This is a genomic window from Microbacterium sp. NPDC056052 (assembly GCF_042266785.1).
GTDB lineage: Bacteria > Actinomycetota > Actinomycetes > Actinomycetales > Microbacteriaceae > Microbacterium.
Genome location: NZ_JBHJWV010000003.1, coordinates 226,385 through 282,710, shown reverse-complemented (window position 1 = coordinate 282,710; position 56,326 = coordinate 226,385). Strand labels below are relative to the sequence as shown.

Here is a 56,326-nt window from a genome sequence, read left to right as displayed (position 1 = left end):
CGACGACCGGCAGCAGCCATTGCGCGGCCAGGTCGGGGCGGTTCGCGGCGAGCCAGGCATCGACGCCGGCGTGCACCGGGCCCACCGCATGCGAGTTCGTGATCGCGATCGGCAGGGCGAGGGAACCGGACTCGTCGATCCAGCTGCGGCCGGTGAGCTCGCCGTTGCCGTTGAAGGAGTGCACGGCCGCCGCGCATGCATCGCCCACGCCGCCGCGCCCGCGAGGCAGGATCGCAGTCACTCCGGAGCGCACCGCGTGCGCACCCTCCCCCGCGATGAGCGTCGTGAATCCGACCTCGAGGCCGGGGACATCCGTGACCGCGTTCAGCGCGCCGGCCTCGCCATCGAAGGCGATGCCGAGATCGCGGGCGCGCGGGCGCCCTTCCAGGTGCGGCGGGGAGGGATGCGACGTCATGGCGTCTCCGATCTGCTTTGAACGAGCGTTCAGAAGTTTAAGGCAGATATCACTCATTTGCTTGACATGATCCGATCGACGCTCTTGAATCACTGTTCAAGCGCCGTAGTTGTCCCGAAGCTGCGGCGGATCGAACCAGGAGCCGATGATGCCACGACCCACCCCCGCCGATTCCGCGGTCGCCACTCCGGCGGACGCCGCCCTGACCGGCGGCACCACTCTCGCCCGCCGCCGACTGGGGGTCTGGGCGATCGTCTTCTTCGTGATCTCCGCCGCGGCGCCCCTCACCGTCGTCGTCAGCGCCGCCCCCACCGACTTCCGCCTCGCCGGGATCGGCGGCCCCGGCGCCATGCTCGCCTCGGGCATCGTGCTGATGCTGTTCGCGGTGGGTTTCACCGCGATGTCGCGCTACGTGCGCAACGCCGGGGCGTTCTACATCTACGGCGCGAAGGGGCTCGGAAAGCCGATCGGGATCGGGATCGTCTTCGTCACGATCTTCTCCTACGCCGCACTCTGCATCTGCTTCTACGGTTTCGTCGGTTTCTTCGGCGAGATGACGTTCTCCGCCCTGTTCGGGATCGAGCTGCCGTGGACGGTCTACGCCCTCCTCGCCCTCCTCGCGGTCGGCATCCTCGGCTATCGCAAGATCGACGTGGGCGCGAAGGTGCTCGCCGTCCTGCTCACCGCCGAGGTCGCGATCCTGCTGGTCCTCGCAATCGGCGTGCTCGCGCAGGGCGGTCCTGAGCCGATCTCATTCGCCGCGTTCGCGCCGCAGAACGTGTTCTTCGCCGCGGGCAGCGGGGCGCTGTTCGTCTTCGGCTTCGGCGCCTACCTCGGCTTCGAGAGCACGGCGATCTACACCGAGGAGGCGATCCGCCCCACCCGCACGGTGCCGATGGCGACCTATATCGCGATCGCATTCCTCGGGGTCTTCTACGCCTTCACGTTCTGGATCCTCACGGTCGCCTTCGGCGTGGAGGGCGTGCTCAAGCTCGCGCAGGAGGACACCTTCCAGGACATGGTGTTCAACGCCGGCGAGCAGTACCTGGGTCTCTGGGCGTCGATCACGATGCGCATCCTCATCGTCACGAGCTTCTTCGCCTGCCTGCTCGCATTCCACAACGCCTGCACCCGCTACCTGTTCTCGATCGGCCGCGAGCGGTTGCTCCCCGCCTGGCTCGCCCGCACGCAGATCAAGACCCAGGCGCCGCACCACGCGAGTCTCGTGATGAGCATCATCTCGCTCGCCGCGATCGTGATCACGCTCGCCTCGGGAGCGGATCCGTTCCTCGGTTTCGCCCTGCCGGTGTATTCGGTGGGCGTCGCGGGCCTCGTGTTCGCGCAGGCGGTCGCGGCGATCGCCGTCGTCGGCTTCTTCCTGCGCGATCGCCGAGGGCACAGCGCCTGGCGCGTGATCGTCGCGCCGGCGCTCGGCGCGATCGGCCTGATCGCGGGATGGATCCTCATCGCGGCGAACTTCAGCCTCGTCTCCGGCATCGAGGGCCCGATCAACATCGCCCTGCTGGCGGCGACCCCCGTCCTGTTCCTGGCCGGGATCGTGATCGGCTTCGTGCTCAAGGCGCGCAATCCCCGGCACTATGCTGAGCTGACCACGGTGCTCGTGGACGACGAGGGCTGAGCGCCGGGATCCGGACGCCGCGGCTCCGACAGCCCGCAGGAAGGGGTCGCCGTGCCGGCACCGCACAAGCACAGCGCACGCCGTGCCGAGCTCATCTCGGCCACCCGCCGCGTCGCCGGCCGGAGCGGACTGAACGCCACGAACGTGCGCGCGGTCGCGGCTGAGGCGTCGGTGAGCGCCGGCAGCGTGCTCTACTACTTCCCCAGCTTCGACGACCTCATGTACGCGACCGTCGAGGGCGTGCTGGAGGAGATGTACGAGCACCGCAGGGTGATCGCGGAGCAGGAGCCGGAGCCGATCCGTCGGCTCGCGAAGCTGGTCGAGGCGGGCGTGCCCGATGAGATCAGCGACCATCTGCGCATGGCGTACGAGAGCATCCCGCTGCTGCGCGAGCAGCCCCAGTACCGTCCGCTGCATCGCTCGATCGTGGAGCGCCAGGTGGGCCTCTACCGATCCACGATCGAGATCGGGGCGGCGCTCGGCGTCTTCCATCCCGCGGCGGAGCTCACCGTGATCGCGCGCAACATCGTCGCGCTCGAGGACGCCTACGACCTGTACCCGCTGATCGGCCTCGAGCACGGCGCAAGCACCTATCGCGCGAACATCCTCTCCTACGCGTCACTCGCGCTGGGCTGCGAGATCACCGCGGAGTGACCCTCGCGCAGGAGGAAGGCCCCGGGATCCGATTCGGATCCCCGGGGCCTTCCTCCATGCAGGGCGAGGCGGCGGTCAGCGCACGGTGAGCGCCTGCAGGGCCTCCGCGAGGGAAAGCGTGTCGCGCTCTCCGCTGCGACGGTCCCACAGCTCGACCTGGCCGTCGGCGGCGCCGCGGCCCACCACGAGCACGCGCGGCACGCCCACGAGCTCGGCGTCGCCGAACTTGACCCCGGGCGAGACCTTGGGACGGTCGTCGTAGAGCACGTCGAGGCCCGCGGCCTCGAGCCGGGCGGCGGCGTCCGCAGCCACGTCGAACGCGACCTGGTCGCGGCCGGCCGCCACGACATGCACGTCGAACGGCGCGACGGAGGCCGGCCAGATGAGCCCCTTCTCGTCGTTGTTGAGCTCGGCGATGATCGCGAGGATGCGAGTCACGCCGATGCCGTAGGAGCCCATCGTGACGGTCACGAGCTTGCCGTTCTCGTCGAGCACCTTGAGCCCGAGCGCGTCGGCGTACTTGCGACCGAGCTGGAAGACGTGGCCGATCTCCATGCCGCGCGCGAGATGCACGGGACCGGATCCGTCGGGCGCGGGATCGCCCTCGCGCACGTTGGCGATCTCCACGATGCCGTCGGCGGAGAAGTCACGGCCCGCGATCACGGAGTGCGCATGCTTCTGGTCGATGTTCGCGCCGGTGATCCAGCTCGTGCCCTCGACGACGCGGGGGTCGAGCAGGTACCTGATTCCGGTCGCGGACTCGTCGCCGAGGATCGCGCCCGTGGGCGACCACGGGCCGATGTAGCCCTTGACCAGCAGCGGGTGCTTCTCGAAGTCGTCGGGGGTCGCGGCCTCGACCTCGGCCGGGGCGAAGGCCACCTCCGCGCGCTTCTCGTCGACCTCGCGGTCGCCGGGGATGCCGACGACGACGAGCTCGCGGGAGCCGTCGAGATGCGTGAGCGCGAGCACGACGTTCTTCAGGGTGTCGGCCGCCGTGAACTCGCCCTCGAGGTTCGCGTTCACGTGCGACACGAGCGTCTCGATCGTGGGCGTGTTCGGCGAGTCGAAGATCACGGGGGCGCCGTCCGCGTCGAACGGGAGAGCTGCGGGGATCGCGGTCGTATACGCCTCGACGTTGGCCGCGTAGCCACCCTCGGAGCGCACGAAGGTGTCCTCGCCGACGGGGGTCGGGTGCAGGAACTCCTCGCTGCGGGATCCGCCCATGGCGCCGGCGTCGGCCTGCACGATGACGTACTCCAGGCCGAGGCGCTGGAAGATGCGCTCGTAGGCGTCGCGCTGCGCCTGGTAGCTGACGTCGAGGCCGGCATCGCTGGCGTCGAAGGAGTAGGCGTCCTTCATGGTGAACTCGCGGCCGCGCAGGAGGCCGGCGCGGGGCCGGGCCTCGTCGCGGTACTTGTCCTGGATCTGGTAGATCGTCAGCGGCAGATCCTTGTACGACGAGTACAGGTCCTTCACGAGCAGCGTGAACGCCTCCTCGTGCGTGGGCGCGAGCAGGTAGTCACCGCCCTTGCGGTCCTGGAGGCGGAACAGCAGGTCGCCGTATTCCTCCCAGCGACCGGACGCCTCGTATGCCTCACGCGGCATGAGCGCCGGGAAGTGCACCTCCTGGGCGCCTGCGGCGGCCATCTCCTCGCGGACGACCTTCTCGATGCGCGCCTTGACGCGCAGGCCCAGTGGGAGCCAGGCGAAGATGCCCGACGCCTGCGGTCGGATGTATCCGGCGCGGATCAGCAGCTTGTGGCTCGCGACCTCGGCGCCGGCCGGGTCTTCGCGGAGCGTGCGGAGGAAGAAGTTCGAGAGACGTGTGACCACCACGCAAGTCTACTGACGACGATCGCCCCGCCTGTGCGGGTTGCAGAGGCGGGGCGATCGGTCGGAACGGATCAGTTCAGCGCGCGCGTGGTCGCCGGGATGACGCCGCCGCGGTAGATCTCCGCCGCGTTGTCCTGCAGCGCGGTGAGCGCGACGCGCTGCGGCAGCGGGCCGAAGGAGATGCGGGCGGCGCCGAGCGCCTCGTACTCGGTCGAGGTGAGCGCACCCGGCAGGCCGATCACGCTGACCTTGCCGTGCCCGATCCCGTCGACGAGGGCGCGGGTGGTGTCGGCGTCGAGGATGCCCGGCACGAACACGCAGGTGGCGCCGGCGTCCAGGAAGGCCCGCCCGCGCTCGATCGCGTCGGCCAGGGACTCCGCGACGGGGCGACCGCCGCCCCGGACGAACGCGTCGGTGCGCGCGTTCAGCACGAAGGGGACGCCCTCGGCCTCGCCCGCACGGATCATCGCCTCGACATCGGCGGCCGCCTGGGCGAGGGGGCGCAGCCGGTCCTCGACGTTCGCGCCGACGATGCCGGCTCCGATCGCGAGGCGCACGGTCTCCCCCGGGTCGCCGTAGCCGTCGTCGAGGTCGGCGGTCACCGGCAGCTCGACCGCGGCGGCGATGCGACCGGCCATGTCGAGCATGAGCTCGCGCGGGATCGCGCCGTCGGCGTACCCGAAGGACGAGGCGATGGCGTGGCCCGCGGTGGCGATGGCCGTGGTCTCGGGCAGGGCGGCGATCGCCTGGGCGGAGACGACGTCCCACACGTTCACGACGCGGAGGATCTCGGGGGCCGCGTACAGCGCGGCGAGGGTGCGGGCCTTGTCGGCGGAGGTGGTCATGGACACAACGCTAATACCCGGCTCGGACGCGGAGGGCGGCCTAGGCTGAACCCATGCCGCAGCGCCGATCGCACGTCGCCCCGTCCGCCGCACAGAGCGAGCTCGCCACCGCGCTCGCGGCGATGCGCACCGAGATCGATGCGCCGACCGGATTCCCGCCCGAGGCCCTCGCGGAGGCCGCCTCCGCCACCGCTCCGGCGCCCGAGCTGGACCTGCGCGACATCGCGTTCGCCACGTTGGACCCGGCCGGATCCATGGATCTCGATCAGGCCTTCCAGATCGAGCGGGCCGGATCCGGCTACACCGTCCGCTATGCGATCGCGGACGTCCCGTCGTTCGTGACGCCGGGCGGCGCGCTCGACGAGGCGGCCCGCGCCCGCGGCGAGACCCTGTACGCGGCGGACGGCACGATCCCGCTGCATCCGCCCGTGCTGAGCGAGGATCGCGCCTCGCTGCTGCCGGATCGGGACCGACCCGCACTCGTGTGGACCTTCACCCTGGACGCGGCCGGAGCGGTGACCGGCACTCGTCTGGAACGCGCGCTGATCCGCTCCCGCGCGAAACTGGACTACGTCACGACCCAGGCGGATCTCGACGCCGGCAGGGACACCCCGGCCGCGCTCCTCCCGGAGGTCGGGCGCCTGCGTCTGGAACAGGAGGCGCAGCGGGGAGGCGCGAGCCTGAATCTGCCGGACGACGAGGTCGTGCGCAAGGACGACGGCAGCTACGCGATCGAGCGCCGCACGCCGCTGCCGATCGAGGACTGGAACGCGCAGCTCTCGCTCATGACCGGCATGGCGGCAGCGCAGCTCATGCTGCAGGCGAAGGCCGGCATCTTGCGGATCATGCCGCAGCCCGACGACGCCGCGTTCGATACCTTCCGCCGGCAGACCGAGGCGCTCGGCGTGCCGTGGACGGCCGGCCGCTACGGCGACTACCTGCGCGGCCTCGACCGGGACGACGCGCGAACCCTGCCGATCCTGGAAGCGGCGTCCGCACTGTTCCGCGGCGCGGGGTACGTGGCGTTCGACGGCGAGGTCCCCGCGCAGGCGACGCAGGCCGCGATCGCCGCGCCCTATGCGCACGCCACCGCGCCGCTGCGTCGTCTCGTCGACCGCTGGTCCCTCGCGATCTCGCTCGCGGTGAGCCGTGGCGAGGAGATCCCCGCGTGGGTGCGCGAGAGCATGGACCGGATTCCCGATCTGATGCGCGCGTCGGCGCAGCGATCGTCCACGCTGAACTCGCGCACGCTCGATCTCGTGGAGGCCGCGGTGCTGGCGCCGCACGTCGGCGAGACCTTCGCCGCCGTCGTGATCCGGCGCAACGGCGAGCGCGGCACCGTGCAGATCGCGGATCCGCCCGTGACCGCGTCGATGGCGCTGCCGGACTCGGCGGTCACGGGCGCGACCATCCCGGTGGTGCTGAACTCCGTCGACGTCGCGAAGGGACAGGCGAGCTTTGCCGTCGTCTGAGGGCTCCGCGGACGTCGTGACTGCGTGGCTCCGCAGCCACGCGCACCGTCTGCGCACGCTCGATCCGGATGACGACGACGACACGGACCTCGAGCCGCTTCTCGGCATCGTCGGCGACGCGCGCGTCGTCGCGATCGGCGAGTCGATGCACCGCGTGCACGAGTTCTTCGCCCTGCGCCACCGCGTCTTCCGGTTCCTGCATCGCCGTGCCGGCTTCACGGCCCTGGTGACGGAGAGCGGACTGCCGGAGGGGACGCGCGTCGACGAGTGGATCCGCACCGGACGCGGCGGCCTGCGGGACACCCTGCGCGACGGGGTCTCCTACCGGTTCGGCGCCTGCCAGGAGATGCTCGACCAGCTCACCTGGATGCGCGAGCGCACCGCGATGGGGCACTCCGCCCCGCGCTGGTACGGGATGGATCTGCCCGACTCCTCGGCGAGCGCGCTGCCGGGGATCCTCGCCGCGCTCGACGTGCTCGACGAGGCCGATCCGCATTACGCCGCGCACATCCGCGAGACGCTGCTGCCGCTGTTCGGGTATCTCCCCGAGGACCGGACAGGGCTGGCGCAGGCGGCGCCGTCGATCCGCGCGTATCTGGCGCTGCCTGCGCCTGACCGCGCAGTCATCACGGTCGGCATCGCCGATCTCGCCGCACGCATCGGCGCACGGCGGCGCGAGCAGATCGCGGCGCTCGGCGACGGCGCCGTGGCGCAGCAGCGGGTCGACGTCGCGATCCGCGCCGCCGAGAGCGCCCGCGCGGCCGACGCCTTCCTGCAGGCGATGACCGCGGGACCCACCCGCACCTGGCCCGCCGCGAACATCCGCGACGCGTGGATGGCCGAGACGGTGGAATGGGTCCTGCAGCGGGAGCCCCGCATCGTGGTCGCGGCGGCCAACGGGCATGTGCAGCGCACCCCGTTCTCCGCTCCCCCGTTCGTCCCGGATCCGATGACAACCATGGGCGGGCACCTGGCCGATCGGCTCGGCGACGACCTCGTGGTGATCGGGACGACGTTCGGCGGCGGTGAGCAATGGCTGCACCGCCCCGATCCTGCGGATCTGCCGGGGCACTCCCGCCCCTTCGTCGCGCCGCTCGCATCTCTCGATCCGTCCAGCCTGGACGCGGCGCTCGAGCGTTCAGGCATCGACGATGCCGTCATCGACCTGCGCACCGCCCCGGATGCGGCGGCCATCGCGCTCGACGCCACGACCGGGTGGCACAACGGCGACGTGGTCCAGCCGGGCCGCGCGCGCGACGCGTTCGACGCGGTGGCCTTCATCCGGTCGGTGACCCCCTGGCGGACCTGGATCGACGACCGGGGGCTGGATCGGCGCTGAGGGTTGCCGATGGTGGATCAGATCCCATCCGAGATCGGCGTCCCCGCAGACACCGAGCGCGTTCTGCGCGCGATGTGGTGAACGACGGGTTTCGATCCGCACAGATCTCACTCGCTCGAAGTTCTCCCCCGATCCTGGATCATCTCTCTGAATGTCGGTGGTGTCCGAGAGAATAGAGCATGGAACTTTTCACCGACATCGACGCACAGGTTCTGACCCTGCGCGCGCTGCTCGGTGACGCTCTCGAACCGACCGGCCTCGTCGCCCTCATCGAGGGACTCGACGACGCGCAGGCGGTCGATGCGATCACGGCGGCGACGGCGCTGATCCAGGGCGGAGAGAGGATCCGAGCGGCGGCCACCGGTGTCATCGCGGCCCGTTCATCCCGCGAAGCCGGGCAGGCCGGGCTCGCGCAGTCCCGCGGGCACAGGAATGCCGCTTCGCTCGTGCAGGAGATCACGGGGTTGACGAAGGCCGAGGCCAGCCGGCAGGTGCGCATCGGCGAATCGCTCCTCGCCTCGGCGGCCACGACGGTTCACTCAGACCTCGCGGCCGGCGACCCGTCTTCGGGCGACGAATCGACTCGCGCGGAGAATCCGGCCGCCCCCTGGCACGCCGGACTCGATCGGGCTCTGCTCGATGGGCGGATCACTTCGGCGCAGCACGACGCCATCCGCCAGGGGCTCGCAGATCCGCCCTTCGTCGATGAGAAGACGGACGGGCACGACGAGACGCAGCACGACGCGCTCATGCGCGAGTTGTGGGAGGTCGCCGCTGATCAGCTCATCGGCGCGGCGGTGCACGACACTCCTGAGATGCTGGGCTCTGCGGCTCGCTCGATCCGCGACCGGCTCGACCCCGACGGCGCGGCCCGACGGTTCCAGGACCGGTACACGCGCCGCTCGTTCCGCGTCTGGACCACTGCCGACGGTCACAAACGGGGCGCGATCGACTTCGACGATGAGGGATTCGCCTGGGCGACCACCATCATCTCCAACGCCATGCGCCCGCGGACCGGCGGTCCTCGCTTCGTCGATGCCGAGGAGAAGGCCCGCGCGCAGGCGCTGACCGATGACCCTCGCACGAACGACCAGCTCACCTACGACCTGTTCCTCGACCTGCTCCGCACAGGGGCTCTCGCCGACGTCCCGGCCGTGTTCGGCGCACGACGGGCGGGAGTCCGCGTCGTCCAGATCGTGAACGGCGACGGCATCGCGGATCCGATCGCACACACGGAGGATCACCTGCACTCCTTCCCCGCCGCAGTCGCCGAGCAGCAGAAATGCGAGGCCGGCGCCGTCACGGTCGAGGTCGATGCCCGGGGGAACCCGCTCGACGTCGGCCGGGAGCATCGCCTCTTCACACCCAAGCAGCGTGTGGCGCTCGCCGTCCGGGACGGCGGATGCCGATGGACCGGCTGCGACCGTCCGGCGTCCTTCGGCGAGGCGCATCACATCGACGAGTGGGTCCGCGACGACGGTCGCACCGACATCGACCGCGGCATTCTGCTGTGCCGGTTCCATCACATGCAGCTGCACCACGGCGGCTGGCGGATCACCCGCCACGAGAAGGAGGACTTCCTCCTCCATCACCCTCGCGGGCAGACCTTCGCGCTCCCACCCAGACCTGCCCTCCGATACGCCTGGACCGGAGTCGAACCATGGCGGAAGCGATTCGGGGTGGCGGCATGACGGGAGGCACAGCCGGCGACGCAGACGACGCAGACAACTCCCGAGGAAGGGCCCGAATCGAGATCCTCCGGCGGGTTGCCACCGGGGCCGTGTGTGATCAGCCCCGGGCCCGCGTGATCAGGCCCAGGTGATCAGTCCCGGGCCCGCGTGATCAGGCCCGCGTGATCAGGCCCACGTGATCAGTCCCGGGCCCAGGTGATCTCCTCGCGACCGGCCCGCTCACGGCTCGTGCCTGCGGAGGAGACCTCCCCGGGGGCGTGGGTGGCGCGGCCGAACGCCGTCATGGTGGTGACCTCCCAATGGGGCGGGATCTGGAACTCGGCCGTGAGCGCGTCGCGATCGAACGCACGGAACTGGTGCGCGTCGAGCCCGAGATGAAGGCCCTGGACCGTCATGTGCGCGACGGCCTGGCCGAGGTCGTAGTGGGCGAACTCCGAGTACTCCCAGTCCACGGTGCCCTCGACCCGCACATGTGCGCAATTCACGACCAGCAGCGAGGCATCGGGCGCCCACATCGACGAGCTCCGCGCGAGATGCGGAACGAGCCGCCGGTGGACCTCGTCGCCCCGACGGGCGACGACGAACATCCAGGGCTGACCGTTCCCCGCGGACGGCGCCATGCGTGCCGCGTCCAGCAGCGAATCGACGTGCGCGGCGCTGACCTCGAACTCCGGGTCGAAACCCACGGGACTGAATCTCCCGGCCAGCGCCGGGTGCACGCCGGGAACAGTCGGGACCTCGCAGATCGTCATGTACCCAGTCTGGCGCGGGTCGCCGTCCGCAGGCGCACACCGCCCCCGCCGGCGTCCTGGCTACCGGTGCGCCTCGAGTTACGCCGGCACAGCAGAGGTGGTCATGACGAGCAGCTGCGGATCCGTCAGATCCAGCGACACCCTGATCGACGCGAACTCCGCGAGCGACGACACATGCGTGCCGCCGCAGAGGATCGACGCCGTCCCCTCGGGCAGCCCGCACATCCAGCGGCGGCGGTCCACGATCGTCTCGCCGTCGACCTCGATCCGGCTCGCCGCGGCGGACGCGACCCAGGCTGCGAGCTGCGCGTTGATGCGCTCCTCGCGTTCCGTCAGGGACGCGGCGAATCCCTCGGTGTCGAAACCGGCCTTGCGCAGGCTCTTGCCGAGCCGGTACTCGTCGACCGAGCCGTTCTCGCCGATGAAGCTCGTCTGGTTCGCGCGGCCCTCGAAATCGGGATTGCCGAGCGCATCGGATCCGGGATCCTTGCGCCACAGATCCGCGACCGCGAGGTCCAGGGCCAGAGAGGCGAGATGACAGGCGGTGTGCCCGCGACTCAGCCCCGCACGGCGCTCCGCGTCGACGGTGGCCTCAGCCGCGGCGCCCGCGGCGAGCGCCGCGGGAACGGCCTCGACCCGGTGCCCGACGAGCCATGTCCAGCCCTCCGCACCGCGTTTGACCGGGATGTCCGCACCGACCGCGACCTCGCCCTCGTCGCTCACCGCCGCCATGACGGCTTCGGTCACCGCGACCTCGACGTCGTCCACTCGCAGCGCACCCCAGTCACCCGGCTGATCCGGCCAGGTGTGGTCGACGGGGTGGAACGGGGTGCGATCCAGCACGACGACCGCGCCGCCCTCCACCGGGTGCACGCCCACGACGCGTGCGGACTCGACGAGGGACCCCGAGGGGAAGGTGACGACGGTGCTGTGCGGCACGAAGACTCCAGACAAGGTGACGGGGGAAGGCCGCCGACGTCAGTGCGACGGCGGGATGGTGAAGCTCGCCAGGCGATCGCCGGAGATCACGAAGATCCCGTCCGACTCGCCGTTGAAGACGCTGCTGCGCCAGCCGAAGCGGATGCGGGTCGTGTCGCCGTCGGTGTCCGCGGACAGGACCGTCATCCGGGCACCGGCGCCGATCGCGTCGGACCCGGCCCAGGCGCGCACGCCCTCAGGGCCCGCCTTGACGGTGCCCCAGTCGCTGACGAAGCCGTCCGGAGTGAAGGCGGCAACGAACGCCTCGGTGTCGGCATCGTTGATGGCGTCGACCATGCGCTGCACGGCAGCGGGAAGTTCGCTCATGATTCCTCCTCCTCAGAAAGGTCTCACTCTGTCACACGAGCCTGTGCAGAGGTCTCCCGCCACGGGACGTCTCTCAGCGGGTGACGACCTGCGCGGTGCCGAGCGGCGCGTTCGGCCCCATCTCGTCGGCGATGCGGTTCGCCTCCTCGATGAGGGTCGCGACGATGTCCTCCTCCGGCACGGTCTTGATGACCTCGCCCTTGACGAAGATCTGTCCCTTGCCGTTGCCGGAGGCGACGCCGAGGTCGGCCTCGCGGGCCTCGCCCGGACCGTTCACGACGCACCCCATGACGGCCACGCGCAGCGGCACGGTCATGTCCTTGAGTCCCTCGGTGACGTTCTCGGCAAGCGTGTAGACGTCGACCTGCGCCCGCCCGCAGGACGGGCAGGACACGATCTCGAGCTTGCGCTCGCGCAGGTTCAGCGACTGCAGGATCTGGTGGCCGACCTTGACCTCCTCGGCGGGAGGCGCGGACAGCGAGACGCGGATCGTGTCGCCGATGCCCTCTCCGAGCAGGATCCCGAAGGCGGTCGCCGACTTGATCGTGCCCTGGAACGCGGGGCCCGCCTCGGTCACGCCGAGGTGCAGAGGCCAGTCCCCCATCGCGGCGAGCAGCCGGTAGGCCTTCACCATCACGACGGGGTCGTTGTGCTTGACCGAGATCTTGAAGTCGTGGAAGTCGTGCTCCTCGAACAGGGAGGCCTCCCAGCGCGCGCTCTCGGCGAGCGCCTCGGGGGTGGCCTTGCCGTACTTCTCGAGCAGACGCGGGTCGAGCGAGCCCGCGTTCACGCCGATGCGCAGCGAGACGCCCGCATCCTTCGCGGCCCTCGCGATCGCGCCGACCTGATCGTCGAACTTGCGGATGTTGCCCGGGTTCACGCGCACCGCGGCGCAGCCGGCGTCGATCGCCTGGAAGACGTACTTCGGCTGGAAGTGGATATCCGCGATGACCGGGATCTGGCTCTTCTTCGCGATGATGTGCAGCACGTCGGCATCGTCCTGGGACGGCACCGCCACGCGCACGATCTCGCAGCCAGAGGCCGTGAGCTCGGCGATCTGCTGCAGCGTCCCGTTGATGTCGGTGGTCTTCGTGGTCGTCATCGACTGCACGCTGACGGGAGCACCGCCGCCGACGAGCACCTTGCCGACCTTGATCTGGCGGCTCTTGCGTCGCGGGGCGAGGACATCGGGGATCCGGGGCATCCCCAGGTTCACAGCTGGCACGTCATCCAGGGTACCCGTGCGCAGCTGGACAAGATCCGTGTGGTAGTTTCGGCGCATGTCCGTGAACCGCTCTTGGTGGCCCGCCCGTTAGGCGGAGAGTTCGCGACCCACGATCCAGACCGCCTTCCGGGGCGGTCTTGTCGTTTCTGCCGCGTCGGATCCCTTTTTCAGGAGCACCCTCAATGACCACCGCCGACCGGATCCACGCCCTCGACTCGTCGTTCGTCCTGCTCGCCCGCGAAGGCTCGGACAGCGTCGAGCTGCTCACCGGCGAGATCGTCGACGTGACGAACCTCGCCGACATCCCTCTGGGCACCGGCGACGAACGCCGCGAGGTGTTCTCGCTCGTCCCCTATCGCCAGGTGCGCGAGCGCGGCTTCGAGGCCCAGGACGACGGCGCCCCGCTGCGCTGCCTGATCGTGGACGAGCACCTGCACCTGCCCGCGGACGAGGTGCGCGCGGCGCTGCCCGCCGACCCGATCCCGCTGCAGGACGGAGGCTTCGACCTCAGCGACGAGGAGTACGCCACGATCGTCGAGCGCGTGATCGCCGACGAGATCGGGCGCGGCGAGGGGGCGAATTTCGTGATCCGCCGCGACTACACCGCCCGCATCGACACGACGGTCCCCGACGCGGAGCGCACGGCGGCGCTCACCTGGTTCCGCGCACTGCTGGAGCACGAGCGCGGCGCGTACTGGACGTTCGCGGTGGTCACGCCCGGAGTGGTCGCGGTCGGCGCGAGCCCCGAGGCGCACGTCGTCGCCCAGGGCGGCGTCGTGACCATGAACCCCATCTCCGGCACGTTCCGTCATCCCGCGGGCGGCTCGACCACGGCGGCGCTGGGCGAGTTCCTCTCCTCGACGAAGGAGACCGAGGAGCTGTTCATGGTGGTCGACGAGGAGCTCAAGATGATGAGCGCGGTCTGCTCCGACGGCGGGCGGATCACCGGCCCGCACCTCAAGCAGATGTCGCGGCTCACGCACACCGAGTACATGCTGCGCGGCACAAGCCGGCTGGATCCGCGCGACATCCTGCGCGAGACCATGTTCGCACCGACCGTGACCGGCTCCCCGATGCAGAACGCGTGCACGGTCATCCGCCGGCACGAGCGCAAGCCCCGTGGCTACTACTCCGGCGTGGCGGCGCTGTTCACGCCGAACGACGCCGGCGGGCACGATCTGGACGCGCCGATCCTCATCCGCACCGTGTACCTCAAGGACGGCGAGGTCAGCGTCCCGGTCGGCGCCACGCTCGTGCGCCATTCCGATCCGGCCGGCGAGGTCGGCGAGACCCACGGCAAGGCCGCGGGCGTGCTGGGCGCGATCGGCGCGGTCGCGCGCGACACCGCCGCCGAAGCCCGCGAGGATGCCGATGCGCCCGGATCGGGCGCGACCCCGGCCGACGATCCCGCGATCCAGGCCCTGCTCGCCTCCCGCAACGCCCGCCTCGCCGAGTTCTGGATCAACCCGCAGGACGGCGGCACCGAGGCGTCGGCCACCGCGCCCTTCGCGGGGCGCACGGCCGTGGTCGTGGACGCGGAGGATCGCTTCACCACCATGCTCGCGCATCAGCTGCGCCATCTCGGACTCGAGGTGCGGATCCAGCCGTGGGCGGAGGCCGACGACGCCGAGATCGACGCCGCGGACCTACTCATTGCGGGTCCAGGCCCGGGCGACCCCAGCGACGACTCCTCCCCCCGCATCGCCCGGATGCGTGCTCTCGTGGCGCGCCGTCGAGAGAGCGCGCGCCCGCTGCTCGCCGTGTGCCTCAGCCATCAGATCCTCGCGGACTCGCTCGGGATCGAGCTGGCTCCGCTCGCCGGCCCGCATCAGGGTCTGCAGAAGGCGGTACCGGTGTTCGGCGAGGACGCCTCGATCGGCTTCTACAACACGTTCACGGCGCGCGTCGCGCCCGGCACGACGGAAGCCGGGGTCGCCGAGGTGTCCGCCGATCCGGTCTCGGGCGACGTCTACGCGCTGCGCGGCCCGGCGTTCGCCTCGGTGCAGGGCCACCTGGAGTCGATCCTGTCCCGCGACGGCATGACGACCCTGGAGCGCCTGGTCGGGCACGCCCTGCAGGCGCGCTGAGGCTCAGCCGATCGTCACCGGGTTGAACAGGTCGGCGACGAGCAGCAGCCCGCCCATGCCGACCAGCAGCGCCGCCACGACGATCGTCAGCGGCACGAGCCGGGTGGCATCGACCGGCTGGGGCTTCGGGCGCTGGAACAGCTTCGCCCACGCTCGCTTCAGTCCGTCCCACAGCGCGACCACGATGTGCCCGCCGTCCAAAGGCAGCAGCGGGATCAGATTGAACACGAACAGCGCGATGTTCAGCGAGCCCATGAGACTCAGCAGCACGGCGAAGCGGTTCAGCAGAGGGGCGTCGGCCGCGGCCACCTCGCCGGCGATGCGGCCCACCCCGATCACGCTGAGCGGACCGTTGGGGTCGCGCGGAGTGCCGGTGACCAGGGAGACGCCCACGTCCCACAACCGCACCGGCAGGTTGCCGATGAGCTGCACGACGGATCCGGTGTTCGCCATCGCCTGCTCGAAGCCCGCGGACAGCGGCTGCTGCACGTAGGCGAGCTGCGCGCCGACTCCCGCGTAGCCGACGGTGTGCATCACCGCGTTGCCCTTGTCGTCGACGACCGCGCGCCCGTTGCCGTCCGCCTCCTGTCGCTGGGCGGCGACCGGGGTCAGCGGCAGCGTGAGCCGGGATCCGTCGCGCTCGACGACGAGCGGGATGGTCTTGCCGGGCGAGGCCTGGATGATCGCGCTGGCCTCGGCGAAGGTGCTGACGTCCTTCCCGTCGACCGACACGATCCTGTCCCCCGGCTTGACCCCGGCCTGCGCGGCGGGAGCCACCGGATCCGATGCGGAGCACGAGGTCTGCGTCGATCCGGCCGGCAGCACGCACTCCGAGACCGAGGCGATCGTGGTCGTGCCCTGCTGCAGTCCGATGCCGCTCAGCAGCACGGTGAACGTGACGACCGCGAGGACGAGGTTCATGAACGGTCCGCCGAACATGACGACGACCCTTTTCCACACCGGCAGCAGGTAGAACACGCGGCTCGCGCGCTCGGGATCGATGGTGTCGTCGTTCGCGGACCTCGCGTCCTGGATGAGGGTGTGGAAGGCGCCCCGCGAGCGGCTCTGCCCGCCGTCGTCGCCCTGATCGCCGGGCGAAGGCGGGTACATGCCGGACATGGAGATGAACCCGCCGATCGGCAGCGCCTTGACGCCGTACTCGGTCTCGCCGATCTTCTTCGAGAACAGCCGCGGCCCGAAGCCGATCATGTACTGGCCGACGTGCACGCCGAAAAGCTTGGCCGGAACGAGGTGCCCGAGCTCGTGCAGGGCGATCGAGACACCGAGCCCGACCAGCACGAACAGCAGGCCGCCGATGTATAGCAGGATCTCCACCCCGCCACGTTACCGGTGCCGGGCTAGGAAACGGCCGTGCCGGACCTGTGCACTCGCCAGGATCCGGGGGATCCGGTCCGGTGGATCACGCCTGTGCGGCGATCATCCGGTCAGCGGTCGCCCGCGCCCACGCCTCGGCGGCGGCCAGGGACTCGACCGTGAGCTCGTCGGGCGGCTCGTGCGCGTCGACCACGCGCTGGATCGTCTCGACGATCGCGAGGAAGCTCAGCCGCCCCTCGTGGAACGCGTTCACGGCCTGTTCGTTCGCAGCGTTGTAGACGGCCGGGAAGGTGCGCCCGGCCCGGCCGACGTGCTTCGCCAAGGCGACGGACGGGAAGGCCGCGTTGTCGAGGGGTTCGAAGGTCCAGCTCGCGGCCTTGGTCCAGTCGATCGGTCGTCCGACGCCGCCCACGCGATTCGGCCAGTCCAGGCCCAGCGAGATGGGCAGGCGCATGTCGGGCGGGGATGCCTGCGCGATCGTGGATCCGTCTACGAACTCCACCATCGAGTGGACGATCGACTGCGGATGCACGACGACCTCGATCCGCTCGTAGTCCACGTCGAACAACAGGTGCGCCTCGATGACCTCGAGCCCCTTGTTCACGAGCGTCGCCGAGTTCGTGGTGACCATGCGGCCCATATCCCAGGTGGGGTGCGCGAGCGCCTCCGCGGGGGTGACCGCGGCCATCTCCTCGCGGGACCGGCCGCGGAACGGCCCTCCGGACGCGGTCACGACGAGCCTGCGGACCTCCTGCTTCGTCCCGGACCGCAGCGCCTGTGCGAGCGCCGAGTGCTCGGAATCGACGGGCACGATCTGCCCTGGCGCAGCAAGCGCGGTGACCAGGGCGCCGCCGACGATCAGCGATTCCTTGTTGGCCAGCGCCAGGGTGCGGCCGGCCTTCAGCGCGGCGAGAGTCGACCCGAGCCCGATGGACCCGGTGATCGCGTTGAGCACCACGTCGGCCTCGACGTCGCGGACGAGCTGCTCGGCCTCGAGGGCGCCGAGAGCCGTGTCGTCCACGCCGAACTCCTCGGCCTGCTGCGCCAGCAGATCCCCCTGCGTGCCCGCGGCGAGCCCGACCAGTTCGAAGCGATCCGGATTCGCCCTGATCACGTCGAGGGCCTGGGTGCCGATGGAGCCGGTGGAGCCGAGGATGAGGACGCGACGCATGGCCTCAGCCTAGGCCGTGTTCCCCTGGACGCACCGGGGGCCCACCACGTCAGCAACGTGGCGGGCCCCCGGTCGGCGTCAGGAAGCGGTCACTGCGCGGGCGCCGCCGACGGCAGCGTGCCGAGGATGTCGATCACGAACACGAGCGTCGAGTTGGCGGGGATGGATCCGGAGGCCTGGGCGCCGTAGCCGTCGGCCGGCGGGATCACGACCAGCACCTGCGAGCCCACCTTCTGGCCCTCGAGCGCCTTCTTGAAGCCGGTCACCACGCCGGTGGTCTGGAACTGCGCCGGGGCGCCGCGCTTCCAGCTGGAGTCGAACTCCTTGCCGTCGGCCCAGGTCACGCCGCGGTACTGCACGATCACGAAGTCGCCGCTGCCCACGGTGGGTCCATCGCCCTGCTTCAGCTCGGTGATCTTCGTCTCCGTGGGCGGATCGGACTTGGGGATGGTGATGTCGGGCGCGCCGTCCTTGGCGAGCTTCACCGTCGGCATCCCCTCGACGGGGGCGACCTCCTTGCCGTCGGCGACGGTCGGGAGCTTCTTCGTCGACTGCGCGTAGACGACGACGGACGGCTGCCCCTGGCCGAGGAGCTTGCCCGGTACGGCGAGCACGACGGAGGATCCGATCGGCTGGCACTCCAGCGCCGCGACGAAGAGCGACTGCTGCTTCGGGTCGAGCAGGATCGGGAGCTGATCGTCCGCGCCCCTCGCGCTCGAATCCAGGCCGGTGCCGTCGGCGGCGCTGACGATGCGGTACTGCACCGAGACCAGATCGCCGGCGACGACGTTCTTGCCCTCGCCCTTCTTCACGATCGTACGCTCGACGGAGGTCGCGGCGTCGATGTCGGCGCTGGACGGCACCGTGACCTTCAGGTCCTTGCCCTCGCCCTCGACCTTGACCGCGTCGGAGGTCTTGCCCGGCTTGGCGTCGAGCAGGCACGCCGACGACGCGGAGGGGGACGGCGAAGCGGAGGGGTTCCCGGCGCCGGCGCAGCCGGAGAGCAGGAGGGCCGTCGCTGCGACGGCGGAGAGAGCAGCGGCAAGACGGATGCGCACGGAGGACCTCGAGACGTAGAGACGAACCCGCCCATCCTGCCCTATCGGGCTTTGCCGCCGCTGGGAGACGACGGCGATCCTCCCCCGACGCTCCGCCGCGCGAGCGCATTCCGATCGTGGAATGGATCCTGATCTAGCCTTGTCTGGTGACCCCGGAACCCGAACCCGCAGCGTCTGCGGCTCGCGACGATGCCGTCGCGGATCAGCACCAGACCGAAGACGAAGAGGTGCATCGGGCCGGTGCGACCTACCTGCTCGGCCGGATGGTCCTGATCCCGCTCACGCGGCTCATCTACCGTCCTCGTATCGAGGGCCGCGCGAATGTGCCGATGGACGGCCCGATCATCTTCGCGTCGAACCATCTCTCCTTCATCGACTCGATCGCGATCCCCGTCGCAGCTCCCCGCCGCGTGCACTTCCTCGCGAAGTCGAGCTATTTCGAGGGCACGAGCCTCAAGGGCCGCTTCGTGGCGAACTTCATGCGCGCGGTCGGCGCGATCCCGGTGCGCCGGGGCGCGGGACAGGCGGCGCTGGACGCGCTGGACGCGCAGCGGAAGCTGCTGGATCAGGGACTCGCGGTCGCCCTCTACCCCGAGGGCACGCGCTCGACCGACGGCCGGCTCTACAAGGGACGCACCGGCGTCGCCTTCCTCGCGCTGCAGACGGGCGCGAAGGTCGTGCCGGTCGGCGTGATCGGCACGGACAAGGCGATGCCCGTCGGCGCGAGCATGCCCAAGATCGGCTCGAAGGTCACGATCCGCTTCGGCGAGCCTCTGGACCTGTCGCACCACGGCGCCGCGAACTCCGGCCGCGCCCGCCGCGGCGCGACCGACGAGATCATGACGGCGATCCACGCGCTGAGCGAGCAGGAGCTCGCCGGCGTCTACAACGAGGTGCCCGCGCAGGGCGCGATCGAGAAGATCAAGCAGGCCCTGCCCCACGAGCGGCGCTGACCGCGCGGATCACGCCCGGTCCGCGACCGGGTCCGCGACCAGGATCGTCGCCTGGTGGTGCACCGGGAACGACACCGAGTTCGCGATGAAGCACCACGCATTGGCCTGCGCATGCGCCGCCTCGGCCGCCGCGCGCATGGACTCGTCGGCGATCGTCACGACAGGGTGCAGCGTCACCTCGGTGAACGCGCCGCCGCCGCGCCCGTCCTCCTGCATCGTGCCGGTGGCCTCGTCCCGGTAGTCGACGACCACGACGCCCGCCGTCACACAGGCGTGCAGGTAGCTCAGCAGATGGCACTCGCTGAGCGCCGCGAGCAGCATGTCCTCGGGGTTCCAGCGGGTGGGATCCCCGCGGAACGGCTTGTCGGAGGAGGCCAGCAGATCGGGCTTGGCCTCGACGCTCACCGTGCTCGCGCGGTCGTAGTCGCGATAGCCCGAGGTGCCGGTGCCCCTGTTCCCCGTCCAGGTCGTGCGGAGGGCGTAGCGATGCGTGCCGAGGGTCATGGATCCATCGTGCCAGGATCCCGGCCGCCCGGGCCGAAATGCGCCCGTCGGCAGTGTGCGCGCCCACTAGGCTGGCACTCGTGGTGCAGACTCTGACCGTCCAGGATGCCGTGGAACTCGCCGTCGTCGAACGGAACGGATTCATCGAATCCCGCCACATCGGAGCAGCCGTCGTGCTCTCCCCTGACGGCGAGGTCGTGGTCCGCCACGGCAACTCCGATGCGCTGGTGCTGCCCCGCTCCAGTCTCAAGCCGCTGCAGGCGATCGCCTGCCTGACCGCCGGCGCCCCGCTCGAGGGCGAGCAGCTGGGCCTCGCCACGGCGAGCCACATCGGCACCGACCGGCACGTCGCCGTGGTGCGCGAGATGCTCCAGGCGGGCGGCCTCACCGAGGACGACCTCGGCTGCCCCGCGGACTGGCCCGGCGATTCGGCCACGAGGGACGAGCTCGTGCGCGATCACGCCGGCAAGGCGCGCATCCGGATGAACTGCTCGGGCAAGCACGCCACGATGCTGCGCGCCTGCGTCGCGAACGGCTGGCCGACCGCCGGCTACCTCGACCTGGATCACCCCCTGCAGGTGCACATCAAGGACGTCGTCGAGCGGCTCAGCGGCGAGCGCATCGCGGCCACGGCCATCGACGGCTGCGGCGCCCCCGTCCACGCCATCACGCTCACCGGGCTCGCCAGGGCCGCGCATCGCATCGGCACCGCCTCGGAGCGTTCGCCGTTCGCGCTGCACCGGGTCGCCGGCGCGCTGGTGCGCACGGTGCGGGAGAACCCGTGGACGATCGAGGGTCCTGGCCGCCCCGACACGATCGCGATCGAGAAGCTCGGCGTGTTCGCGAAGCACGGCGCGGAGGGCGTGATGGTGATGGTGGCCCCGAACGGCACCACGGTCGCCCTGAAGATGCTCGACGGCTCCGGCCGCGCGGCGACGATCGTCGCCGCCACCCTGCTCGCCCGTGCGGGCGCGCTGACCGACGCGCAGGTGGACAGCCTCGCCTCGGCCCTTCCACTTGCCGTCCTCGGAGGCGGCAGCGGCGTGGGGGCCATCCGCCCCGGCGCCGGAATCTGAGCGCCCCCAGAAAGGGCCGTACCCGTCACAGGGAAGGAAAGGAGCCACGATGAGGATCTCTGTCCCCAGCGAGGTGAAGAACAACGAGTTCCGCGTCGCCCTCACGCCCGCCGGTGTGCACGATCTCGTCCAGGCCGGTCATGAGGTCTTCGTGCAGTCCGGCGCCGGTGCCGGCTCCTCGATGTCGGATGCCGACTATGTGGAGGCGGGAGCGACGCTGCTCGATGACGCCGATGAGATCTGGGCCCGGGCCGAGCTGGTGCTGAAGGTGAAGGAGCCGATCGCCAGCGAGTACCACCGCTTCCGCAGCGACCTGGTGCTGTTCACGTATCTGCATCTCGCCGCCGACCGCGCGCTCACGGACCGGCTCGCCGAGTCGGGCATGACCGCGATCGCCTACGAGACCGTGCAGCTGGCCTCCGGCGCACTGCCGCTCCTCGCCCCCATGAGCGAGGTCGCAGGCCGCCTCGCGCCGCTGGTCGGCGCGAACACCCTGATGCGCTCGCACGGCGGCCTCGGTCTGCTGATGTCGGGCGTCCCCGGCACCCGTCCCGCCACCGTGACGGTGATCGGCGGCGGCGTCGCGGGCGCGAACGCGGCCGTGATCGCGGCGGGCATGGGCGCGGATGTGACCATCTTCGACACCAACATCGCCCGGCTGCGGTACCTCGACGACTTCTTCGGCGGCCGGGTGAAGACGGCGGCGTCGAACCCGCTCGATCTGCGCCGTGCGGTCGTGAACTCGGACCTCGTCATCGGATCGGTGCTGATCCCGGGTGCCAAGGCGCCGAAGCTGGTCACGAACGACATGGTCGCCGAGATGCGCCCGGGCAGCGTGCTCGTGGACATCGCGGTGGACCAGGGCGGCTGCTTCGAGGACACGCACCCGACCACGCACGACGACCCCACGTTCCGCGTGCACGACACCGTGTTCTACTGCGTGGCGAACATGCCGGGCGCCGTGCCGAACACGTCCACCTCCGCGCTCACCAACGCAACGCTGCCGTACGTGCGGCAGATCGCGGGGCGCGGCTGGCAGGCGGCGCTGCGGGCGGATGCCGCTCTGGCCGGCGGTCTCAACGTGACCGGCGGCAAGATCGCCAACCCCGGCGTGGCCACCGCGCACGAGCTGCCCCTCACGCCGTTGGACGAGCTGCTGGGCTGAAGTCGCCCTGCGGGGCGGGCAGGATCACCCTGGACGGTCGACCGTCCTGATCGATGGTCCACGCCCGCCCTGCATGCGGGGCCGCATACGGCGGCAGTTCGCGCACCCCGGCCAGCATGCGCAGGTCCCGCACGGCTTCGGCGAGCACCACGACCTCGCCGGTCCGGCTGACCCGCTGCCAGAGCGCGTACTGCCGCTGCCAGGCCTCGGCATCACCGACCAGCACGAGCAGGCCCCCCGGCTCCCGTTCCCGCGGCACGGAGCGCTCCCGCCCTTCGTCCTTGTCATCGCGCGCCCCGTGGCCCGTGCCACCGCGCGTCCCGTCGTCTGCGCCGCTACCCACTCGGATCCGCTCGCCCTCCGCCATCGCATCCGGCGGCCCCGCCCCATCCGGCAGCATCGCCGCGACCCCCTCTCCGAGCATCTGCACCGCGGCGCGTCCGAAGTGCTCGGCGAGCATCGCCGCCGTCCGCGCCGGCGCCGTGCTCACCACGCCGACGAGCGATGCCCTCGGCTCCCACCGCGGGGTGTTCGAGCGCACGCCTGCGTCTCTGCGTCGCAGCGCAGGAGCCGCGTCCTCCGCTGCTCCCGGCAGCGCGAACTGCACCTCTGCGCCGCCCAGCCGCGCCCGCCCCGGCGGACGGTCCGGATCGTAGGAGCCGGGCTCTCCCCCGGCGGCGAGATGCTCCGTGCGGCTCGGGGCGCGCAGCAGGGCGCGCTCCGGCAGCAGATCCGCAAGAACCGAGGCCTGCCCTGTGCACCGTGAGGCGCTGAGGAGCACCATGCCGCCGCGCTCCGCAGCGAGGCGGATGACGCGCTGCAGGCGCTCCGCCCAGGCCGAGGCGTACTCGAGCGGGAACCCCGCGAGATGCCGGTCCACATCGTCCACCGCCAGCAGCGGCGGCACGCGGCGGCGGCCTTCCGCGATCTCGTCGATCACCGACCACGCCTGCTCGGGGTCCGAGGACAGCAGGACCCCCTCCGGCGCCTGCGCCACGGCCGCGTGCAGGATGCTGCTCTTCCCGCTCCCCGGCCCGCCGAACACCGTCAGCCCTCGGTCCTCGCCGAGGCGGAGCGTGCGCGGCGTCTGCCGCTGCCGCTCCGGCTCGTCCGCGAGCCCGAGCACGATCTCCCCCCGCCGCGCGACGGGAAGGGCGTCCCTGCCGAGCCGCCGTGGCAGGGCCGGCTGCCAGGGGCTCGGCACTCGCGACGCGCCACGCCAGCGGCTCGCGAGCGTCGCGAGCTCCTCCGCGCCGGTACGCGCGACGCGGAACACCGCGGGCGCCGGGTCCCGAGGACGCCGGAGGTGCGCGAGTCCGCGACCGCCGGCGTCGCCCGGCAGCCGGGCCGCAGCATCGGTGCCGATCATCGCCCTGCTGTCCGCCGGATCCGTGACGCGCAAGGCGATCCGCAGCGGGCAGTTCGCCGCCAGCGCGTCGCGGACCACCCCGGTCGCGCGCTGCGTGCCGAGGATCAGGTGCACACCGAGTGCACGCCCGCGGGCGGCGATGTCGGTGAACACCGCCGCCAGATCCGGATGCTCCTGCAGCAGTGCCGCGAACTCGTCGACGACGATCACCAGCCGTCCCAGCGCTCCCCCGGTCTCGGCGACGCCGCGGGCGCCCGCCTCCGCGAGGACGCCCTCCCTGCGCCGCAGCTCGGCGCGCAGACTCCGCACGCCGCGCTCGGCTCCCGCGGCGTCGAGGTCGGTGATCACCGCGGCCACGTGCGGCAGCACACGCAGCCGCTCGAAAGCCGTGCCGCCCTTGAAATCGGCCAGCACGAACCCCACCTGCTCCGGGGAGTGCGCGGCGGCGAGCGCGGCGACCCAGCTCACCAGGAGCTCGCTCTTGCCCGCTCCGGTGACGCCGATCACGAGCGCATGCGGCCCGTCGCCGACCAGATCGAGCGCGACAGGCCCGGCGGTGTCCCGTCCGACCGCTGCCCACAAGCCCTCCTGCCTCCCGGGAAGCGGTCCTGCGGCGCGGTCCGCGTCCTCACCCGATGTGAGCGGAACCACGTCGCTCAGCGTCACCGCCGCGGGGATCCCCTCCTCCTCACCCTGCCCCCGCTCCAGGTGCCGCACGATCGCCTCCGCCTGTTCTCGCGAAACGCCCTCCGCGCGGCAGCCGCGAGTCCCCTCCGCGGTGATCAGCACGGCGGATCCCGGCTCCGCCACGTCGAGCACCGCGTGGTAGCCCCCGGGCGGCGGCGCCTCCGGAGCGAGCAGGAAGAGCCGTGGCCCGGACGACGCGGTCCGCTCCGCGCCGAGGTGCACCCTGCCCGCGTCGTGCGGGGCCCGACAGGCCTGCGGCAGTCCGCCCAGCCCGAGCGCGGCGACGCCGTCGCCTTCGAGGCGGATCGCGCTGCTCGCATGCCGAAGGCACAGCTGCAGCACCAGTGCTCTCGCCACTGCCACCGCGATCGGCGCAGGCCCTCGCACGCACAGACCGTCGGAGAGAGGCACCGTCACGGGCACTCCCGGCAGATGCCGATGCCGGGCGCGGAAGGCGTCCACCCGTTCTCCCCCGCCGGTGAATCGCAGCGACGAGATTCCGTCCCCGCGGCCCGTGGCGATCTCGACGGTCGAGGCGAGGACGACCGGACGCGTCGGCGGATCCGCCAGGCACGCGGCGACATCCGGCACGGCCCGCAGCCGACGCTCGCGCTCGGCCGCCTCGTGTTCGGCCACGATCCGTTCGACCTGTGCCCACGCCCTCGCCTCCTCGGCCCGGGCGGCGCGGGCGGCGCGGCGGCGCTGGCGCACGCCGTCCAGGAACGAGCCGAGGATCATGACCGGTCCGAGCGCCGCGAAGCACAGAGACAGCGGTGAACCCGTGACGGCGAACAGGACGACGCCCGAGACCACCGGCACGATCGCCGCGAGCAGAGGGAGAGAGCCGCGCTGCGGGGCCGCCGCGGCGGCGGGGAGGGCGATCGTCTCGACGGGATCCATCCCGCCATCCCACCGCGAGCCGTCCCGTCGTGGGACCGGTTCAGCGCAACCGGTGCACTACGGGACGGGGATCGGAGCGGTGGAGGAGGATCCGTCGTCGCTCGAGCTGCGGCGCACGTCCACCACGATGATCGTGACATTGTCGCGCCCGCCGTTCTCCAGCGCCGCGGAGAGCATCGCGTCGACGGCGCCGTCCGCCGTCGGGTTGAGCCCGAGGAAGTGCTGGATCCCGTAGTCGGTGAGCTCCTTGGTGAGCCCGTCGGAGCAGATCACGAACCGGTCGCCGTCCTGCACGCTGAACTCCCGATAGTCGGGCGGCAGCGCCTCGCTGACACCCACGGCACGGGTGATCACGTTGCTGTACGGATGCCCTTCGGCCTCCTCAGGGCTGAGCCGGCCGGCGGTGATCAGCTCCTGGACGACCGAATGGTCCGTCGTGACCTGGTTGAGCACGCCGTCGCGGAGCAGGTACACCCGGGAGTCGCCGATGTTGAGCGACACCCAGCGCGCGTCGTCGTCGACGAGCGTGAAGAACACGCCGGTCAGTGTCGTCCCGGTGCCCTCGTCCGTGGTGTCCGGGTGCGCGGTGATGTCCTGCACCGCGGCGACCAGGGCCGTCTCGATCGTCTGCGTCGTGATCTCGCCTGCGGCCACGGCCTCCTCGAGGCGGGCGATCGTGCGCTGGCTCGCGATCTCGCCGCCCGCATGGCCGCCCATGCCGTCCGCGACGACGAACAGCGGGAACTCGGCGAGAAGGGAGTCCTGATTGTTCTCCCTGCGCCGGCCGGTGTCGGTCGCGCCCGCCCAGGACAGGACGACCGTGTCGCCGGACGCCAGCGCGACCTCGCGCGCGTGCGCCGTGGAACCCTGGCTCATCGCGGTTCTCCCCATCCTCGGGCGATCGGAATGACCGCTGAAATCTCACACATCGTATTGGATTCCTGCGTCGACACGCGCCTCAGACCGCCGGATCCGCCGGGAGCGGGAACAGCGCGTCGATCGCGGCGACGTCTTCCGCCGTCGGCGTCCATGCGGCGCCGGCGCGTGCGTTCGCCTCGATCTGCTCCGCGGAGGTCGCCCCGGCGATCACCGAGGCCACACCGGGCTGCGCGAGCAGCCAGCCGAACGTCGCCTCGAGCATGCTGATGCCGCGCTCGTCGCAGAACCCGCGATACGCGTCCAGCGCATCCCAGGGGGCGTCCTCCCAGAGGTGCGCCCTGGTGCGCATGATGCGGCTCTGCGCCGGTCCACCGTCCCGCGTGAACTTGCCCGTGAGCAGGCCGTTGTGCAGCGGGAAGAACGGGAAGAACCCGAGTCCGAATCGGTTGACGGCCGGCAGCACCTCGCGCTCCGCCGCGCGGGACAGCAGCGAGTACTGGTTCTGCGAGGAGATGAAGCGCGCGCTGCGCTCCGCACGCAGCTCCGCCTCGGCGATCTGCCAGCCGCTGAAGTTGGAGTGGCCGAAGTAGCGGATCCTGCCCTCGCGGACGAGCTCGTCCAGGGCATCGAGCGTCTCCTCGATCGGCGTGAGCGGATCCGGCCAGTGCAGCTGATAGAGATCGATCCAGTCCGTGCGGAGGCGGCGCAGCGACTCCTCGACGGCCTTGCGGATGTAACGGCGCGAGCCGAACCCGCCCGGGAAGTCGTAGCCCATGTCCGCGGAGGGGTGGCCGAACTTCGTCGCCAGCACCACGCGGTCCCGCCGGCCGTCGAGGGCTTCCCCCATCAGGGTCTCGCTGAGGCCGGGATCCTTGCCGTACATGTCCGCGGTGTCGAGGAAGGTCACGCCGTGATCGATCGCCGCGTCCAGAACCTGGACGGTGCCCTGCAGCGTCTCGGTCGCCGTCCCCGCGCGTCCGAAGTTGTTGCATCCGAGTCCCACCGCGGAGACCAGGAGCCCGGACGATCCGACACGACGTTCAGCGCTCATACCTCCAAACTACAGGCCGACCCGGGATGCGGACGCCGGGCATGCAGGAAGCCCCGGTCGAAAGACCGGGGCCTCCCAAGGTGACGTCCCGGTCCGAGGACCGGGACGTCACGTGATGATTCGTCAGGCCGGGGGCTGCTCGCCGTTGTCCGGAGCGGCGTCCGGCGCAGCGGCCGGCGGAGCCGGCGGCGCGGGCGGAGCCGGCGGAGTAACCGGCGCCTCGGGAGCTGCTGCCGGCGGCTGGAACGTCGGCTGCGGAGCCTGCGGGGCTGCGGGCGGGAAGCCCTGCGACGGCTGGCCGGGCTGGCCGAACTGCGGAGCCTGGGGCGCGGATGGCTGGCCGTAGCCGGGCTGTTGCGGCGCGGCCGGCGGGGCGTAACCCTGAGCGGTGGGCGGCTGGTAGCCCTGCGGGGCGCCGTAGCCCGCAGCCGGAGCAGCGGCGGACGGCTGCACCGGGATGCCCTGCCACACCGTGCGGTCACCCAGGAAGCCGTTCGACGCCCACGAGGCGGGGACGATGTTCGGGTTCCAGCGCGACTTGTCGAAGGCGTTGATGCCGAGCCACACGATGCTCAGGAAGATGTAGAGCACCACCCAGGCACCGCTCTTCTGCAGCTTGAGGCCCACGCGCCAGGCGGCGAGAACCATGAGGACCGCCATGGCGATGCCCACGAGCCAACCGAGGAACGGCACCCATGTCAGCACGAAGCCGAAGGCGAGCCAGGGGCTCAGGTCGCCGAGCTTCAGGAAGATCATCACGTTGTAGAAGGGCACCCACGCCCGCCACTTGCCCTCGACGCCCGCCTTCTCGAAGATCTTCATGAGGAAGAGCGAGCCGAGCACGTAGAAGACGACGGCGAAGATCAACCACGTCATCGCGGCGATCAGATAAGCAGCCGCGAGTGCGGTGCTGTCTCCGTAAGAGTCCATTTTTCCCTCCGGGGATCGGTTTGTGATGCAATCGCATCGAGGAGCACCAGCTGAGAAAAGGCTGAGTGCTTCGACGCGAAACACCCTATCGCGTCCGAGCATCGCACTCACGAACTATTTGCGGGCAGTCGGCTGATCGGTGACGAGTTCCAGTATCCCGGCATCCTCGGTGGTGCGGAGGCCGATGCCGGATCTGGCCGCCCAGCTCAGCAGCGTGCGGCGGGACCCGACTTTCGGCCGCTCGGTCGCGAGGCGCCGCACGAGCTCCCCCTTGGCGTGCTTGTTGAAGTGGTTGAGCGCCTTGCCCTGCGCCGTCACCACGCGCACGTACGCCGAGGGCAGATCCGCCGGGACGGGCCCGAGATCTGCATAGGCCTCGGAGCGCAGATCCAGCACGAAGTCCGGCGCGGCCGCCGAGAACGCGGCGGACACGGCATCGGCCCACAACCGCCTGAGGGCGGGCAGCCCCGGCACCGACGCGCCGGCGCCGAGCCGGTACGACGGGATCGGATCCAGCGCGCCGACCGGCCCGTAGGGTGCGCTGTGCACGAGCACATGCGCCCCCAGCCAGCGCCGCGCGTAGCCGTCGAGCGTCGACGCGTCCAGCGCGTCGTAGAGCACGCCCGTGTAGCGGTCCACGGCCGGCATGACCGTGGCGGACCGCAGCCCGGCGTTGTCGTGCAGAGCCTCCGCGAGCTGCTTGTCGCTGAGCTTGAGCACCCGGCGTGTCGCTTCCGCGTCCGAGGCCAGCGCAACGAGCGCGTCGATCACCTGCTCGCGCTCCGGTGCCAGGGCCGGAAGCGCCCATCCGGCAGGATCCACCGGTGCGCTCTTACCTCCGGGACGCTTGGTCTCGCTCGGCGGCAGCAGGATCATCATGCGCAGGACTCCTCAGGCGGGATGGAGACACGCCAGCGCCGGACCCCCCGAGGGGGATCCGGCGCTGGCGTGAGCGGTTCGATCAGGCGACGAGCGCCGCGTTGCCCGCGACGATCGTCAGGGAGTCGCCCTCCATCGAGACGAAGCCGTCCCGAGCGCTGGCGAGCACCTTGGTGCCGTCCAGCTGAGTGATGCGGACCTGCCCCTCGGCGAGGATCGCGAGCACGGGCTCGTGCCCCGCCATGAAGCCCAGCTCGCCCTCGACGGTCTTCGCGACGACGAGGCTGGCCTCACCGGTCCAGACCTCCGCGTCGGCGGAGACGAGGCTGACGTGCAGTGCCATGATCAGGCGTTCTCCTTCTGGATGCGCGCCCAGTTCTCCTCGACGTCCGAGATCCCGCCGACGTTGAAGAAGGCCTGCTCGGCGACGTGGTCGAAGTCACCGCGGCAGATCGCGTCGAACGACTCGATCGTGTCCTTGAGCGGAACCGTCGAGCCCTCGACACCGGTGAACTTCTTCGCCATGTAGGTGTTCTGGGACAGGAACTGCTGGATGCGGCGCGCACGGGCGACGACGATCTTGTCCTCCTCGGACAGCTCGTCGACACCGAGGATCGCAATGATCTCCTGCAGTTCCTTGTTCTTCTGGAGGATCTGCTTGACCGTGGTGGCCACGCGGTAGTGGTCCTCGCCCAGGTAGCGGGGGTCCATGATCCGCGAGGTCGAGGTCAGCGGGTCGATCGCCGGGTACAGACCCTTCGATGCGATCTCGCGCGAGAGCTCGGTGGTCGCGTCGAGGTGCGCGAACGTGGTGGCCGGGGCCGGGTCGGTGTAGTCGTCGGCCGGCACGTAGATCGCCTGCAGCGAAGTGATCGAGTGACCGCGGGTCGACGTGATGCGCTCCTGGAGCACACCCATCTCGTCCGCGAGGTTCGGCTGGTAACCCACGGCGGACGGCATGCGGCCGAGCAGCGTGGAGACCTCGGAACCGGCCTGCGTGAAGCGGAAGATGTTGTCGATGAAGAGCAGCACGTCCTGCTTCTGCACATCGCGGAAGTACTCCGCCATGGTCAGGGCCGACAGGGCGACGCGCAGACGCGTCCCCGGCGGCTCGTCCATCTGGCCGAAGACGAGGGCGGTCTTGTCGAAGACCCCCGCCTCCTCCATCTCGGCGATGAGGTCGTTGCCCTCACGGGTGCGCTCGCCGACACCGGCGAACACCGACACACCACCGTGGTCCTGCGCGACGCGCTGGATCATCTCCTGGATGAGGACCGTCTTGCCGACGCCCGCGCCGCCGAACAGGCCGATCTTTCCACCCTGCACATACGGCGTGAGGAGGTCGATCGACTTGATGCCGGTCTCGAACATCGTGGTCTTCGACTCGAGCTGGTCGAAGTTCGGAGCCTTGCGGTGGATCGGCCAGCGCTCGGTGATCTCGATCTGCTCGCCGGGCTCGGCGTTCAGGACCTCGCCGATCACGTTGAAGACCTTGCCCTTGGTGACGTCGCCGACGGGGACCGAGATGGCCTCGCCGGTGTCGCGCACCTCCTGGCCGCGGACCATGCCGTCGGTGGGCTTGAGCGAGATGGCGCGGACGAGGTCGTCGCCGAGGTGCTGCGCGACCTCGAGCGTGATCTCCGTCGACTCCTCGCCGATGGTGATCGTCGTCTTGAGTGCGTTGTAGATGTCGGGGATCGAGTCGTGCGGGAACTCGATGTCGACGACCGGGCCGGTGACGCGAGCAACGCGGCCGACGACCGTCGTAGCGGTGGCAGTCATATTTCGTCTCTCTCCTGAGGGTCTTACTTGCTCGACGCCAGCGCGTCGGCGCCGCCGACGATCTCGGCGATCTGCTGCGTGATCTCCGCCTGGCGCGCGTTGTTGCGCAGGCGGGTGTAGTCGGTGATGAGCTTGTCGGCGTTGTCGCTGGCCGACTTCATCGCCTTCTGCGTCGCGGCCTGCTTGGCGGCGGACGACTGCAGGAGGGCGTTGAAGACGCGGCTCTGGATGTACACCGGCAGGATCGCGTCGAGCACCGTCGCCGCATCCGGCTCGAACTCGTACAGCGGGTAGACGGCGCTCGAGGTGTCGGTCTCGTCCGCCTCCGCGATCTCCAGCGGAAGCAGGCGCACCGTCTCGGGCGACTGCGTCATCATGCTGACGAAGCGGTTGTACACGAGGTGGATCTCGTCGACGCCGCCCTGCTCGCCACCGCGCTCGAATGCCTCCAGCAGCGCGGCGGAGATGGCCTCCGCCGTGTGGAAGGACGGTGTGTCGGTGTCACCGGTCCACTCCGCGGCAGCCTCGAGGCGCCGGAACTGGAAGTAACCGACGGCCTTGCGGCCGACGAGGTAGAACACCGGCTCGCGCCCCTCCGAGCGCAGGAGCTCTGCGAGCTCCATGCCCTCGCGCAGGATCTGCGAGTTGAACGCGCCGGCCAGACCCCGGTCGCTCGAGAAGATCACGACGGCGGAGCGGCGGATCGTCTCGGGCTCGCGGGTGAGCGGGTGGTCGACGTTGGAGTGCGTCGCGACGGCGGACACGGCCCTCGTCACGGCTCGCGCAAAGGGCGAGGACGCGTTGACGCGCGCCATCGCCTTCTGGATGCGCGAAGCCGCGATGAGTTCCATCGCCTTCGTGATCTTCTTGGTCGTCTGAGCAGAAGAGATCTTCTGCTTGTAGACCCTGAGTTGTGCGCCCATAGCTCTGAGAATCCCCCGCGATTACGCGCGGCGGCCCTTGACGATCTTCTCCTGGTTCACGTCGTCGACGTCCGCGGCGCTGTGCTCCTCGTGACCGGGAGCGCTGATGCCGTGGCCCTTGCCGCCCTGGAACTCGAGGAGGAAGGCGTCGGTGGCCTTCTCCAGCTCCGCAACCGTGTCGTCATCGAGGACGTTCGTCTCGCGGAGGGTGTCCAGCACGGTGGTGTTGCGACGCACGTGATCCAGCAGCTCGCGCTCGAAGCGCAGCACGTCCTCGACCTCGATCGAGTCGAGCTTGCCCTTGGTTCCGGCCCAGATCGAGACGACCTGCTCCTCGACGGGGTACGGCGAGTACTGCGGCTGCTTGAGCAGCTCGGTCAGACGAGCGCCACGAGCCAGCTGACGGCGCGAGGCCTGGTCGAGGTCGGACGCGAACATCGCGAAGGCCTCGAGCGAGCGGTACTGCGCGAGCTCGAGCTTCAGCGTTCCGGAGACCTTCTTGATCGACTTGACCTGGGCGTCACCACCGACGCGGGACACCGAGATGCCGACGTCGACAGCGGGACGCTGGTTCGCGTTGAACAGGTCGGACTGCAGGAAGATCTGGCCGTCGGTGATCGAGATCACGTTGGTCGGGATGTACGCCGAGACGTCGTTCGCCTTGGTCTCGATGATGGGCAGGCCCGTCATCGAACCGGCGCCGAGCTCGTCGGACAGCTTCGCGCAGCGCTCCAGCAGACGGGAGTGCAGGTAGAAGACGTCGCCCGGGTAGGCCTCGCGGCCCGGCGGACGGCGCAGCAGCAGCGACACGGCGCGATAGGCCTCCGCCTGCTTCGACAGGTCGTCGAAGATGATCAGGACGTGCTTGCCGCCGTACATCCAGTGCTGGCCGATGGCCGAACCGGTGTAGGGGGCGAGGTACTTGAAGCCGGCCGGGTCGGACGCCGGGGCGGCGACGATGGTCGTGTACTCCAGGGCGCCGGCCTCTTCCAGCGCGCCCTTGACGGAGGCGATGGTCGAGCCCTTCTGGCCGATCGCGACGTAGATGCAGCGGACCTGCTTGTTGACGTCGCCGGACTCCCAGTTGGCCTTCTGGTTGATGATCGTGTCGATCGCGATCGCGGTCTTGCCGGTCTGGCGGTCGCCGATGATGAGCTGGCGCTGGCCGCGGCCGACCGGGATCATCGCGTCGATGGCCTTGATGCCGGTCTGCATCGGCTCGTGCACGCTCTTGCGCTGCATGACGCCGGGCGCCTGCAGCTCCAGGGCGCGGACGCCCTCCGAGGCGATCTCGCCGAGACCGTCGATCGGGTTGCCGAGCGGGTCGACCACGCGGCCGAGGTAGCCGTCGCCGACCGGGACGGAGAGCACCTCACCCGTGCGGGTGACCTCCTGGCCGGCCTCGACACCGGAGAACTCGCCGAGGACGACGACGCCGATCTCGTGCTCGTCCAGGTTCAGCGCGAGTCCCTTGGTGCCGTCGGCGAAGGTCACGAGCTCGTTCGCCATGACGCCGGGCAGGCCCTCGACGTGCGCGATGCCATCCGCTGCGTCGATGACGGTGCCGACCTCGGTCGCCACGCCGCCCGTGGGCTCGTACGCGGCGACGAAGTCCTTCAGCGCGTCACGGATGACGTCGGGGCTGATCGAAAGTTCTGCCATTGTCTTCCCTTTGTGTATGGGTGCGCGGCTTCCCGCGCGAAGTCGTGTTTCAGCCCGCGAGCTTGTGCCGGAGATCGGCGAGGCGGGCGGAGATGCTGCCGTCGATGACGTCGTCCGCGACCTGCACGCGCAGGCCTCCGACGACGGAGGAGTCGAGCACCTCGTTCAGCGCGACCTGGCGGCCGTAGCGACCGGCCAGCACCGCACGGAGGCGGTCGCGCTGCGGCGCGCTCAGCGGAGCCGCGGTGTGCACGGTCGCGACGATCCGGTCGCGCTGCGTGGACACGATGCGCATCGCCCTGCTGAGCAGACGACGCACGCGGCGGCCGCGCTGCTGGCGCACCAGTGAGGTGAGCACCAGCGACGTGGCAGGGTGCAGGCTCGCACCGACCAGCTTCTGCACGAGCGCGGCCTTGCCCTCGCCGCCGCCCAGGCGGCTGCCCAGGGCGAGCTCGAGGTCGGCGTTGTCTGCCACCAGGCGCGACACCGAGAACAGCTCGCCCTCGATGTCGGCATCGGGTGCGGCGATCGCCGCGGCACGCACGGCCAGCTCCTCCACGCCGTCGACCAGGTCGGCGGCGGAGGACCAGCGCTGCGAGACCGCGACGGTCAGCACCTTCTGCGCGGGCGCCGAAGCGCCGGCGAAGACGCGCGACACGAGTGCCGTGCGAGCCTCGACCGGGGCGGACGGATCGGCGAGCGCGCCGCTCAGCGCGGAGGACTCACCGATCAGGCGCGTGGCGGAGAACAGGTCCCCGGCGACGTCGAGGGTGATCCCCTGCGCGGCGGTCAGAGCACTGCTCGACGCCTCGAGGGCCTGAACGGTCGCGCTGCCCATTACTTCGCCGCCTCGGAGGCCTCGAGGTCCGCCAGGAAGCGGTCCACGACGGCCGTCGCACGTGCGTCGTCGGAGAGGGTCTCGCCGACCACGCCACCGGCGAGGTCGAGGGCGAGGCCGCCGACCTCGTTGCGCAGCGAGACGAACGCGGTCTGGCGCTCGGCCTCGATCTGCGCGTGAGCGGCCGCGGTCGTCCGCGCAGCCTCGGCAGCGGCGGCCTCCTTGGCCTCGGCGACGATCTTCTTGCCGTCCTCACGGGCGGTCTCGCGGATCGTGCCGGCCTCGGTGCGGGCCTCGGCGAGCTGGCGGGTGTACTCCCCCAGTGCGGCCTCGGCCTGCTTCTGAGCCTCGTCCGCCTTCGCGATGTTGCCCTCGATGGCGGCGGAGCGCTCGTCGAGCATCTTCGTGAAGCGGGGAAGGGCGACCTTCCACACCACGAAGAGGATGAGCAGGAAGAACACGGCCGACCAGACGAGGTCGTAGACCTCGGGCAGGATCGGGTTCTTCGGAGCCTCACCCTCGGCCGCGAGGCGAGTGACAAGAGCGTTCAGCATCCTGTCTCCTTCGGGATTCGGGTGCGGATTACGGGAAGGGGATGAAGCCGACGGCGATGCCGACGAACGCGAGCGCCTCGGTGAAGGCGATGCCGATCCACATCAGAACCTGCAGGCGACCGGCCAGCTCGGGCTGACGGGCGACACCCTCGATCGTCTTGCCGACGACGATGCCCACGCCGATGGCGGGGCCGATGGCGGCGAGGCCGTAGCCGATTGCCGCGAGGTTGCCGTTGACTGCTGCGAGAACCGTAGTAGCGTCCACGGATTTTTCCTTTCGTTGTGGGCGGCAGGTTCGCCGCCCGCAGGGGTTGTCAGTGCTCTTCTGCGACCGCGAGCTGGATGTAGACCGCGGTGAGGACGGTGAAGACGTAGGCCTGGAGGACGGCGACCAGGATCTCGAAGACCGTGAAGGCGCCGCCGAAGGCGAGGGTTCCCACACCGAGCGCGGCCCAGCCGCCGCCCGCCGTGAAGAAGAAGAACCAGGTGGCCGAGAAGCAGAGGACCAGGAGCATGTGGCCGACGATCATGTTCATCAGCAGTCGCAGCATCAGCGTGACGGGACGCAGGATGAACGTGGACACGAGCTCGATGACCGCGACGATGGGGAGCGCGAAGCCCGGAACGCCCTGCGGGAACAGCGAGTTCTTGAAGAAGCGCCAGCCGTTGCGGCGGATACCCGCGTAGATGAAGGTCACGTAGCTGACCACCGCCAGCGTGAGCGGCACGGCGGCGACGCTGGATCCCGCGATGTTCAGGAACGGGATGATGCCGGTGATGTTGAAGAACAGCACCATGAAGAAGATCGTGGTGAGGATCGGCAGGAACCGGTCGCCGTCCTTGCGTCCGAGCAGATCATGCGCCACATTGGTGCGTACGAAGCCGAGTCCCATCTCGACGACGCTCTGGAAACGACCGGGGATGATCTTCATGCGCCGGGTGCCGAGCACGAGGATCAGGATGATCGCGAGAGTCGAGATGGCCTGCACCAGCGTGATGCGGTGCACCGTCAGACCGAAGATGTTGAACAGTTCGCCGGGGAAGAACTCGTCGATCGACGGACCGTGGAACCCGCCGTTGTCGGCCAGTCGAGGGATCATGGTCGCAGCAAGATTAAACAGCGCGGGCTCCAACTTCGGGGCACCGGGGGCTACCGGGGCGTCGGTCGATGTGCTTCACAGCGCAGCGCTCGCGTAACGAGCGGGCTCGGGTTCCAGCCTATCAGACCCGTGAGTTGCCTGAATCCCCGCCCGGAGCCTGCGGGGAGGCGGTTCCGGAGCCCGGGGCGACGTCTTCGGGAGCGACCGTCGGCAGGGACGCGTCGCTCACGACGGGCAGGCGCATCTTGAGGAAGACGACGGCGTCGATCGCGAGCGAGACCACCACCCCCGCCAGCAGCGCCCAGAAGAAGATGAGCGGCTCGAGCCACGGCTGCCCGCGCAGCACGAGGATCAGCACGAAGAACAGCCCGAGCTTGAGGAACCAGCCGCCCATCACGATCGCGAAGAACAGCTGCACGTACAGCTCCTGCCCGAACCACCGGTTCGCGATGAGGATGCTGGCCGCGGTGATCGCGCCGAAAAGCACGGCGATGAGCGCGCCGATCAGGCCGCTCCACACCCCGGGGGCGCCCTTGAGCAGTCCCCCGATGATCCCGGCGACGATCGCGAGCACGACGGCGGCGGCACCGGACGCGATGAGTGCCGTGCGCAGGATCGGCGTGCTGGTGACGGGGTTCGGTCCGGAGGAGGGCTGGTGGCTCGCGGAGCTCATTTCGATTCCTTCTGGATGGCGCGCGGGCGCGACGGGATGAGGGTGACGACGAGGCAGGCCGCGGCCCCGACGATGCCGAAGACCACCCCGGCCGCGTACTCGCCGTACCAGCCCTCGCGGGAGCCGATGTACATCAGCAGCACGGCGATCGAGATGATCGCGGTCCAGGCGTAGAAGATGAGGACGGCGTCGCGTCCGCGGTGCCCGAGATCGAGCATGCGGTGGTGCAGGTGCTTGCGGTCCGGTGAGAACGGCGACTTGCCCGCGCCCATGCGGCGCAGCACCGCGAGGCCGAAGTCGAGCAGCGGCAGCAGCACGACCACGACGGGCAGCAGGATCGGGATGAACGCGCCGAGCAGCTGCGAGCGCCCGATCTGCGCGTTCGTGAGCACGGTGGGGTTCAGCTGACCGGTGATGGCCACGGCGCTCGTGGCCATCAGCAACCCGATCACCAGGGCGCCGGAGTCGCCCATGAAGAGCTTCGCGGGGCTCCAGTTCATCGGCAGGAAGCCGATGCATGCGCCGATCAGCACCGCCGCGATGAAGGGCGCGAGACTGAAGTAGCTCGACTGGCCGATGTCGCGGGCGATGATGTACGAGTACGCGAAGAACACGCCGTTCGCGATGAGGCAGACGCCGGCGACGAGACCGTCGAGGCCGTCGATGAAGTTCACCGCGTTCATCACGATGACGATCGCGAACATCGTGATCACGATGCTCAGCCAGTTGGATCCGATCACGGGCTCCGCGAGAGGGAGCGAGGCGATCTGCAGGCCTCCGACGATCGTGACCAGGCCGGCCGCCAGGAACTGCGCACCCAGCTTGATCATCCAGTCCAGATCCCACAGGTCGTCGATCACGCCGACGATCGCGATGAGCAGGACCGCGCCGAGCACCGACCACATCGTCTGCGGCTGCGCCCAGATGATGTGGAAGAACGGGCTGGCCGCACTCGCGGCGAAGGCCGCCAGGATTCCGAGCAGCATCGCCACGCCCCCGAGCCGCGGCGTCGGCGTGGTGTGCACATCGCGCTCACGAATGCCGGGGTACAGCTTGAAGCGCAGGCTCAGCTGCCACACCGCCCACGAGCAGGCCAGAGTCACGGCCGCCGTGAGGATCACGGTGAACAGGTACTGCTTCACGGGGTCGCTCTCCTCCGGCCGGGATCAGGACTGCTCGTCGAGCAGGTCCCCGAGCACGCGGGCGAGCTCGTCGCGGGAGATCGCGCCCTCGCGGAGCACGCGCACCTTGGCGTCCTCACCCCCGGGACGGACCAGGGAGGTGGCGTCGATGATCGTGGACGCGACGCCGCGGGTCGCGGGGCCCGCGTCGAGGTAGACCTCGATGCTGTCGCCGAGCATGCTCCTGGCCGCCTCGAGCTCGACGGCGGCGGGCTCGCCGGTGAGGTTCGCGCTGGAGACCGCGAGCGGCCCCGTCTCCTCGAGCAGTGCGAGCGCGACCCGGTGGTCGGGCATGCGCACCGCGACCGTGCCGTGGGTCTCGCCGAGGTCCCAGACCAGGGACGGCTGCGAGGGCAGCACGATCGTGAGACCCCCGGGCCAGAACTCGTCGACCAGGCGCTGCACGGGCTCCGGTACGGTCTCCACGAGGGCGGCGAGGGTGGCGGTGCTGCCGACCAGGACGGGGGGCGGCTGCTGGCGCCCCCGCCCCTTCGCGTCGAGCAGGCGCTGCACGGCGGCGGGGCTGAAGGCGTCGGCGCCCACGCCGTACACGGTGTCGGTGGGGAGCACGACCAGCCCTCCGCGGCCGATGGCCAGACGGGCCTGGCGCATACCGGTGAGGATCTGATCCGCGTCGCGGCTATCGAAGACTGAGGACATGACCGGCCCAGTCTACGGGGCGCGGCGCGGTACGCCCTGAGCGGGCTCGCGAATCACCGCATGCCCGCCGTCGACCGCGCACCGCCGCCGCGGGACCGGCTAGGGGCGGAGGGCTGTCGTGGCGCGGTCCCGGTGGGTGAGGTCCCGGTGCGTCGCGGCGGCGTGCCAGCCGTCCTGCGCCAGGAGCTCCCTGATCGCGGCGCCCTGCACTTCTGCGTGCTCGAGCACGAGCGTGCCGCCGGGGTGCAGCAGCGCCCAGGCGCGCTGGCTGATCGCGCGTACAACGTCAAGCCCGTCCGCGCCGCCGTACAGCGCGAGCGCCGGGTCGTGCAGACGCACCTCCGGGTCGCGCGGGATCGCGTCGTCCGGAACGTACGGCGGATTGGAGATGACCACGTCCACGGTCCCGTCGAGCTCCGGGAGCGCGTCCGCGAGGTCGCCGAGGACGAGCGAGAGGTTCTCCTGTCCCGCGGTATTGCGCAGCGCCCAGGCGTGCGCCTCGGGCGAGAGCTCGACCGCGTGCACCCGCGCATGCGGCACCTCGGTCGCCAGCGCGAGCGCGATCGCCCCTGACCCGGTGCAGAGGTCGACGCCGATCGGGGCGGGCGTGGCGGCGGCCAGGAGCGCGTCGATCGCGAACTGCGCGACGATCTCGGTCTCGGGGCGCGGCACGAACACGCCGGGGCCCACGGCCAGCTCGAGATGGCGGAAGGGGGCGGTGCCGGTGAGATGCTGGAGCGGCTCCCTCGCGGCCCGGCGCGCGACGAGAGCGGCCAGCGCCGTCTCGTCCTCGTCGGTCAGCGCGTCTCCGCGGATCGTCGCGGCCTGCACGCCGCCGCGGCCGAGTCCCAGGACGTGCCCGATGAGGAGCTCGGCGTCGACGGCGGGATCCGGGACGCCGGCGTCGCCGAGGGTGGTCACGGCACGGCGGAGGGCATCGGCAAGGGGCAGGGACATAGACCTCCAGCGTAATGCGGGCGTCACATTCACCGGCCGCACAAGCCATCGCCCTAGGCTGTGCTCGATCGGGTCCTCCTCTGAAGCGGGACGGGGCCGTCGCACCAGCGAAGAAGTGCGCCCATCGAAAGGTCAGTCATGGCAGGCATCCACTCCGACATCACCAGCACGTTCGGCAACACCCCGCTCGTCAAGCTGAACCACGTCACCGAGGGCCTCGACGCCACGGTGCTGGTCAAGCTCGAGTCCTTCAACCCGGCCTCGAGCGTCAAGGACCGCATCGGCATCGCGATCGTCGACGCCGCGGAGGCGTCCGGCGAGCTGAAGCCCGGCGGCACGATCGTCGAGGCGACCAGCGGCAACACCGGGATCGCTCTGGCCATGGTCGGCGCCGCACGCGGCTACCGCGTGATCCTGACGATGCCCGCCTCGATGTCGAAGGAGCGCCGCGTCCTGCTGAAGGCGTTCGGCGCGGAGCTCGTGCTGACCGACCCGACGCTCGGCATGAAGGGCGCGATCGAGAAGCTGCAGGAGATCATCGCGGAGACCCCCGGCGCCGTCTGGGCCCGCCAGTTCGAGAACGCCGCGAACCCGCAGATCCACCGCGAGACCACAGCGCAGGAGATCCTGCGCGACACCGACGGGAAGGTCGACGTCTTCATCGCGGGCGTCGGCACGGGCGGCACCATCACCGGCACCGGCCAGGCTCTCAAGGCCGCCAACCCCGAAGTCAAGGTCATCGCGGTCGAGCCGACCGACTCCCCGCTGCTCAGCCAGGGACACCCCGGACCCGCGAAGATCCAGGGCATCGGCCCGAACTTCGTCCCCGCGATCCTGGATCGCGACGTCATCGACGAGATCATCACGGCCGGTTTCGAGGAATCCCTCACCACGGCCCGCGATCTGGCGGCGAAGGAGGGCCTCCTCGTCGGCATCTCCGCCGGCGCCGCCGTCGCCCAGGCGCTGAAGGTGGCCGCGCGCCCCGAGAACGCCGGCAAGACCATCGTCGTGATCGCCCCGGACACCGGCGAGCGCTACCTGTCCACCGCCCTCTTCGAGGACCTGCGCGAGGACTGATGCCGCACTCTGGCATGTCGTGGGCCGGGCGGATGCGCGAGGACGTCGCATCGGCCCGGCTCCGCGACCCCGCCGCGCGCGGCGGACTCGAGATCGCCCTGCTCTACCCCGGTCTGCACGCCATCTGGGCGCACCGGGTGAACCACGCCCTCTGGACGCGCGGCTGGCGCTTCCCGGCACGGATGGCCTCGCAGGTCGCGCGCTGGCTCACCGGCGTCGAGATCCACCCCGGCGCCACGATCGGGCGCCGCTTCTTCATCGATCACGGCATGGGCGTCGTGATCGGGGAGACGGCGGAGATCGGCGACGACGTGATGCTCTATCACGGCGTCACGCTCGGCGGGCGCACCCGCGATGCGGGCAAGCGTCACCCGACCCTGGAGGACGGCGTCGTGGTCGGCGCCGGCGCCAAGATCCTCGGCCCCGTCGTCATCGGGGCGCGCTCCGCGATCGGTGCGAACGCCGTGGTCACGAAGGATGCGTCCGCCGACTCGGTGCTCACCGGGGTCCCCGCACGGGCCCGCCCGCGGGTCGAGGGCGAGAACACCGCGAGGATCCTGTCGGTCCCGGACTACTCGATCTGACTCGCGATCAGCGCTTCTTGGCCGCGGCCTTGAGCGCTGCCGCCTCGCGCACCTCGCGCTTGATCAGCAGCATGAGCACGCACATCACGAAGCCCCACCACTTGCTCCACTCGATCGTGAAGCCCGTCAGCAGGAGGTCGGCCACGATCAGGCCGAGCGCCGACGAGGCCAGGAAGATCAGGGTGCGCGTGAAGAAGAGGCCCATGGCCGGAGCAGAGCGCGGGACGGGTGCGCACCTGGCTCGCGCCGCGTACTGTCGGGGTCATGCGCTGGGTGCTCCATGTGGACCTCGACCAGTTCATCGCGGCCGTCGAGGTGCTGCGCCGTCCCGAACTCGCCGGGCTCCCCGTCATCGTGGGCGGGCGCGGGGATCCGACCGAGCGCGCCGTGGTGTCGACCGCGTCCTACGAGGCCCGTGCATTCGGCGTCGGTTCGGGGATGCCGCTGCGGATCGCCGCCCGCAAGGCGCCGGATGCGGTGATCCTGCCCGTGGACGCGCCCGCGTATCTGGCCGCTTCGGCAGAGGTCATGTCGGTGCTGCGCGCCCAGCCCGGCGCCGTGGTGCAGGTGCTCGGCTGGGATGAGGCGTTCGTGGGCGTCGAGACGGACGATCCGGAGACGTACGCCCGCCGCCTGCAGCAGGCCGTCCTGGATCGCACCCGGCTGCACTGCAGCGTGGGCATCGGCGACACCCTCGTGCGCGCGAAGATCGCGACCGGGTTCGGCAAGCCGCAGGGCGTGTTCCGGCTCACCGCCGGGAACTGGGACGACGTGATGGGCGAGAGAGCGGTGATCGAGCTCTGGGGCGTGGGCGCGAAGGTCTCGAAGCGCCTGCGCGCGCTCGGCGTCCGGACGGTCTCCGAGCTCGGCGCAGCGCCCGAGGAAGCGCTGACGACGGAGTTCGGCCCGCGGATGGGCCTCTGGTATCAGGACCTCGGCCGCGGCGGCGGATCCGCGGTCGTCGACGACACGCCCTGGGTCCCCCGCGGGCACAGCCGCGAGACCACCTACCAGACCGACCTCGCCGATCGTGCGGAGATCGAGCGGGCCGCCCTGACGCTGCTCGACCAGGTCCTCGACGATGTCGCGGAGGACGGGCGTCCCGTCATCGGCCTCGGGCTGAAGGTGCGCTACGCGCCGTTCATGACGAAGACGTTCACGAAGCGGATCGCGGAGACCGCCGACCGCGATCTCGTCATCGCGAAGGCACAGGAGCTCATCGCCCGGATCGACCCCGACCGCCCGGTGCGGCTGCTGGGGATGCGCGCGGAGATGGCGCTGCCGGAGGATGCGCGGGACGGCCGCACGCCCACGCGCGGAGCATGGTGACACGCCGCGCGCGACCGCGCGTCGCGTTCAGTCCTCGGTGCCGAGGGCGGCGAGCTGCGCTTCCTCGTCCGCGTGGATCGCGGACTCGATGATCGGCTCGAGCGCCCCGTCCATGACCTGGTCGAGGTTGTACGCCTTGAAGCCGGTGCGGTGATCCGCGATCCGGTTCTCGGGGAAGTTGTAGGTGCGGATCCGCTCCGAGCGGTCCATGCCGCGGATCTGCGAGCGGCGGGCGTCGGAGGCCGCGGCGTCGAGCTCCTCCTGCTGCCGCGCGAGCAGCCGGGCGCGCAGCACGCGCATGGCCGCCTCGCGGTTCTGCAGCTGCGACTTCTCGTTCTGCATCGAGACGACGATCCCGGTCGGGACGTGCGTGATGCGCACCGCCGAGTCGGTCGTGTTCACCGACTGCCCTCCGGGACCGGAGGAGCGGAACACGTCGATCTTGAGGTCGTTCTGATTGATCGCGATCTCGTCGGGCTCGTCGACCTCGGGGAACACCAGCACGCCCGTCGTGGACGTGTGGATGCGCCCCTGCGACTCCGTGGCCGGAACGCGCTGCACGCGATGCACACCGCCCTCGTACTTGAGGTGCGCCCATACTCCCTGCGAGGGATCGGTCGAGGATCCCTTGATCGCGACCTGCACATCCTTGTAGCCGCCGAGATCCGACTCGGTGCGCTCCAGGAGCTCGGTCTTCCAGCCCTTCGAGGCGGCGTACTGCACGTACATGCGCAGCAGATCGGCGGCGAAGAGGGCGGATTCGGCTCCGCCCTCCCCCGCCTTGATCTCCATGATCACGTCGCGCGCGTCATCCGGATCCCGAGGGATCAGCAGGCGCCGGAGCTTCTCCTGGGCGGCCTGCAGCCCCTCTTCCATGCCGGGGATCTCCGCCGCGATGGACTCGTCCTCGCGGGCGAACTCCCGCGCGGTCTCGAGATCCTCGCCCGCGGCGATCCAGTCGTCATGCGCCTTCACGATGCGGCTGAGCTCGGCGTAGCGACGGTTGACGCGCTTCGCCCGTGCGGCGTCGGCGTGCACCTCGGGGTCGGAGAGCTCCCTCTCCACCCTGCGGTGCTCGTCGCGCAGCGACTCGACCTGCTCGAACATGACGACCGGATCCCTGGCTCAGGCGGCGCGGATCAGCGGATGCTGTTCTCGGACGCGTGGCTGTGGCCCGTGCCGGAGGCCGGCTTGCCCAGCTGCGCGTTCTGCATCTGCAGCAGGAACTCGACGTTCGAGTCGGTCTCCTTGAGCTTGCCGAGGACGACCTCGAGGGCCTGCTGCGGGTCGAGCCCGGCGAGGGCGCGGCGCAGCTTCCAGGTGATCTTGACCTCGTCGGGGCTCAGCAGCATCTCCTCGCGGCGGGTCGAGGACGCGTTGACGTCCACGGCCGGGAAGATCCGCTTGTCGGCCAGCGCGCGGCTGAGACGCAGCTCGCTGTTGCCGGTGCCCTTGAACTCCTCGAAGATGACCTCGTCCATCTTGGATCCGGTCTCCACCAGCGCGGTCGCGAGGATCGTGAGGGATCCGCCGTTCTCGATGTTGCGCGCTGCCCCGAAGAAGCGCTTCGGCGGGTAGAGCGCCGAAGCGTCCACGCCGCCCGTCAGCACGCGTCCGGAGGCGGGAGCCGCGATGTTGTAGGCGCGGCCGAGGCGGGTGATCGAGTCGAGCAGCACGACGACGTCGCGGCCCAGCTCGACGAGACGCTTGGCCCGCTCGATCGCGAGCTCGGCGACCGTGGTGTGGTCCTCCGCAGGGCGGTCGAAGGTCGAGGCGATGACCTCGCCCTTGACCGTGCGCTGCATGTCGGTGACCTCTTCGGGGCGCTCGTCGACGAGCACGACCATGAGGTGCACCTCGGGATTGTTCTGCGCGATCGCGTTGGCGATCTGCTGCAGCACGATCGTCTTGCCGGCCTTCGGGGGCGCGACGATGAGTCCGCGCTGGCCCTTGCCGATCGGGGCGACGAGGTCGATGATGCGCTGCGTGAGCTTCTCCGGCGCGGTCTCCAGGCGCAGACGCTCCTGCGGGTAGAGCGGGGTCAGCGCGGAGAACTCGACGCGGTTCGCGGCGTCGTCCGTGCTCAGGCCGTTGATCGAGTCGACCTTGACCAGCGCGTTGTACTTCTGGCGCCCCTGCTGCTCGCCCTCGCGGGGCTGCTTGATCGCGCCGACGACGGCGTCGCCCTTGCGCAGGTTGTACTTCTTGACCTGGCCGAGCGAGACGTACACGTCGCTGGGGCCGGACAGGTAGCCGGTGGTGCGCACGAACGCGTAGTTGTCGAGCACGTCGAGGATGCCGGCGATCGGGATGAGGACGTCGTCCTCGCCGATCTCGGTCTCGAACTCGTCGATGTTCTGGTTCGTGCCGCCGCGGCGCTTGTTGCGCTGACGGCTGCGGGCGCTGCCGCCGTCCTCATCGATGTCCTGGGCGCCGCCACGGCCGCCCTGATTGCCCTGGTTGCCGTTCTGGTTGCCGTTGCCCTGGTTGCCGTTGCTCTGACCGTTCTGGCCGCCGCCGTTCTGGCCGTCCTGAGCGCCGTTGCGGTTGCGGCTGCGCGAACGGGACCGGCTGCGGCTGCGGCCGCCCGTCTCCTCGCCGCCCTCCGCGGAGTTGTCCGCCGGCTGTGCGTCGGAGGACGCGGACTCGGCGGGCGCCTCCTTCGTCGCGGCCTCCGACACGGCCTCGGACGGAGCGTCCGCCGCGGCCTCGGCCGGAGCGTCCTCGGTCTTCTTCGCCCGGCTGCGGCGCGGAGCCTTAGCCTTCGGGGCGGACTCGGCCGGAGCCTCCGCGGCGGGAGCGTCCGCGACGGGAGCCGCCTCGGGGGCGGCCGTGTCTGCGGGGGCGTCCTCGACCTTCTTCGCGCGGCTGCGGCGCGGGGCCTTCGCCTTCGGGGCGACCTCGGCCGGAGCGTCCGCGGCGGGTGCCGCCTCGACGACGGGCGCGGCCTCGACGGCCTCGGCGGCCTTCGCCGCCGCCGTCGCCGTGGTCGCACGGCGCGGCGCGCGCTTGCGCGGCGCCTTGGGTGCGCCCTCAGCGGACGCCTGATCGGCCGAAGCCGAAGTCTCGATCTGGGTCTCGGAGATAGTCTCCACGAGTACTCCTCTTGTAAGTCGTGGGTATTTCGGCGCGCACACGGCAGATGCCGGGGCGCGACCGCACGATCATGCCGAGAACAGGCTGTCCCCTGCATGCCACCCGGGGAACACGCTTGTACAGAGCTCGGTGACCGGCTCGTCCTGCGGTTTCGGGTGCTGTGCGGCTGACGCGTGAAGTGCGTCGCGGGTCGGGATCACGATTGTGACGAAGAACCCTCCGCTCGTTCCCTCACTGTACCACCTCGCACATCGACGGCGACCATCTGCGGGATCCACGGAGTGTCCGTGACCGCGTCGGCGATCCGCACCGCTTCGAGGCGGCTGCCCGGCCCGTCGCACAGCACCAGCACGCTGGGTCCGGCGCCGGAGACGACGGCCGCGAATCCTTCCGCCCGCAGGGCGCGCACGAGCCGGTTCGTCTCGGGCATCGCGGGTGCGCGGTAGTCCTGGTGCAGCCGGTCGTCTGTCGCGTCCAGCAGCACGTCAGGGCTCTGGGTGAGCGCGGCGATGAGCAGAGCGGAACGGGAGACGTTGAACACGGCGTCCTCGCTCGGCACGTGCTCGGGCTGCAGGCTGCGCGCCGCCTTGGTCGACATCGTGTAGCCGGGCACCAGCACGAGCGGCGAGACGCCGCGGTGCACGAGCAGTTTCTTGTGCTGCGGGCCGCGCTCGGCCGTCCACGCGATCGTCAGGCCCCCGAACAGCGCCGGCGCGACGTTGTCGGGGTGCCCCTCGAGCTCGGTGGCCAGGCGCAGCAGCGCGGCGTCGTCGAGTTCGACGATCCCCGCCAGCAGCCCCTGCGCGGCCAGGACGCCGGCGGCGACCGCTGCGCCGGAGGAGCCGAGACCTCGCCCGTGCGGCACGCCGTTGCGCGCCACGAGACGGATCCCCGGCATCTCGACGCCCGCGTCGGCGAAGACGTGCGCGATCGAGCGGACGACGAGGTTGGACGCATCGCGGGCGATCTCCTCCGCGCCGGATCCGGAGACCTCGACCTCGATCCTCCCCGGCTCGAGAGCCGTGACCTCGACCTCGTCGTACATGCTGAGCGCGAGGCCGAGGGTGTCGAACCCGGGACCGAGGTTGGCGCTCGTGGCGGGGACGCGCACCTCGACGGTGCGCCCCGGCATCGGGCCGGTGGTGGCGCTCACGTCACTCCCCCTCGACGCGCAGCACCGAGAGCACGCGGGTGACGGCGTCGCTGTCGGCGAGGCGGGAGACGGTGTCGCTGAGCGCCTGCTCGGTGGCACGGTGTGTGCCGATCACGAGGCGGGCGGTGCTGCTCTCCTCGCCCCGTTCGATCGTCTGCAGCGCGGTCGCGATGGAGACGCCGTGGTCGCTGAGTATGCCGGCCACGGTCGCGAGCACACCGGTGACGTCGGCGACCTCGATCGTGATCTGGTAGCGCGTGGTGATGTGGCCGAACGGCGCCATCGGCAGGCTCTGCCTCGCCGACTCGCCCACGCCCACGCCGCCGGCGATGTGCCGGCGCGCGGCGGAGACCACGTCGCCGAGCACGGCCGACGCGGTCTGCACGCCGCCCGCACCCGCCCCGTAGAACATGAGCGGCCCCGCGGCCTCCGCCTCCACGAACACGGCGTTGTTGCCGCCGTGCACGTTCGCCATCGGATGCTCGCGGTCGATCAGCGCCGGGTACACGCGCACCGAGACGGCGTCGCCGCCGTCCTCGGACAGGCGCTCGCACACCGCGAGCAGCTTGATCACGTAGCCCGCCCTGCGGGCATCGGCGATCATGTCGGCCGTGACGGACTCGATGCCCTGACGGTGCACGTCGTCGATCGAGACCTGCGTGTGGAACGCGAGGCTGGCCAGGATCGCGGCCTTCTGCGCCGCGTCGTACCCCTCGAGGTCGAGCGAGGGGTCCGCCTCGAGATAGCCGAGCTCGGTGGCGATCCGCTGCGCCTCCTCGGCGCTCAGTCCCTGGCGGTCCATGGAGTCGAGGATGTAGTTCGTGCTGCCGTTGACGATGCCGAAGATGCGCTTGATCCGGTCGCCGGCGAGGGAGTCGCGGAGCGGACGGATGATCGGAATCGCGGCGGCGACGGCCGCCTCGTACGACACGGAGGCGCCGACTTGATCCGCGGCCTCGAAGATCTCCGCGCCGTGCGTGGCCAGCAGCGCCTTGTTGCCGGTGACGACGTCGGCCCCGCTGCGCAGCGCCTGCAGCACGTAGCCGCGCGCCGGCTCGATCCCGCCCATGAGCTCGATCACGATGTCCGCGCTCTGGATCAGCGCCTCGGCGTCGGTCGTGAGCAGTTCGCGCGGCAGCTCCGCGTCGCGCGGGGCGTCGATGTCGCGGACCAGGATCCCGGCGAGCTCGAGGTGGGCTCCGCTGCGCTCGGCGAGGTCGCTCCGGTGCTCGAGGAGCAGGCGCGCGACCTGGGATCCCACGGATCCCGCCCCGAGCAGGGCGACGCGGAGGGTGCGGCGGCGGCCGTCGATTTCCGTCATGCTTCTCCTTCTCCGGCGCGAGCGCCGGTGGGTTCCATCGTCCGGCGGGCGGCGATGCCGGCGTCGCGGGAGAGGAGGTCGTCGAGGGTCTCCCCCCGCACGATCACCCGCGCGTGACCGTCGCGCACGGCGACGACCGCGGGGCGCGGGGTGTGGTTGTAGTTGCTGGACAGCGCGTGACAGTACGCGCCGGTCGCCGGCACCGCGAGCAGGTCGCCCGGGGTGACGTCGGAGGGGAGGTACTCGTGATCGACGACGACGTCCCCCGATTCGCAGTGCGAGCCCACGACGCGCGCGAGCACGGGCGCGCCGGTGCCCTCGCGGGAGGCGATGCGCGCGGAGTACTGGGCGCCGTACAGGGCGGGCCGCGCGTTGTCGCTCATGCCCCCGTCGACGCTCACGTAGAGCCGCTCTCCGCGCTCCCCGAGCGACACCTCCTTGGTGGTGCCGACCTCGTACAGGGTGACGCCGGCCTGGCCGATGACCGCGCGGCCCGGCTCGAACGCGAGCGTGGGGATCGGGATCCCGCGCACCTCGCACTCTCGGGCCACGGCCTCGACGATGGCGGTGGCGAGCTCCTCGATGGGCGTCGGGTCGTCGGCCGCGGTGTACGCGATGCCGAAGCCGCCGCCGAGGTTGAGCAAGGGCAGCTCCCCGCCCTCGCGCAGTTCGGCGTGCAGATCGACGACCCGCGAGGCGGACTCGGCGAAGCCGGCGGATCCGAAGATCTGGGATCCGATGTGGCAGTGCAGCCCGCGCAGCGTCAGGCTCGGGATCTCGCGGATCCTCTCGACGAGCGCGGGTGCGGCCTCGAGCGAGGTGCCGAACTTCTGGTCCTCGTGCGCGGTGGCGAGGAAGTCATGGGTCTCCGCATGCACGCCGCTGTTCACGCGGAGCAGCACGCCCTGGACGTATCCGTCCGACCCCGTGCCGTTGCTCGCTGCGCTGCGGCGCTCGGCGATCGCACCGAGGCGCTCGATCTCGATCGCGGAGTCGAGGACGATCGTGCCGACGCCGACCTCGACGGCGCGCTCCAGCTCCGCGACGCTCTTGTTGTTGCCGTGGAACCCGATCCGCGACGGCTTGACGCCGGCGGCGAGCGCGATCTCGAGCTCTCCGCGGCTGCAGACGTCGACGCGAAGGCCCTCCTGGGTGACCCAGCGGGCGACCTCGGTGCTGAGGAACGCCTTGCCCGCGTAGTAGACGCGCGCCTTGGTGCCGTGTGCGGCCGCGGCATCGTCGAAGGCGGCCTTGATCCTGGCCGCGTGCGCCCGCGCCTCGGCCTCATCGAGAACGTACAGCGGGGTGCCGAAACGGGCACGCAGCTCGGCGACACCGACGCCGCCGAGCTCGAGCTCTCCGTCGGCGTCGCGCCGCGCTGATGCCGGCCACACCCCCGGGGCGAGATCGTTCGGATCGGCCGGTTCCTTCAGCCATTCCGGGGCGAGCGCGTCGTCGGGCGATGCGGAAAGCACAGGGCACCAATCGTCGTGGGTGTCTCGGGTGTTCGAGCCCGGCCCAGAGCGTGCCGAGTTCTGAGAATTCTAAGGCACGGCACCGACCCACCTCGACGGGTGTGACGCCGGGGACGACGGCTGGCGGAGCCGCACGCGGGGCGCGTCTGCTTGGATGGCGGGATGCGCGGATTCCATCACGTCGAACTCTGGGTCGCCGACGTGGAGCGGGCTGCCTCCGAATGGGGCTGGCTTCTCGGGCAGGTCGGCTTCGAGTCGGCCGAGGTGTGGGCCGAGGGGTGCTCCTGGCGGATCGGGGACGCCTATCTGACGATCTGTTCGGCTCCTGCGCTGCACGGAGAAAGCCATGACCGGCGCCTCCCCGGGCTGAACCATCTGGCGTTCCACGGCGGATCCCGCGCCGAGGTCGACGCGCTCATGGACGCCGCGCCTTCGCACGGCTGGCGGCTCCTGTACGCCGAGCGCTATCCGCACGCCGGTGGTCCGGATCACTACGCCGGCTGGCTCGAGAACGGCGACGGATTCAAAGCCGAGATCGTCGCGACCTGACGGCCCGCCGACGACACCGGATCTTGCCGATCGCACGGGATCCTGCCGACCGCACGGGATCCTCGCGCCAACAAGCCGCGCGCTCGACAGCAAGCCGTGCACTCGGCAGCAGAGGGTCCGCCTGGTGACAAGCCACGCACTCGCGACGGCACCGGATCCTGTCGAAAGCACGGGAACCTCACGCCGACCACCCGTGCACTCGGGCGCAAGCCGTGCAGTCGACCGAGCCGCCCTCCGCGAGCACTGCACATTCCCACGACCGCGCACTCGAGGACAAGCCGTGCGCTCGGCGAAGCCCCGCACAAGGTCCCCGGTTCCGGCTCCCCCATCTCCGAGTCGTCCCCGTCAGCGCACCCCCTGGCCTCCGCTGACGGGGACGACTCGGAAGTAGGGGGATCTGGTGCTCGGTACGCTCGGAGGATGGGCACTCGCACCGCATCCAAGGGCACGCCCGGAGCTGAGGGCACGCCGGGAGCTGAGGGCACGCCCGGAGCCGAGGGCACGCCCGGAGCCGAGGGCACGCCCGGAGCCGAGGGCACGCCGGGAGCCGAGGGCGCGCCGGCGCGGAAGGCGTGGCTGCCGCGCACGATCGACGCCGTGCTGGCGCGCGTGCTGCGGTGGCGCGTCGCGCGCGCGTGGCTGCTGTACTCCGAGAAGCACGGCCCCGCCCTGGCCGACGGGATCACCTACCGCGCGCTGTTCAGCCTCTTCGCCGCCGTGCTGCTGGGCTTCTCCGCCGCGGGGCTGTGGCTGGCCGGCAATCCCGAGGCGCTCACTGCGCTCGTGCAGGCGGTCGATGCCGCCGTGCCGGGACTCGTCGGAACCGGCGGCCTCATCGACCCCGCGAAGATCACCGCCCCGACAGGGCTGTCGATCGCGGGGATCGTCTCGCTCGCCGGACTCGTCGGTGCGGCGCTGGGCGCGATCGGATCCCTGCGCATCGCCCTGCGCACCCTCGCCGGCGCTCTCGCCGACGATGTGCAGTGGTACTGGGTGATCGCCCGCAACCTCGCACTGGCCGCCGGGATCGGGATCGGCTTCACGCTCAGCGCCGCCGCCACGGTCGTCGGCTCGGTGGGACTCGATCAGATCGCCGATCTGGTGGGCCTCCGCCACTCCCCCGCGACCGCGTGGATCGAGCGGATCCTGTCGCTGCTCATCGTGTTCGCGCTCGACACCGCGCTCATCGCGGGACTGTTCTCGGTGCTCTCGGGCGTGCGCACCGGCGTGCGCACCCTCTGGGCGGGATCCGCGCTCGGCGGCCTCGGCCTGCTCGTGCTGCAGCAGCTGTCCACCCTGTTCGTCGGCGGCGCCTCGTCGAACCCGCTGCTCGCCTCCTTCGCCGCGCTCATCGCGCTGCTGCTCTGGCTCAACCTGTCCGCGCAGGTCGTGCTGCTCGCGAGCGCCTGGATCATCACCGGGGTCGAGGACGACGAGGACAGGACCACGGGCAGACCCCGCACGTTCGCCGAGCGGCGCCTCCAGCGCGCCGAGCGTCTGCTCGCCGCGACCGCCGCAGAGCGCGACGCGGCGCGGGACCAGGTGGCGACCGAGCGCCGCGGCTCCTGACGGACCTACTGCCCCTGGCAGGTCCCGTTCTCGAGAAGTTTCGGATCCGTCGTGATCGCGCTGTCCGCGGAGAACGTCGCCACGAGGGCCTCGCCGTCCACGCGCAGCCCGCTCAGGTGCACCCCCGCCGGAAGCCGGTCGGCGATGCAGAGCTTCTGCGTCGCGAACAGCGGCTTGAGCGCGCCCGCGAACGGCGAGGAGGTGTCCGAGGCGTCCAGCCTCATGGCGCCGACGGTCGCCGAGGTCGGCGTGAAGGTCAGGTCGCCGCCCTCCGCACCGGGGGTGAGCGCGAGGGCGAGCGGCACGGTCGCGCCGAACAGCTTCACGGATCCGGTCGCTTTGACGTCCTTGCCGTCCAGCGTCACGGAGTCGATCGGGGCGGACCCGGCAGCGGCCGCGATGGCGTTCTCGAGCTGATCGGCCGTGATCCGGAACGTGCCCCTGGCACTCCCCAGCTCACCGCCGCGGATCGGCACGCCCGTCGCATCGACAGCCACCGCGCTCGTGATCGGACCGATCGCGACGCTCTTCGCGGTCAGGCGCACATCGTCCAGCCGGCCCGCCACGAGCTGCGGCAGCACGATGCCGCCCACGTTCACGTCCATCTGCTGATCCGCGGGAAGCTTCAGCGCCGTGATGACCTGCGAGCGGATCTGCTGCGCGACGACGGCACGCGCCACGAACTCGCCGCCCACGACGAGCGCCGCGAGCACGACCACGACGATCCCGAGCGCCCAGGGCCAGCGCGCACGCCGGCGCGGCGGCGGCACGGCGACGGGCGCGGACGGCAGCGGAGGCCGAGGCGGGAGCTCCGCACCGGACGCCGTCGCCCCGCCCGCCGGAGGCGGCAGCGGCACCGTCGGATGCTCGGAACCGAGGTCCCGCGGATACGGCTCGGTCGGGTGCGTGCCCTCTTCCGCGCCGCTCACGTCACATCCGCTCCGGCGCGGACACCCCGAGCAGGTCGAGGCCGTTGCGCAGCACCTGGCCCGTGGCGTCGTTCAGCCACAGGCGCGTACGGTGCACGTCCTCGATGGGGTCGTCGCCCTGCGGGATCACCCGGCAGTTGTCGTACCAGCGGTGGTACAGGCCCGCGAGCTCCTCCAGATAGCGCGCGACGCGGTGCGGCTCGCGCACCTCGGCGGCGAAGGCCACGATCCGCGGGAACTCCTGGAGCGCACCGAGGAGCGCCGACTCGGTCTCGTGCGTGAGCAGTTCGGGCGCGAACGCCGAGCGGTCCACGCCGGAGTCGGCGGCGTTGCGCGCGACGTTGTGCGTGCGCGCGTGCGCGTACTGCACGTAGAAGACCGGGTTGTCGTTCGTGCGCTTCTGCAGCAGCTCGGGATCCAGCGACAGCGGGGAATCTGCGGGTGAGCGCTCGAGCGAGTACCGCAGGGCGTCGGTGCCGAGCCACTCGCGCAGGTCGTCCATCTCGATGATGTTGCCGGCGCGCTTGCTGAGCCGGGCGCCGCCCACCGAGACGAGCTGCCCGATGAGCACCTCGACGTCCTTCTCCGGGTCGTCGCCGGCGGCGCCCGCGAGCGCCTTCAGCCGGTGCACGTAGCCGTGGTGATCCGCGCCGAGCAGGTAGATCTTGTGCCCGAAGCCGCGGTCGCCCTTGTTCAGGTAGTAGGCGGCGTCGGCGGCGAAATAGGTGTACTCGCCGTTGGAGCGGCGGATCACGCGGTCCTTGTCGTCGCCGAAATCGGTCGTGCGCACCCACACGGCGTCGTCCTGGTCGAACACGTGTCCCTGCGCTCGGAGCCGGTCCACGGCCTGGTCGACGAGGCTCGGCGCGCCGTCCTCGCCCTTCGCGTGCAGCACCCGCTCCGAGAACCACACGTCGAACACGACGTTGAACTTCGCGAGCGAGTCCTTCTGCTCTGCCAGCTGGTACTGGTAGCCGAGTTCGCGCGCGACCAGGAGCTGCTCGCTCCGCTCCAGCGAGAGGAAGTCGGGACGATCGGCGAGCACGCGCCGCGCGATGTCCGCGATGTAGCTGCCGGCGTATCCGCCCTCGGGGGTCGGCTCGCCCTGCGCCGCGGCGACGATGGATCCGGCGAACCGCTCCATCTGCGCGCCCGCGTCGTTGATGTAGAACTCGCGGGCCACGGTCGCGCCGCTCGCGTCGAGCAGGCGCGCGATCGCGTCGCCGAGCGCGGCCCAGCGGGTGTGCCCGATGTGCAGCGGCCCGGTCGGGTTCGCCGAGACGAACTCGATGTTGATCGAGCGGCCGGTCTGCGAGTCGTTGCGCCCGTATGCCTCGGCGGCGTCCACGATCACCTTCGCCAGGGCGCCGGCAGCACCGGCTTCGAGGCGCACGTTGAGGAAGCCAGGCCCCGCGACCGAAGCCTCGGCGATGCCGTCCACGGCGCCGAGCCCGTCGGCGATCTGCTGCGCGAGTTCGCGCGGGTTCGCGCCGAACTGCTTCGCCAGGCGCATCGCGACGTTGGTCGCCCAGTCGCCGTGCTCGCGGTTGCGCGGACGCTCCAGCACGATGTCGCCCGCGGTGAGCGCAAGGGGCTCGCCCGGTCGTCGCTCGTCCGCGATCGGGGCGAGGACGGTCAGGATCGCAGTGGCGAGGGCTTCGGGATTCATAGGCTACCGATTCTAGAGCGTGTCGCCCTTCGGAACCGTCGTCCGAGGGCGGGGATTCGCAGCGAGCGCCCCGGCGCGCATCGCCTCGCCGATCCCCGTACGCACCCGCGCGAGCGTCCCCTCGTCGACGGCGACGCCCGCGTGCCGCAGCGCGAGCATCGTCGCCCCCGCCGCGCCGCTGTCCACGAGCACGAACGGCACGTCGCCGAAGGCTTCCGCGACGTGTGCGCGCAGCATCTGCTGCGGCGGACCGGGTCTCAGCACGATGCTCCCGCCGATCACGACGGGCCCGGGATCCGCCTGGACGAGTCCGATCGTGCGCACCAGCTGTTCGCCCGCCTCGCGCAGGATCCCCACCGCGACCGGATCCTGCTCCTCCGCCGCATCGAAAACGAGGGGCGCGAACGCGGAAAGCTGCACCGGCCGCTGCGCGTACAGCACGCGGATCAGGTGCTCCAGAGCGGCAGGGCGACCATCGGTTCCCCGAGCGTGGGCGCCCTCCGCTGCGATGCCGGCTGCCTGCAGCACGCGCGGGGTGAGGATGCTCTCCGGGCCAAGCCCGTCCAGCTCCGCGATGGCCGCCGCCGCCGCACCGCGGCCGATCCAGAACCCGCTCCCCCGGTCGCCGAGCAGCCAGCCCAGCCCGTCCGCCGTGGCCACGATGCGACCGCCCTCGACGCGCACCGCACTCGCTCCGGTTCCGCACACCACGCCGTAGCCGACGGGGGCGACGGCGCCGCTCGCGTACATGGCCAGCAGATCCGATTCGAAGGTCAGTACGCCGGTGAACCCGTTTTCCTTCAGCGGATCGAGGATCCACTCCGACGCGCCGCCGCGCGAATCGTGACCTGCCATCGCCACAACCATCCGGGACACGTCCGAGAGCCTCGCCCCGCCCGCGTCGAGAGCCGCGGCGATCGCGCCGCGCACCTCCGCGAGCGCGGCGGGAATACCTGATGAGGTCGGATTTCCACTACCACCTCGACCGAAACCGATCACGCGCCCGTCGCCTGTCGCGAGGACCGCTCTGGTGGAGGTCCCTCCCGCGTCCACACCGATCACGAGCATGTTGAACCCCAATTTGTTATCTGTCCTACTTGATTTTTCGCCCGGGACCTGATGAGAATGTTTTTCACCCGAACCATGTCGTTCGGCGATGCATTTTCACCGGAGGCAATAGTGCCACTCATGCAGGACATCGGCAACGAGTTGTCGATCACGCAGCGCATCTCGCTGCGGCGTCCGGCGATGCCGAAGGCCATGGCGAAGATCGCCGCGGTGATCACGGCGCACCCCACCGCTCCGGTCGAGCTGACCATCACCGAGCTCGCGGACCAGGCCGGCACCTCCGCCGCCACCGTCACGCGTTTCTGCCGTGCGATCGGCTTCGACGGCTACACGCAGTTCCGGGTCGGCGTGGCCGCCGAGTCGGGGCGAGGCGACGCCGGCACCACGTGGCGCACCGACATCGCCGACGACATCGGACAGGACGACCCCGCCGACCGGGTGCTGCTCACCCTGCTCGGCCTGCACACCCGCAGCATGGAGATCACGACGGGCCTGCTGGACCTCAACGACGTCCAGCTCGTTGCGCGCGCGATCTCCGAGGCGCGGCACGTCGACATCTACGGCGTCGGCGGCAGCGGCGTCATCGCCGACGAGTTCCGCGGTCGCCTCTACCGGATCGGGGTGAACGCGCACTCCTGGTCCGACGTGCACGACGGCCTGACCAGCGCGGTGCTGCAGGACGGCTCCTCGGTCGCCGTCGGCATCTCCAACACGGGCCGCACCGAGGAGACCATCGAGATGCTCTCGCACGCCCGCGCGGCGGGGGCGCTGACCGTCGCGATCACGACCGACGCCGACTCCTGGCTGGCCTCCAGCGCGGACGTTGCGCTGATCACCGCCTCGGGCAATCCCGCGCAGCGCCCCGACGACCTCTCCATCAAGCACGCGCAGCTGCTCGTCATCGACCTGCTCTACGTGCTCGTGGCGCAGCGCACGCTCGGTCAGGCCGCGACGCGCCTCGCC

The 56,326-nt window shown here is 70.7% G+C and carries 52 protein-coding genes (2 of these 52 cut by a window edge); 15 read left to right on the top strand and 37 right to left on the bottom strand.

The features are described 5' to 3' along the window. A protein-coding gene (locus tag ACFC1J_RS07875) for a P1 family peptidase (protein WP_375904097.1) crosses the window boundary here: on the bottom strand, positions 1–415 show its beginning. Its footprint begins 743 nt before the window's first position; only the first 415 of its 1,158 coding nucleotides appear in the window; the start codon lies at positions 413–415; the stop codon falls past the left edge of the window. 148 nt (positions 416–563) lie between these two features. Between ACFC1J_RS07875 and ACFC1J_RS07870 the strand changes: the two genes are divergently transcribed. After that, positions 564–2,054 (top strand): APC family permease, encoded by a 1,491-nt coding sequence (locus tag ACFC1J_RS07870; RefSeq protein ID WP_375904095.1) that lies wholly within the window; start codon positions 564–566, stop codon positions 2,052–2,054. Positions 2,055–2,105: 51 nt separating this feature from the next. After that, positions 2,106–2,708 carry a TetR family transcriptional regulator gene (locus ACFC1J_RS07865; protein WP_375904093.1) on the top strand — a complete coding sequence of 201 codons (603 nt, stop codon included), beginning with the start codon at positions 2,106–2,108 and terminating at the stop codon, positions 2,706–2,708. A 75-nt stretch (positions 2,709–2,783) separates the two neighbouring features. Here ACFC1J_RS07865 and ACFC1J_RS07860 read toward each other — a convergent pair whose 3' ends face one another. After that, positions 2,784–4,541, bottom strand: coding sequence for a proline--tRNA ligase (locus ACFC1J_RS07860; RefSeq protein ID WP_375904091.1), 1,758 nt, complete (start codon positions 4,539–4,541; stop codon positions 2,784–2,786). 71 nt (positions 4,542–4,612) lie between these two features. Next, positions 4,613–5,386, bottom strand: coding sequence for an isocitrate lyase/phosphoenolpyruvate mutase family protein (locus ACFC1J_RS07855; protein WP_375904089.1), 774 nt, complete (start codon positions 5,384–5,386; stop codon positions 4,613–4,615). A gap of 53 nt (positions 5,387–5,439) precedes the next feature. Here ACFC1J_RS07855 and ACFC1J_RS07850 point away from each other — a divergent pair, with 53 nt between their 5' ends. From ACFC1J_RS07850 to ACFC1J_RS07840, 3 genes are all read left to right on the top strand, one after another. Further along, the gene (locus tag ACFC1J_RS07850) at positions 5,440–6,858 is read left to right on the top strand and encodes an RNB domain-containing ribonuclease (RefSeq protein ID WP_375904087.1); all 1,419 of its coding nucleotides are present in this window, start codon (positions 5,440–5,442) and stop codon (positions 6,856–6,858) included. Positions 6,859–6,874: 16 nt separating this feature from the next. After that, on the top strand, positions 6,875–8,197 hold the full coding sequence (locus ACFC1J_RS07845) for an erythromycin esterase family protein (RefSeq protein ID WP_375904085.1): 1,323 nt from the start codon (positions 6,875–6,877) through the stop codon (positions 8,195–8,197). A gap of 179 nt (positions 8,198–8,376) precedes the next feature. After that, the gene (locus ACFC1J_RS07840; RefSeq protein ID WP_375904083.1) at positions 8,377–9,888 is read left to right on the top strand and encodes an HNH endonuclease signature motif containing protein; all 1,512 of its coding nucleotides are present in this window, start codon (positions 8,377–8,379) and stop codon (positions 9,886–9,888) included. A 179-nt stretch (positions 9,889–10,067) separates the two neighbouring features. Here ACFC1J_RS07840 and ACFC1J_RS07835 read toward each other — a convergent pair whose 3' ends face one another. The 4 genes from ACFC1J_RS07835 to ispG form a co-directional block, all read right to left on the bottom strand. After that, positions 10,068–10,640, bottom strand: coding sequence for a nitroreductase family protein (locus tag ACFC1J_RS07835; RefSeq protein WP_375904081.1), 573 nt, complete (start codon positions 10,638–10,640; stop codon positions 10,068–10,070). Between the two features lie 78 nt (positions 10,641–10,718). After that, on the bottom strand, positions 10,719–11,579 hold the full coding sequence (locus ACFC1J_RS07830) for a hypothetical protein (RefSeq protein ID WP_375904079.1): 861 nt from the start codon (positions 11,577–11,579) through the stop codon (positions 10,719–10,721). 39 nt (positions 11,580–11,618) lie between these two features. Then, positions 11,619–11,945 (bottom strand): nuclear transport factor 2 family protein, encoded by a 327-nt coding sequence (locus tag ACFC1J_RS07825; protein ID WP_375904077.1) that lies wholly within the window; start codon positions 11,943–11,945, stop codon positions 11,619–11,621. Positions 11,946–12,018: 73 nt separating this feature from the next. Next, positions 12,019–13,170 carry a flavodoxin-dependent (E)-4-hydroxy-3-methylbut-2-enyl-diphosphate synthase gene (gene ispG / locus ACFC1J_RS07820; protein WP_375904075.1) on the bottom strand — a complete coding sequence of 384 codons (1,152 nt, stop codon included), beginning with the start codon at positions 13,168–13,170 and terminating at the stop codon, positions 12,019–12,021. A gap of 182 nt (positions 13,171–13,352) precedes the next feature. On the opposite strand from ispG, the gene ACFC1J_RS07815 reads away from it, so the two are divergent. Then, entirely contained in the window at positions 13,353–15,257 is a 1,905-nt protein-coding gene (locus tag ACFC1J_RS07815) for a chorismate-binding protein (protein ID WP_375904073.1), read from the top strand. 3 nt (positions 15,258–15,260) lie between these two features. On the opposite strand, the gene ACFC1J_RS07810 is transcribed toward ACFC1J_RS07815, so the two are convergent. The 3 genes from ACFC1J_RS07810 to ACFC1J_RS07800 form a co-directional block, all read right to left on the bottom strand. After that, positions 15,261–16,592, bottom strand: a complete 1,332-nt coding sequence (locus ACFC1J_RS07810; RefSeq protein WP_375904071.1) for an RIP metalloprotease — start codon at positions 16,590–16,592, stop codon at positions 15,261–15,263. Positions 16,593–16,677: 85 nt separating this feature from the next. Further along, the gene (dxr, locus tag ACFC1J_RS07805) at positions 16,678–17,763 is read right to left on the bottom strand and encodes a 1-deoxy-D-xylulose-5-phosphate reductoisomerase (RefSeq protein WP_375904069.1); all 1,086 of its coding nucleotides are present in this window, start codon (positions 17,761–17,763) and stop codon (positions 16,678–16,680) included. Between the two features lie 89 nt (positions 17,764–17,852). Further along, positions 17,853–18,821: an FKBP-type peptidyl-prolyl cis-trans isomerase gene (locus ACFC1J_RS07800; RefSeq protein WP_375904067.1), complete on the bottom strand. Its 969-nt coding sequence runs from the start codon at positions 18,819–18,821 to the stop codon at positions 17,853–17,855. A gap of 263 nt (positions 18,822–19,084) precedes the next feature. Between ACFC1J_RS07800 and ACFC1J_RS07795 the strand changes: the two genes are divergently transcribed. Continuing rightward, positions 19,085–19,774, top strand: coding sequence for a lysophospholipid acyltransferase family protein (locus ACFC1J_RS07795; RefSeq protein ID WP_375904493.1), 690 nt, complete (start codon positions 19,085–19,087; stop codon positions 19,772–19,774). Positions 19,775–19,783: 9 nt separating this feature from the next. Here ACFC1J_RS07795 and ACFC1J_RS07790 read toward each other — a convergent pair whose 3' ends face one another. Further along, complete coding sequence (locus tag ACFC1J_RS07790; protein WP_375904065.1) at positions 19,784–20,278, bottom strand: OsmC family protein; 495 nt, start codon at positions 20,276–20,278, stop codon at positions 19,784–19,786. Between the two features lie 80 nt (positions 20,279–20,358). Between ACFC1J_RS07790 and ACFC1J_RS07785 the strand changes: the two genes are divergently transcribed. Continuing rightward, the gene (locus ACFC1J_RS07785) at positions 20,359–21,354 is read left to right on the top strand and encodes an asparaginase (RefSeq protein WP_375904063.1); all 996 of its coding nucleotides are present in this window, start codon (positions 20,359–20,361) and stop codon (positions 21,352–21,354) included. A gap of 49 nt (positions 21,355–21,403) precedes the next feature. Beyond that, a complete protein-coding gene (gene ald, locus ACFC1J_RS07780; protein WP_375904061.1) occupies positions 21,404–22,519 on the top strand; it encodes an alanine dehydrogenase in 1,116 nt (371 codons plus the stop codon). Here ald and ACFC1J_RS07775 read toward each other — a convergent pair. From ACFC1J_RS07775 to prmC, 17 genes are all read right to left on the bottom strand, one after another. Next, positions 22,491–25,475: an FtsK/SpoIIIE domain-containing protein gene (locus ACFC1J_RS07775; protein ID WP_375904059.1), complete on the bottom strand. Its 2,985-nt coding sequence runs from the start codon at positions 25,473–25,475 to the stop codon at positions 22,491–22,493. The genes ald and ACFC1J_RS07775 overlap by 29 nt on opposite strands. A gap of 57 nt (positions 25,476–25,532) precedes the next feature. Next, positions 25,533–26,351 (bottom strand): PP2C family protein-serine/threonine phosphatase, encoded by an 819-nt coding sequence (locus ACFC1J_RS07770; protein WP_375904057.1) that lies wholly within the window; start codon positions 26,349–26,351, stop codon positions 25,533–25,535. Between the two features lie 82 nt (positions 26,352–26,433). Further along, a complete protein-coding gene (locus ACFC1J_RS07765; RefSeq protein ID WP_375904055.1) occupies positions 26,434–27,405 on the bottom strand; it encodes an aldo/keto reductase in 972 nt (323 codons plus the stop codon). Between the two features lie 123 nt (positions 27,406–27,528). After that, the gene (locus ACFC1J_RS07760) at positions 27,529–28,335 is read right to left on the bottom strand and encodes a large exoprotein (protein ID WP_375904053.1); all 807 of its coding nucleotides are present in this window, start codon (positions 28,333–28,335) and stop codon (positions 27,529–27,531) included. A 114-nt stretch (positions 28,336–28,449) separates the two neighbouring features. Further along, a complete protein-coding gene (locus tag ACFC1J_RS07755; RefSeq protein WP_375904051.1) occupies positions 28,450–29,214 on the bottom strand; it encodes a YaaA family protein in 765 nt (254 codons plus the stop codon). A gap of 82 nt (positions 29,215–29,296) precedes the next feature. Then, complete coding sequence (locus tag ACFC1J_RS07750) at positions 29,297–29,557, bottom strand: F0F1 ATP synthase subunit epsilon (protein WP_159576379.1); 261 nt, start codon at positions 29,555–29,557, stop codon at positions 29,297–29,299. A gap of 2 nt (positions 29,558–29,559) precedes the next feature. Beyond that, the gene (gene atpD / locus ACFC1J_RS07745; protein ID WP_292716625.1) at positions 29,560–30,996 is read right to left on the bottom strand and encodes a F0F1 ATP synthase subunit beta; all 1,437 of its coding nucleotides are present in this window, start codon (positions 30,994–30,996) and stop codon (positions 29,560–29,562) included. Between the two features lie 23 nt (positions 30,997–31,019). After that, positions 31,020–31,919 carry a F0F1 ATP synthase subunit gamma gene (locus tag ACFC1J_RS07740; RefSeq protein WP_375904048.1) on the bottom strand — a complete coding sequence of 300 codons (900 nt, stop codon included), beginning with the start codon at positions 31,917–31,919 and terminating at the stop codon, positions 31,020–31,022. Positions 31,920–31,940: 21 nt separating this feature from the next. Beyond that, positions 31,941–33,581, bottom strand: a complete 1,641-nt coding sequence (atpA, locus tag ACFC1J_RS07735; protein ID WP_375904046.1) for a F0F1 ATP synthase subunit alpha — start codon at positions 33,579–33,581, stop codon at positions 31,941–31,943. 49 nt (positions 33,582–33,630) lie between these two features. Continuing rightward, positions 33,631–34,419 carry a F0F1 ATP synthase subunit delta gene (locus ACFC1J_RS07730; protein ID WP_375904044.1) on the bottom strand — a complete coding sequence of 263 codons (789 nt, stop codon included), beginning with the start codon at positions 34,417–34,419 and terminating at the stop codon, positions 33,631–33,633. Beyond that, the gene (locus ACFC1J_RS07725) at positions 34,419–34,973 is read right to left on the bottom strand and encodes a F0F1 ATP synthase subunit B (RefSeq protein ID WP_375904042.1); all 555 of its coding nucleotides are present in this window, start codon (positions 34,971–34,973) and stop codon (positions 34,419–34,421) included. The genes ACFC1J_RS07730 and ACFC1J_RS07725 overlap by 1 nt, the downstream gene beginning before the upstream one ends. A 28-nt stretch (positions 34,974–35,001) precedes the next feature. After that, positions 35,002–35,238 (bottom strand): ATP synthase F0 subunit C, encoded by a 237-nt coding sequence (gene atpE / locus ACFC1J_RS07720; protein ID WP_045251710.1) that lies wholly within the window; start codon positions 35,236–35,238, stop codon positions 35,002–35,004. 49 nt (positions 35,239–35,287) lie between these two features. Next, on the bottom strand, positions 35,288–36,073 hold the full coding sequence (gene atpB / locus ACFC1J_RS07715) for a F0F1 ATP synthase subunit A (RefSeq protein WP_375904040.1): 786 nt from the start codon (positions 36,071–36,073) through the stop codon (positions 35,288–35,290). A gap of 121 nt (positions 36,074–36,194) precedes the next feature. Continuing rightward, positions 36,195–36,746, bottom strand: a complete 552-nt coding sequence (locus ACFC1J_RS07710) for a hypothetical protein (protein WP_375904038.1) — start codon at positions 36,744–36,746, stop codon at positions 36,195–36,197. Further along, positions 36,743–37,888 carry an MraY family glycosyltransferase gene (locus ACFC1J_RS07705; RefSeq protein ID WP_375904036.1) on the bottom strand — a complete coding sequence of 382 codons (1,146 nt, stop codon included), beginning with the start codon at positions 37,886–37,888 and terminating at the stop codon, positions 36,743–36,745. Before ACFC1J_RS07705 ends, ACFC1J_RS07710 begins: the two co-directional genes overlap by 4 nt. A gap of 24 nt (positions 37,889–37,912) precedes the next feature. Further along, the gene (locus ACFC1J_RS07700; RefSeq protein WP_375904034.1) at positions 37,913–38,587 is read right to left on the bottom strand and encodes an L-threonylcarbamoyladenylate synthase; all 675 of its coding nucleotides are present in this window, start codon (positions 38,585–38,587) and stop codon (positions 37,913–37,915) included. 99 nt (positions 38,588–38,686) lie between these two features. Further along, positions 38,687–39,544, bottom strand: coding sequence for a peptide chain release factor N(5)-glutamine methyltransferase (prmC, locus tag ACFC1J_RS07695; RefSeq protein WP_375904033.1), 858 nt, complete (start codon positions 39,542–39,544; stop codon positions 38,687–38,689). Between the two features lie 138 nt (positions 39,545–39,682). Here prmC and cysK point away from each other — a divergent pair, with 138 nt between their 5' ends. Beyond that, on the top strand, positions 39,683–40,621 hold the full coding sequence (gene cysK, locus ACFC1J_RS07690; RefSeq protein WP_375904031.1) for a cysteine synthase A: 939 nt from the start codon (positions 39,683–39,685) through the stop codon (positions 40,619–40,621). Beyond that, positions 40,621–41,205, top strand: a complete 585-nt coding sequence (epsC, locus tag ACFC1J_RS07685) for a serine O-acetyltransferase EpsC (protein ID WP_375904029.1) — start codon at positions 40,621–40,623, stop codon at positions 41,203–41,205. The genes cysK and epsC overlap by 1 nt, the downstream gene beginning before the upstream one ends. Positions 41,206–41,212: 7 nt before the next feature. On the opposite strand, the gene ACFC1J_RS07680 is transcribed toward epsC, so the two are convergent. Next, a complete protein-coding gene (locus ACFC1J_RS07680; protein WP_375904027.1) occupies positions 41,213–41,410 on the bottom strand; it encodes a hypothetical protein in 198 nt (65 codons plus the stop codon). A 59-nt stretch (positions 41,411–41,469) separates the two neighbouring features. On the opposite strand from ACFC1J_RS07680, the gene ACFC1J_RS07675 reads away from it, so the two are divergent. Continuing rightward, positions 41,470–42,534, top strand: coding sequence for a DNA polymerase IV (locus ACFC1J_RS07675; RefSeq protein ID WP_375904025.1), 1,065 nt, complete (start codon positions 41,470–41,472; stop codon positions 42,532–42,534). 27 nt (positions 42,535–42,561) lie between these two features. Here the strand turns inward: ACFC1J_RS07675 and prfA are convergent, their stop codons facing one another. From prfA to lysA, 5 genes are all read right to left on the bottom strand, one after another. Next, positions 42,562–43,641 carry a peptide chain release factor 1 gene (gene prfA / locus ACFC1J_RS07670; protein ID WP_375904023.1) on the bottom strand — a complete coding sequence of 360 codons (1,080 nt, stop codon included), beginning with the start codon at positions 43,639–43,641 and terminating at the stop codon, positions 42,562–42,564. A gap of 32 nt (positions 43,642–43,673) precedes the next feature. Beyond that, the gene (gene rho, locus ACFC1J_RS07665; RefSeq protein ID WP_375904021.1) at positions 43,674–45,629 is read right to left on the bottom strand and encodes a transcription termination factor Rho; all 1,956 of its coding nucleotides are present in this window, start codon (positions 45,627–45,629) and stop codon (positions 43,674–43,676) included. 197 nt (positions 45,630–45,826) lie between these two features. Continuing rightward, on the bottom strand, positions 45,827–46,762 hold the full coding sequence (gene thrB, locus ACFC1J_RS07660; protein WP_375904491.1) for a homoserine kinase: 936 nt from the start codon (positions 46,760–46,762) through the stop codon (positions 45,827–45,829). 22 nt (positions 46,763–46,784) lie between these two features. After that, positions 46,785–48,104, bottom strand: coding sequence for a homoserine dehydrogenase (locus ACFC1J_RS07655; protein ID WP_375904019.1), 1,320 nt, complete (start codon positions 48,102–48,104; stop codon positions 46,785–46,787). Then, a complete protein-coding gene (gene lysA, locus ACFC1J_RS07650) occupies positions 48,101–49,579 on the bottom strand; it encodes a diaminopimelate decarboxylase (RefSeq protein ID WP_375904017.1) in 1,479 nt (492 codons plus the stop codon). Before lysA ends, ACFC1J_RS07655 begins: the two co-directional genes overlap by 4 nt. A gap of 162 nt (positions 49,580–49,741) precedes the next feature. Between lysA and ACFC1J_RS07645 the strand changes: the two genes are divergently transcribed. Together ACFC1J_RS07645 and ACFC1J_RS07640 are read left to right on the top strand one after the other, a co-directional pair. Then, entirely contained in the window at positions 49,742–50,128 is a 387-nt protein-coding gene (locus ACFC1J_RS07645; protein WP_375904015.1) for a VOC family protein, read from the top strand. Positions 50,129–50,548: 420 nt separating this feature from the next. Then, complete coding sequence (locus ACFC1J_RS07640; protein ID WP_375904013.1) at positions 50,549–51,697, top strand: YhjD/YihY/BrkB family envelope integrity protein; 1,149 nt, start codon at positions 50,549–50,551, stop codon at positions 51,695–51,697. A gap of 5 nt (positions 51,698–51,702) precedes the next feature. Here ACFC1J_RS07640 and ACFC1J_RS07635 read toward each other — a convergent pair whose 3' ends face one another. The 3 genes from ACFC1J_RS07635 to ACFC1J_RS07625 are packed head-to-tail and all read right to left on the bottom strand — an operon-like array spanning position 51,703 to position 55,363. Beyond that, on the bottom strand, positions 51,703–52,626 hold the full coding sequence (locus tag ACFC1J_RS07635; protein ID WP_375904012.1) for a DUF2993 domain-containing protein: 924 nt from the start codon (positions 52,624–52,626) through the stop codon (positions 51,703–51,705). Between the two features lies 1 nt (position 52,627). Beyond that, positions 52,628–54,295: an arginine--tRNA ligase gene (gene argS, locus ACFC1J_RS07630; RefSeq protein ID WP_375904010.1), complete on the bottom strand. Its 1,668-nt coding sequence runs from the start codon at positions 54,293–54,295 to the stop codon at positions 52,628–52,630. Between the two features lie 12 nt (positions 54,296–54,307). Continuing rightward, on the bottom strand, positions 54,308–55,363 hold the full coding sequence (locus ACFC1J_RS07625; protein ID WP_375904008.1) for an N-acetylglucosamine kinase: 1,056 nt from the start codon (positions 55,361–55,363) through the stop codon (positions 54,308–54,310). A 120-nt stretch (positions 55,364–55,483) separates the two neighbouring features. On the opposite strand from ACFC1J_RS07625, the gene ACFC1J_RS07620 reads away from it, so the two are divergent. Continuing rightward, positions 55,484–56,326: the 5' portion of a MurR/RpiR family transcriptional regulator gene (locus ACFC1J_RS07620; protein WP_375904006.1), read on the top strand. The gene runs 90 nt beyond the window's last position; only the first 843 of its 933 coding nucleotides appear in the window; it begins with the start codon at positions 55,484–55,486; the stop codon falls past the right edge of the window.

What these genes read in the sequence shown, in the direction of transcription:
- ACFC1J_RS07870 (WP_375904095.1), top strand. Translation starts at nt 564, where the DNA reads ATGCCACGACCCACCCCCGCCGATTCCGCGGTCGCCACTCCGGCGGAC.
- ACFC1J_RS07855 (WP_375904089.1), bottom strand. Translation starts at nt 5,386, where the DNA reads ATGACCACCTCCGCCGACAAGGCCCGCACCCTCGCCGCGCTGTACGCG.
- ACFC1J_RS07850 (WP_375904087.1), top strand. Translation starts at nt 5,440, where the DNA reads ATGCCGCAGCGCCGATCGCACGTCGCCCCGTCCGCCGCACAGAGCGAG.
- ACFC1J_RS07840 (WP_375904083.1), top strand. Translation starts at nt 8,377, where the DNA reads ATGGAACTTTTCACCGACATCGACGCACAGGTTCTGACCCTGCGCGCG.
- ACFC1J_RS07835 (WP_375904081.1), bottom strand. Translation starts at nt 10,640, where the DNA reads ATGACGATCTGCGAGGTCCCGACTGTTCCCGGCGTGCACCCGGCGCTG.
- ACFC1J_RS07825 (WP_375904077.1), bottom strand. Translation starts at nt 11,945, where the DNA reads ATGAGCGAACTTCCCGCTGCCGTGCAGCGCATGGTCGACGCCATCAAC.
- ACFC1J_RS07815 (WP_375904073.1), top strand. Translation starts at nt 13,353, where the DNA reads ATGACCACCGCCGACCGGATCCACGCCCTCGACTCGTCGTTCGTCCTG.
- dxr (WP_375904069.1), bottom strand. Translation starts at nt 17,763, where the DNA reads ATGCGTCGCGTCCTCATCCTCGGCTCCACCGGCTCCATCGGCACCCAG.
- ACFC1J_RS07795 (WP_375904493.1), top strand. Translation starts at nt 19,085, where the DNA reads ATGGTCCTGATCCCGCTCACGCGGCTCATCTACCGTCCTCGTATCGAG.
- ACFC1J_RS07790 (WP_375904065.1), bottom strand. Translation starts at nt 20,278, where the DNA reads ATGACCCTCGGCACGCATCGCTACGCCCTCCGCACGACCTGGACGGGG.
- ald (WP_375904061.1), top strand. Translation starts at nt 21,404, where the DNA reads ATGAGGATCTCTGTCCCCAGCGAGGTGAAGAACAACGAGTTCCGCGTC.
- ACFC1J_RS07775 (WP_375904059.1), bottom strand. Translation starts at nt 25,475, where the DNA reads ATGGATCCCGTCGAGACGATCGCCCTCCCCGCCGCCGCGGCGGCCCCG.
- ACFC1J_RS07770 (WP_375904057.1), bottom strand. Translation starts at nt 26,351, where the DNA reads ATGAGCCAGGGTTCCACGGCGCACGCGCGCGAGGTCGCGCTGGCGTCC.
- ACFC1J_RS07765 (WP_375904055.1), bottom strand. Translation starts at nt 27,405, where the DNA reads ATGAGCGCTGAACGTCGTGTCGGATCGTCCGGGCTCCTGGTCTCCGCG.
- ACFC1J_RS07760 (WP_375904053.1), bottom strand. Translation starts at nt 28,335, where the DNA reads ATGGACTCTTACGGAGACAGCACCGCACTCGCGGCTGCTTATCTGATC.
- ACFC1J_RS07755 (WP_375904051.1), bottom strand. Translation starts at nt 29,214, where the DNA reads ATGATGATCCTGCTGCCGCCGAGCGAGACCAAGCGTCCCGGAGGTAAG.
- ACFC1J_RS07750 (WP_159576379.1), bottom strand. Translation starts at nt 29,557, where the DNA reads ATGGCACTGCACGTCAGCCTCGTCTCCGCCGACGCGGAGGTCTGGACC.
- atpD (WP_292716625.1), bottom strand. Translation starts at nt 30,996, where the DNA reads ATGACTGCCACCGCTACGACGGTCGTCGGCCGCGTTGCTCGCGTCACC.
- ACFC1J_RS07740 (WP_375904048.1), bottom strand. Translation starts at nt 31,919, where the DNA reads ATGGGCGCACAACTCAGGGTCTACAAGCAGAAGATCTCTTCTGCTCAG.
- atpA (WP_375904046.1), bottom strand. Translation starts at nt 33,581, where the DNA reads ATGGCAGAACTTTCGATCAGCCCCGACGTCATCCGTGACGCGCTGAAG.
- ACFC1J_RS07730 (WP_375904044.1), bottom strand. Translation starts at nt 34,419, where the DNA reads ATGGGCAGCGCGACCGTTCAGGCCCTCGAGGCGTCGAGCAGTGCTCTG.
- ACFC1J_RS07725 (WP_375904042.1), bottom strand. Translation starts at nt 34,973, where the DNA reads ATGCTGAACGCTCTTGTCACTCGCCTCGCGGCCGAGGGTGAGGCTCCG.
- atpB (WP_375904040.1), bottom strand. Translation starts at nt 36,073, where the DNA reads ATGATCCCTCGACTGGCCGACAACGGCGGGTTCCACGGTCCGTCGATC.
- ACFC1J_RS07710 (WP_375904038.1), bottom strand. Translation starts at nt 36,746, where the DNA reads ATGAGCTCCGCGAGCCACCAGCCCTCCTCCGGACCGAACCCCGTCACC.
- ACFC1J_RS07700 (WP_375904034.1), bottom strand. Translation starts at nt 38,587, where the DNA reads ATGTCCTCAGTCTTCGATAGCCGCGACGCGGATCAGATCCTCACCGGT.
- prmC (WP_375904033.1), bottom strand. Translation starts at nt 39,544, where the DNA reads ATGTCCCTGCCCCTTGCCGATGCCCTCCGCCGTGCCGTGACCACCCTC.
- cysK (WP_375904031.1), top strand. Translation starts at nt 39,683, where the DNA reads ATGGCAGGCATCCACTCCGACATCACCAGCACGTTCGGCAACACCCCG.
- epsC (WP_375904029.1), top strand. Translation starts at nt 40,621, where the DNA reads ATGCCGCACTCTGGCATGTCGTGGGCCGGGCGGATGCGCGAGGACGTC.
- ACFC1J_RS07680 (WP_375904027.1), bottom strand. Translation starts at nt 41,410, where the DNA reads ATGGGCCTCTTCTTCACGCGCACCCTGATCTTCCTGGCCTCGTCGGCG.
- ACFC1J_RS07675 (WP_375904025.1), top strand. Translation starts at nt 41,470, where the DNA reads ATGCGCTGGGTGCTCCATGTGGACCTCGACCAGTTCATCGCGGCCGTC.
- prfA (WP_375904023.1), bottom strand. Translation starts at nt 43,641, where the DNA reads ATGTTCGAGCAGGTCGAGTCGCTGCGCGACGAGCACCGCAGGGTGGAG.
- thrB (WP_375904491.1), bottom strand. Translation starts at nt 46,762, where the DNA reads ATGCCGGGGCGCACCGTCGAGGTGCGCGTCCCCGCCACGAGCGCCAAC.
- ACFC1J_RS07655 (WP_375904019.1), bottom strand. Translation starts at nt 48,104, where the DNA reads ATGACGGAAATCGACGGCCGCCGCCGCACCCTCCGCGTCGCCCTGCTC.
- ACFC1J_RS07645 (WP_375904015.1), top strand. Translation starts at nt 49,742, where the DNA reads ATGCGCGGATTCCATCACGTCGAACTCTGGGTCGCCGACGTGGAGCGG.
- ACFC1J_RS07640 (WP_375904013.1), top strand. Translation starts at nt 50,549, where the DNA reads ATGGGCACTCGCACCGCATCCAAGGGCACGCCCGGAGCTGAGGGCACG.
- argS (WP_375904010.1), bottom strand. Translation starts at nt 54,295, where the DNA reads ATGAATCCCGAAGCCCTCGCCACTGCGATCCTGACCGTCCTCGCCCCG.
- ACFC1J_RS07625 (WP_375904008.1), bottom strand. Translation starts at nt 55,363, where the DNA reads ATGCTCGTGATCGGTGTGGACGCGGGAGGGACCTCCACCAGAGCGGTC.